Genomic DNA, 55,824 nt, shown 5'->3' with positions numbered 1-55,824 from the left:
CGGCGACAATCAGGTCCTCGAGGATCTCGACATCGTCTTCCTTGAACATGGAAGGATCAATCGAGAGACCCTTCATCAGGCCCTTGCCGGTGAGGCGGACAGAGACCATGCCGCCGCCCGCCACGCCTTCGCATTCCAGCTCGGCAAGCTCTTCCTGCATGCGTTCCATCTTGGCCTGCATGTCCTTGATCTTACCCATCATACCCATGATGTCTTTCATCCAGGTCTCCTTTTCGAGTGTTGTTTGCCGGTTCGAGTGTTGTTTGCCGGTTTCAAGCCGCCGCGGCCGGAGCGATATGCGCGCTCAGTCCGAGCTGTCTTCGGGTTCGAGATCTTCCGGAAGGATATCTCCATCCTCGGTTGGCGAGAGCGCCTCGGCTGCGAGGTCTTCCTCGAGTGCGGCGATGCGCACATCGGTGACGCGAGCGCCGGGGAAGCGCGCCAGAATGGCGGCGACATCAGGATCCTGGCGGGCGTCGCTGACGAGCGCCTCGCGCTTGGCGGTCTCGCGCTCGGCCAGCGTCGGCGCGCCCTCCTCGCGGCTCAATGCAACCGACCACTTGGCGCCGGTCCAGTCGCCGAGCTTCTTGATCAGTTCGCCGGGCAGGCTGGGGCTCGCATCGGGCGCCAGGTTAATTTCCAGGCGGCCGGGCTCGATCCTGACCAGCCGCACGCCCGTCCGGATCTGGACCTTCATGGCGATGTCGCGGTGCTTTTCGGCGAGCGCAACCATGTCTTCGAGCGAACCGATGGCGACTTCCTCGACCGGTTCGGAAACGGCGGCAGCTGCAACGGAAGGTTCGGCGGAATGGGCAAGACGCATTGACGGTTGCCCGCCGCCGTTACCGCCCTGAGGCATCCTTCGTTCGCCAACCGCTCGGGCCGTCGCTCCGCCTCCGGATGGTCCGCTGCCGGAGGCCTGTCCACTGACCTCTGCGGAGCCTCCGCCGGAATTCTGGAAGGCTTTCAAGGCATCTTCCGGAGAAGGCAGGTTGGCGGCATGGGCAATGCGAATCAACGCCATCTCAGCCGCCGCCGCAGGCCTGCTTGAGGTATCGGTCTCGGAGATCCCCTTGAGCAACATCTGCCAGACGCGCGAGAGAATGACGGTCGAGAGCTTCGCGGCATAGTCCGCGCCGCTCTCGCGCTCGGTTTCGGTCAGTGAAGGGTCTTGGCCGGCTTCCGGCACGAATTTGAGCCTTGTCACGAGATGGGTGAAATCCGCCAGATCGGTCAGAATCACAGACGGGCCGGCGCCGGAATCATATTGATCGCGAAAACTTGCGAGCGCCGCGGCCACGTCGCCAGCCATGAGCGAGCCAAACAGGCCGACAATGCGGGAGCGGTCGGCGAGCCCGAGCATGGAGCGCACCGCTTCGGCATCAACGCTGCCGCCGCCATGGGCGATCGCCTGATCGAGCAGCGACAGGCCATCGCGCACCGAACCTTCAGCGGCGCGGGCAATCATGGCAAGCGATTCGTCGTCAATCGCAATGCCTTCCTGGCCGGCGACGTTTTTGAAATGCGCCACCAGCAGGCCCGAATCGATGCGGCGCAGGTCAAAACGCTGGCAGCGCGACAGCACGGTGATCGGAACCTTGCGGATCTCGGTGGTGGCGAAGATGAACTTCACATGGGCCGGCGGCTCCTCCAGCGTCTTGAGCAGGCCGTTGAAGGCCTGGTTGGAGAGCATGTGCACTTCGTCGATGATGTAGACCTTGTAGCGCGCCGACACCGGGCGGTAGCGCACCTGCTCGATGATCTCGCGAATATCGTCGATGCCGGTATGCGAGGCAGCATCCATCTCGATGACATCGACATGGCGGCCTTCCATGATCGCCTGGCAGTGCTCGCCGGGCACGGTCAGATCAATGGTCGGCTTGTCGATTTCTGCAGTCTCGTAATTTAGCGCTCGCGCCAGGATCCGGGCGGTGGTGGTCTTGCCGACGCCGCGGACGCCGGTCAGCATCCAGGCCTGGGCGATGCGGCCGGAGGAAAAGGCGTTGGTCAGCGTGCGGACCATCGGCTCCTGGCCGATAAGGTCGGTGAAATCCTTCGGGCGGTACTTGCGTGCCAGAACCCGGTACGGCGCCTGGTTCTCAGCGCCTGCACCCGCCGAAACTGTGGTCGTGCCGGTTGTTTCGTCCATGATCCTCGTGCCGCCCTCGCGCTGGCCCGATGGCCATTCAAAGAGAATGTTTGCACCCCGGTCGAACCCCGTCAATGACGGGTCGGCAGTTGGCTGCAAAAGATCTTGCAGCGCCCCCCGCGTGCCCGCTCGAGCGCGCACAGCAATACAGGACGGGCGAAAGGGTGGGAGGCTGGCACGGTGACCCGTGCCGGGCTCGTTAGGGCTGCTTCCTTCCGGACCTGACCCGGTTGGCGAGTGGCTCGTCCACCACCAACCTCCCGAGGCCACATATCGTCAATCAGTGAGGCAAAAGCAAGCCAGCGCCAAAAAAAACTGCTAGAGTTGCGCCTCAACCTTGTTCGGCGGTGTCCTCATGTCCGATTTTGTTCTCGATCCGCGCCTTGAACGCGACAGCACGTTGCTGATGAAGCTGGGCCTTTGCCAGCTCAGGCTGATGGAGGATTCGCGCTGGCCGTGGGTGCTGCTGGTGCCGCAACGCAGCGGCATTTCCGAGATTTTCGAGATGACACCGCTTGACCAGACGATGCTGACCTTTGAAACGGCGATCGCGGCCAAGGCGGTCAAGCAGGCTTCGGGCTGCCTGAAGATCAATGTCGGCGCGCTTGGCAACCAGGTTCGCCAGTTCCATCTTCACATCATTGCCCGCGACGAGGGCGATCCGGCGTGGCCAGGACCAGTCTGGGGCCACGGCCAAGCCAAACCCTGGGCCACAAGCGCCCGCGCCGAATTTACTGAAAGACTTCTCGAGGCCCTCTAGAATATGACATTTTCCCTGTTTGACCATGATGCTCCGCATGGCGAAGCCAGCCGGCTTGTGGCTTTTTCCTCCAACCGGCTGGACCGCCGTTCCGAACACCGCACCGAAACAGAGCTCGGCGACGCGCTCAAGGATCCTGCGACGCGGTACTTCGCCATCAGCAAGGGCCGGCTGGCGATGCGGGTGGATGGAAACGCGCCCGACGGCCTGCTGAAGGCCGACGACCTTGCCTTGATGCAGCCGCGGAACGCCGATGCGGTGCTGATCGGCTGGGACGAGGCCGGCGTTGCCCGGATTGCCATGCCTGTGGGTATCGAGCCCGACGATCTGCCCGAGCCGTTCAAGGCGATCGACACGCGGTCGGTCTATCGTCAGGCCCTGATGGACGAAGAAGCTCTTGGCGCCTATGCGCAAGGCACCAGCCTGGTGTCCTGGGCGCTGGCCAACCGGCATTGCGGCGGCTGCGGCGAGCCGATGACGCCGGAAGCCGGCGGATACCGGCGGCGCTGCAAGGGTTGCGGCCACACGGTGTTTCCGCGCACAGACCCGGTGGCGATCATGCTGACCATCGACGAGGCGAGCGATCGATGCCTGCTGGGACGCAGCCCGCATTTCCCGCCCGGCATGTATTCGTGCCTGGCCGGCTTCATCGAGCCGGGCGAAACCATGGAAGATGCGGTACGCCGCGAGACGATGGAGGAATCAGGCATCAAGGTCGGCCGCGTACGCTACCACGCCAGCCAACCCTGGCCGATGCCGCATTCCCTGATGATCGGTGTCTATGCGGAAGCGCAAAGCCTGGAGATCACCCGCGACACGGCCGAGCTGGAAGACTGCCGCTGGTTCGACCGCTCCGAGACCGAGGCAATGCTGGCATCGAGCCTTGGCGAGGCGGATGCCTCGGCGCCGCCACCCGGCGCGATCGCCCACCGGCTGATGCGCGACTGGCTGGACTGGCGCAGGTAAACCTGCGGTTCAGCCCTCGACCTCTTCTGCATGCGAGCCGTTCTGCGCCAGGCGGAACGGATGGGCCGGATAGACGCCCAGGATCCTCAGCTCCTTCGAGAAGAAGCCGAGCTCTTCCATGGCGCGCGCCACCGGCGGTTCGTCCGGATGGCCCTGGATGTCGGCGTAGAACTGGGTGGCAAAGAACTTGCCGCCGATCTGGTAGCTTTCGAGTTTGGTCATGTTGACGCCGTTGGTGGCGAAACCGCCCATTGCCTTGTAGAGGGCGGCGGGAATGTTGCGCACCCGGAAGACAAAGGTGGTGACGACCACCTCGTCCGCCACCGGGCGCGGCGGAATTTTGGCCTCCCGCGACAGCACCACGAAGCGGGTGACGTTGGTTTCGGTGTCCTCGACATTCTCTTGGAGGATGTTCAATCCATAAAGTTCGGCCGCAAGACGCGGTGCAAGCGCGGACATGGTCCGGTCATTGCTCTCCGAGACCAGCCGCGCGGCGCCTGCGGTATCACCGGCGACGACCGCCTTCCAGCCATTGGCGCGGACCACCTTGCGGCACTGGCCGACGGCGTGAACATGGCTGTGTACTGTGCGGATTTCCGAACGGTCGACGCCCGGCAGCGCCATCAGCTGGAAATGGATCGGCATGAAATACTCACCGACAATGTGCAATTGCGATTCCGGCAGCAGGTGATGAATATCGGCGACCCGGCCGGCGATCGTGTTCTCGATCGGGATCATCGCCAGATCCGCTTCCCCCTGGGCGAGCGCATTGAAGGCGTCTTCAAAGGTGGCGCAGGGCAAGGGCTCCATGGCGGGAAACATGTCGCGGCACGCCATGTCGGAGTTTGCGCCAAACTCGCCCTGAAAGGCGATGCGGTTGGTGGAAGCGGTCATCAGGTCTGTCCGTTTTGAGAAATGCGCGCCTATTTCGGTGCCAGGATTTGGCGGGCGCGCGCAAGATCGGCGGGAGTATCGACACCGAGCGGTACGGAGTCAACGATCGCCACGTCGATGCGCATGCCATCCTCGAGCGCCCGCAACTGCTCGAGCGATTCGCGCTTTTCCAGCGTCGACGGCCTGAGCGACACGAAGCGCTGCAACGCCGGTCGGCGCCAGGCATAAAGCCCGATATGGTGGTAGAGCGGGCCTTCGCCGTAAGGCGCCGTGGCCCGGGTGAAATAGAGTGCACGCAGCAGCCCGTCGCCGATCGGAGTACCGATCACCTTGACGATGTTCGGATTGGTCTTCTCCGCCTCATCGACAATCTCGACGGCAAGCGTGGCGAGATCTGCCGCAGAAGCGGCAAGCGGCAGGACTGAGCGGCGAATGGTTTCCGGCTCGATTGCCGGAATGTCGCCCTGCACATTGAGGATGATGCCGGCTTTCGCATCGGGATCCATGATCGTTGCCGCCTCGAACACACGGTCCGACCCGGACTGATGATCGTCGCGGGTCATCACCGCTTCAAAGCCGGCGGCTCTGACGACATCCGCAATCTCGAGCGAATCAGTAGCGACCGCGACGCGTCCGACATCGGCGAGCGCTGCCTGCCGTGCCACGCGAACCACCATCGGCTCGCCGGCAATGTCGGCAAGCGGTTTGTTGGGCAGCCGGGCTGACGCCAATCGGGCCGGAATAATGACGAGCGTATGCTCGGAACCTGCTGCCATGGCGCGTCCAATCCCTCGGTTTGCGGCGCAAGTGTCAAAAAGTCTCACTGCCACCGTTACAAACGGTGTTGCAACGAACTTGCAAAAGACATAGGTTCCGCGCGATTTCAAGACTGGTTCGGATATTGCGGATAACTGGGCGGAAGCCGAACCGAAACGGAGCGACGGAACATGAACTCCTCATACTTCAACTCGGCGGCGGGCGCCTTTCTCGGCCTCCTGTTCATCCTGATGACACTCTCGATTGTTTCGGATGGTATCTACCATGCCGCCGAACCGGAAACCGAAGGCTTCATGATTGAAGTTGCCGAGGGCGGCGGCGATGCCGCGGAACCTGCCGAAGAAGCCGCACCGGAACTGATCGAGCCGCTGCTGGCCAGCGCCGACCCTGCAAAGGGTGAGAACGTCTTCAAGAAGTGCGCGGCCTGCCACACCAATGACGCCGGCAACGCCAACAAGGTTGGCCCCGGCCTCTGGAACATCGTCAACCGTCCGGTCGCGACCCACGCCGATTTCAATTATTCCGGAGCTCTGACGGAATACTCCGAAGGCGGCTCCGTGGAATGGACCTATGAGCGTCTGAGCAATTTCCTCGCCGCTCCGAAGAAGTACATCTCTGGTACTTCAATGGGCTTTGCGGGATTGAAGAAAATCGAGGAACGGGCCGATCTGATCGCCTATCTCCGCACGGTTGCAGATACGCCGCCGCCTCTGCCGGGCGAGTGATGCGTGCATGGATTTAAGGAGCCGGGCCTTGAGCCCGGCTTTTTTTATGAATCGAGACAGAAATCCGCGTGAGCCCCTGCAAGTGCCGCACAAGTGACCTATTGTCTTGTGATCGATGAAGGTTACCGGAGGACTGGCAAAGATGATCAACCGCACCGCCCCTTTCATGCTGGCGATCGCCTGGCTGCTGACAAGCACACCGGCTCTTCTGGCCGAGGAACCGGCCTGGCGGCACGCAACGGCAATTGTCGGCGAGCCGAAATATCCGGAAGGGTTTGCGCGGTTCGACTACGTCAACCCCGATGCTCCCAAGGGCGGCACCCTGAGGCTCTCGGAAGACGGATCCTTCGATACGCTCAACCCTGTGCCTGCCAAGGGCGATCTGGCGGTTGGACTGGGCCTTGTCTTCGAAACCCTGATGGTCTCCTCGGAAGACGAGATTTCCGCCGACTATGGCCTGCTGGCGGAAGCCGTCCGCTATCCCGATGACTATTCCTGGGTATCCTACCGGCTGCGCGAAGGCGCCCGCTGGCATGATGGCAAACCGGTGACGCCGGAAGACGTGGTCTGGACCTTCGAGCAAACGGTGGCGAACAATCCGCAGCGCGAATTCTACTACCGGCATGTCACCAAGGCGGAAATCACCGGACCGAGGGAGATCACCTTCACCTTTGATGAGAAAAACAACCTCGAGCTGCCCAAGATCGTCGGCGAATTGCTCATCCTGCCCAAACACTGGTGGCAGGAACGCGACGGCGAAACGGCCGCCATCGGCGAGACGACCCTGGAACCGCCGTTGGGCTCGGGTCCCTACCGCATTGCCAATGTCCGCCCTGGCGAAAGCCTGACCTATGAGCGGGTGGCGGATTACTGGGGTGCAGATCTCAACGTCAATATCGGCCGCAACAATTTCGACCGCATCACCTACACCTATTTCGCCGACCGCAATGTCGAGTTCGAGGCGTTCAAATCAGACAATGTGGATTTCTGGCAGGAAAACGAAGCCAAACGATGGGTCAATGCCTATGATTTCCCGGCGGCAACGGAAGGCCGCATCATTCGGGAGACTCCGGAAAACGCCTACCGGTCAAGCGGGGTTCTTGTCGGCTTCATTCCCAATCTGCGCCGCGACAAGTTCAAGGACCCACGGGTTCGCCGCGCACTGAACTATGCCTACAATTTCGAGGATCAGAACAGGAACCTCTTCTTCGGACAGTATGACCGGGTCGACAGCTTCTTCTTCGGCACCGAGCTGGCCTCTTCCGGGCTGCCTCAGGGCCAGGAACTCGACATCCTGAAATCGCTTGAGGGCGAAGTTCCCGAGAGCGTGTTCACCACGCCCTATGAGAACCCGGTGGGCGGCACGGAGCAGGATGTCCAGGCCAACATGCGCTCCAACCTGCGCGAAGCAGTGTCGCTGTTCCGCGAAGCCGGATACACGCTGCGCGGCAACCAGATGGTCAATGAGGAGACCGGTGAGCCCTTTACCTTCGAAATCATGCTGAATGGTCCGCTTATTGAAAAAGTCGCGCTGCCTTTTGCGCAAAACCTGCGGCGGATCGGCGTCGACGTCTCCATCCGGGTGCTCGATTCGTCACAATTTGTGAACCGGCTGCGATCGCGGGACTTCGACATGATCTACAATGGCTGGGGGCAATCGCTTTCGCCCGGCAACGAGCAGGCCGAATACTGGGGCTCAAGGGCAGCGGACCGGGAGGGCTCCGCCAATTATGCCGGCATTGCCGACCCGGCCATTGATGAACTGGTGCGCAAGATTGCCTTCGCCAAGGACCGCGAGACGCTGATCCAGACAGCACGGGCGCTCGACCGGGTGCTGCTGGCCAATCATTTCGTCATCCCCACCTACACGCTGCGCAACTCGCGCATTGCCTATTGGGACCGGCTCTCGCATCCCGAAGAGCTGCCCTACTATTCGCTCGGGTTTCCCGGTGTATGGTGGTTCAACGGCAAGCCTTGATCACCGAAGGGGCTGCTTTGGCCTTGCGCGGACGGTCACATTCGATTCTGAATTGGGCCGTTGCGAATCACCCTCAGGCCCAGGGTTTCCGGGCCGGGAAGGAATGCACTTGAAGTCTGTCACCGGCACCAGACCCTGCCACACTGCCGTTGCCCGGACGGGCATCCGACGGGTGGACTGATGGGCGCCTATATTCTTCGCCGCCTGCTTCTGATGATCCCGACCATTGTCGGTATCATGGCGATCTCGTTCGCGGTGATCCAGTTCGCGCCGGGCGGTCCGGTGGAACAGGTGATCGCGCAGCTGACCGGGCAGGGCGATTCGGCGACCGACCGCATTTCCGGCGGCGGCGGCGACGATCCCGGGCTGCAGAGCCAGGATTTCGGCGATTCGGTCACTTCGCAATATCGCGGCGCGCAGGGGCTCGATCCGGAATTCATCGCCAAACTGGAAGCGCAGTTCGGCTTCGACAAGCCGCCGCTCGAGCGGTTCGGACTGATGATGTGGAACTATATCCGCTTCGATTTCGGCGAGAGCTATTTCCGCAGCATCGATGTGATCGACCTGATCATCGAAAAAATGCCGGTGTCGATCTCGCTCGGCGTCTGGATCCTGCTGCTCTCCTACATCATCTCGATTCCGCTGGGGATCAAGAAGGCCGTCTCCGACGGCTCGCGCTTCGATGTGTGGACATCCGGCCTGATCATCGTCGCCTATGCGGTGCCTGGCTTTCTGGTCGGTATCCTGCTGATCGTCGTGTTTGCCGGCGGATCGTTCTTCGACTGGTTTCCGCTGCGCGGGCTGACATCGGACAATTTCGCCGAGCTCAGCCTGTTCGGCAAGATCGTCGACTATTTCTGGCACCTAGCGCTGCCGCTGATCGCGCTGTCGCTGGCGGCCTTTGCCACCACCACGCTGCTGACCAAGAACTCCTTCATCGACGAAATCCGCAAGCAGTATGTGACAACCGCGCGTGCCAAGGGGCTGAGCGAAAGCCAGGTGCTCTACCGCCACGTCTTTCGCAACGCGATGCTGATCGTCATCGCCGGCTTTCCCGGTGCTTTCATCTCCGCGTTCTTTTCGGGCTCACTGCTGATCGAGACGATCTTCTCGCTCGACGGGCTGGGCCGGCTCGGTTTTGAATCGGTGATCAAGCGGGATTATCCGGTTGTGTTCGCGACGCTGTTCATCTTCTCGCTGATGGGCCTGGTGGTCGGGCTGATTTCCGACCTGGTCTACACCTGGGTCGATCCGCGCATCGATTTCGAGAAAAGGGATGTCGGATGAACGCGCCGGCTTCCAGCAATGCACAGGCCTATGATGCCCAAGGCCGGCCGAAGGGCTGGCTGTCGCCGACCAACAGGCGGCGCTGGTCCAATTTCAAGGCCAACCGCCGCGGCTACTGGTCGTTGTGGATCTTCATGATCCTGTTCATTGCCAGCCTCCTGGCGGAATTCATCGCCAATGACCGCCCCATCCTGGCGTCCTACAAGGGCGAGATCCTCTATCCGGTTGTGGTTGACTACCCGGAAGAAAAGTTCGGCGGCTTTCTTGCGCGCACGGACTATCGCGACCCGTTCATCCAGGACGAGATCGAGGCAAACGGCTGGATGATCTGGCCACCGATCCGCTACTCCTACACCACGGCCAACTCCTACATCCCCCACTCCGCGCCGACCGCACCCTTCTGGCTGCTCGATGAAGGGGAGGCCTGCTCGGCCTATCCGCTCAAGGACGAGGATCCGGGCTGCACGCTGGGCAACATGAACTGGCTCGGGACTGATGACCAGGCGCGGGACGTCACTGCCCGGATGATCTACGGCTTTCGCATCTCGGTGCTGTTCGGCCTGACACTGACCATCTTCTCGGCGCTGATCGGCATCGCCGCAGGTGCCGTGCAAGGCTATTTCGGCGGCTGGACCGACCTTCTGATGCAGCGTTTCATCGAGATCTGGTCGTCGATGCCGGTGCTCTACATCCTCTTGATCATTGCCGCGGTGCTGCCACCCGGGTTCTGGATCCTGCTCGGCATCATGCTGTTGTTCTCATGGGTATCGTTCGTCGGCATCGTGCGGGCGGAGTTCCTGCGGGCGCGCAATTTCGAATATGTCAACGCCGCCCGGGCGCTGGGCGTGGGCAACACCACGATCATGTTCCGCCACCTGCTGCCCAACGCGATGGTGGCGACGCTGACCTTCCTGCCGTTCATCCTTTCCGGCTCGATCACCACGCTGACCTCGCTCGATTTCCTCGGCTTCGGGCTGCCGCCCGGCTCGGCCTCGCTGGGCGAACTGATCGCGCAGGGCAAGCGCAACCTGCAGGCACCCTGGCTCGGGCTGACGGCCTTCTTCACCATCTCGATCATGCTGTCGCTGCTGATCTTCATCGGCGAAGCGACCCGTGACGCCTTCGACCCGCGAAAGACGTTCCGATGAGTGGTGCGAACAAAGACGAGGTGCTGCTGTCGGTTCGCGACCTGTCGGTGGAATTCCACCAGGGCGGCGACAGCCAGACGGCGGTCGACCACATTTCGTTTGACATCAAACGAGGTGAAACAGTCGCGCTGGTGGGCGAATCCGGGTCCGGCAAATCGGTCTCGGCGCTGTCGGTGCTGCGGTTGCTGCCCTACCCGGCCGCGAGCCATCCCTCGGGTGAGATCCTGTTCAAGGGACAGGACCTGCTCTCGGCGCCCGAACCGGAGATCCGGGAGGTACGCGGCAACGACATCACCATGATCTTCCAGGAGCCGATGACCTCGCTCAATCCGCTGCAGACGGTTGAGAAGCAGATTTCGGAAATCCTGCATCTGCACCAGCAGATCCAGCCGGACGAGGCCCAGCGCCAGGTTCTGGAATTGCTCGAACAGGTTGGCATTCGTGAACCGCGGAAGCGGCTTGCCTCCTACCCGCACCAGCTTTCGGGCGGTCAGCGGCAGCGGGTGATGATCGCGATGGCGCTTGCCAACCGTCCCGAACTGCTGATTGCCGACGAACCGACCACGGCGCTCGACGTCACAGTACAGGCGCAGATCCTCGAATTGCTGCGTGAGCTGAAGAACGAGCACGGGATGGCCATGTTGTTCATCACGCACGATCTGGGAATCGTGCGCAAATTCGCCGACCGGGTCTGCGTGATGACCAATGGCAAGATCGTGGAAACCGGTCCGACAGCGGAAATCTTTGCCAATCCGCAGCATGCCTATACCAAGCACCTGCTCGCCGCCGAACCCAAGGGTGAGCCGCCCAGGCGCAAGCCATCGGCGCCCGAGGTGATGCAGGCCAGCGACATCAAGGTCTGGTTTCCGGTCAAGCAGGGTTTTCTCAGGCGCACGGTTGACCACGTCAAGGCCGTGGACGGGCTGTCGCTTTCCCTGAAATCAGGCCAGACGCTTGGCGTCGTCGGCGAATCGGGATCGGGCAAGACCACACTCGGGTTAGCGCTGATGCGGCTGATCCGCAGCGAAGGCGCGATCCATTTCAACAAGCTGCCGCTGCACGAGCGGTCGTTCAAGCAGATGCGGTCGCTCAGAAGCTCCATGCAGGTGGTGTTTCAGGACCCGTTCGGATCACTCAGTCCGCGCATGTCGATCGCCGACATCGTTGGCGAGGGGCTGGCAATCCACGCCAGGGATCTTTCCGCCCAGGATCGCGACCGGCGGGTGGCTGCGGCGCTCGAGGAAGTGGGGCTCGACGCCTCGACGCGCTGGCGCTATCCGCACGAGTTTTCCGGTGGCCAGCGCCAGCGCATCGCGATTGCCCGGGCCATGGTGCTCAAGCCCCGTTTCGTGATGCTGGACGAGCCGACCTCGGCGCTCGACATGAGCGTTCAGGCGCAGGTGGTGGACCTGCTCAGGGATCTGCAGCGCCGGCATGATCTGGCTTACCTGTTCATCAGCCATGACCTCAAGGTTGTGCGGGCTCTGGCCAATGACGTGATCGTCATGCGCGCCGGCAAGGTGGTGGAACAGGGAACGGCGGACCAGATATTCGATCACCCGACCACTGAATACACCAAGGCCCTGATGGCGGCGGCCTTCAATCTCGAAGCCGCCTCCGGCGGAGCGGTCAGCGAATAGGCGGAACAATGTCAGACACCAAGAAGGGGCGAATCCTGCTCGCCCTCACCGGCTGGGCGCCGGACGTATGGACCCAGGAGCTCGCCAAGGCTGCACCTGGACGGCAGGTGACGCTTGAACCGGACGGAGAGACCGATCCGAGCATAGAATATGCGATTGTCTGGAAGCAGCGCCCGGGCCTGTTGTCGAAACTGCCGAACCTCAAGGTGATCTTCTCGCTCGGCGCCGGCGTTGACCATGTCTTTGCCGACCCCGATCTGCCGGACGTGCCGATCGTGCGTGTCGTCTCGCCGAACCTGACCACGCGGATGAGCGAATACGTGGTCTGGCAGGTGCTTGACCATCACCGGCTGGGGCCGCGTTACCGGGCCCAGCAGGCCAGCCGGACCTGGTACGAGGACCGTGACCAGAAGGCTGCCGCTGACATCACCGTGGGAATCATGGGCCTGGGGGAACTTGGCCGCGACGCAGCCGCCAAGCTTCAGGTCATGGGTTTTGCCGTGACCGGATGGTCGAGAACGCAGAAACAGGTAGAGGGGGTCACCTGTCATGCGGGGGAGGCTGGACTTGACGCTTTCCTCGCCTCTGCCGACATCTTCGTCGTGCTGCTGCCGCTAACGCCCGACACCCACGAAATCCTCAATCGCGACCTCTTCGCCCGGATGACCAAACGCGGGCCGCTGGGCGCGCCGGTGCTGATCAATGCCGGGCGTGGCGGGCTGCAGAACGAGGCGGACATCCTCGCAGCCCTGGATGAGGAGCTGCTCTCGGCAGTGACGCTCGATGTGTTCCAGCAGGAGCCGCTCGATCCGGAAAGCCCGTTCTGGAGCCATCCCAAGGTGACAATCACGCCGCATGCCGCGGCGGCGTCGATGCCGTCATCGCTGATTGCACCGATGGTGGAACAGATCGATGCCTTCGAGCGCGGCGAGCCGCTGCTCAACCTGGTGGACCGCAAGGCGGGCTATTGAGCCGGCTTACGGCCTCCGATAACAGGTCGGCAATCCGTACAGCCGGGCGATACGGTCGATCGCATCGCGCAAGGGTTCCCGCGTGACATACATGGTTCCACCCGAGGCGTGGAGGAGCGTCTCAGGATCCTCGATGAAGCCGACATGGCCTTTCCAGAACACCAGGTCACCGCGTTGCAGGCCGTCAGTGTCAGGGTCGATGATCCGGCCCAGGCTGGCGGCCTGCTGGTCGGAATCGCGCGGCGCGGACTTGCCGGTCATGGCCAGCGCCATTTGCACCAGGCCCGAGCAATCGATTCCGAAACCCGATCGCCCGCCCCAGAGATAGGGCGTTTCGAGAAAGCGCGATGCCACCGACACGGTATCGTCTGTCAGGTTCTCTGCAACCGGCAGAAGATGCGCGGCGATGATGGCTGATCCGTCCTCCAGAATGGCGTAAGGGGTTGCCCGGGTCTCGGCTGTCCCGACGATCCTTAGCCGGCTGCCCATCGACAGGGCATCGAGGTGCGGAAAGCGCAGATCGGGGCCTGGATAGAGGAAGCTGCGCGGAACCGAGACGACATGGGTCGCCGGGCCCGCGCCCTGCCCGATCGCCTGCTCGCGCACATAACCGACATAGCCATCGGCTGCGAGCTGCACCCAAGCCCAGCCGCCGGAGATGTCGAAGACGCTGAGTGCCTCGCCGCGCAAAGCCTGTGTGTCGATGCTGGACTCGGGGTCGGGCCGGGGGTGAAGGGCGGCAACCGGCACGATCACCTCTGCAGGCATCCCCTCGATGTAGCGGTCGGCCGTGACCCGGCCCCTGAGGCGGATGTCCGCAAGATCCGGCCTGTAGGCATGAGACCGGCGGTCCAGTTGTTCACTCATGCCCCCGATCCTTCCGCCAGCGCCAGCTTGCGCCCTTCCGCGATGATGATGTCGCCAAGCTTCTCGACAAAGAGCGCTCCATCGACCGTTCGCTTGATGATGACGTTGCGCCTGTCGCGGTCGTCGCGCACCCGGCGCACCAGCCCCATATGCCCCATGGTGTCGAGCGCCCGGGTGATCACCGGCTTGGTCACACCAAGCATTGCGGCCAGGCCGCGCACCGTGTGCGGCGGCGGCGCCAGATAGATATGCAAGAGGATCGCCAGCTGCCTGATGGTGAGATCGGGCCCGATGACGCGAACATGCTCGAGAGTGGCTGCGTGCCACAATCCAAGGGCTTCGGATGGCCGGAGATCGAGTGGCATGCGGCGCGCCTGGTTCGTTTCGGTACCGTATTATACTGACCGAAACTCGCAAACCGCGCAAGCCGGGTGCTCACCCTAAGGCTGGATGGCGCTTGCTGATGACGTCGAACAGGGCACGGATGCCTTGCGCCTCGCCACCCATCGGCGCATGCGGCTTGTCCTTCGGCGACCAGGCGAAGATGTCGAAATGCACCCAGCTGGTTTCCGGCGAGACAAAACGCTTGAGGAACAGGGCCGCGGTGATCGACCCGGCAAACCCGCCCGACGGCGCATTGGTCAGATCGGCAATCCTGGATTTGACATCGGCTTCGTAGGGCTTGTAGAGCGGCATCCGCCAGAGCGGGTCGACCGTGCTTTCGGAGGCGGTTGCGATCTCGCCGGCCAGGGTCTCGTCGTCGGTGTAGAACGGCGGCAGATCCGGACCCAACGCCACGCGGGCAGCGCCGGTCAGCGTGGCCATGTCGATGAGCAGGCCGGGATTGTCCTCGCAGGCGTAGGTCAGCGCATCGCCCAGCACCAGGCGACCCTCAGCGTCGGTGTTGTCGATCTGGACAGTCAATCCCTTGCGGCTTGAAAGCACGTCGCCGGGACGGAAGGCGGAGGCCGAAATCGAGTTCTCGACGGCAGGCACCAGCACACGCAGATCCACCGGCAGTCCGGCATCCATGATCATCATCGCGAGCGCCAGAACATTGGCAGCGCCGCCCATGTCCTTTTTCATGTTGAGCATCGAGGAAGCCGGCTTGATGTCGAGGCCGCCGGTGTCAAAACACACGCCCTTGCCGACCAGCGTCAGCCTGAAGGCGCCGGGCTTGCCCCAGCGCATCTCGAGCAGACGCGGCGCCTGATCGGCTGCGCGGCCGACGGCATGGATCATCGGGAACCCGCCCGACAGCAACTCTTCGCCGGCAATGACGCTGACTTCGGCGCTGTAATGCCCGGCAAGGCCGCGGAAGGCGGCTTCGAGCGCATCCGGCCCCATGTCATTGGCCGGCGTGTTGACGAGGTCGCGCGCCAATCCGACAGCGGCGACGGTCCGCGTTATGGCGGCAGCGTCTGCATCTGCCGGAATGACCAGACGCGGGCTGTCGGTCGCGGGCTTGCGGTAGCTCTCGAAGCGATAGGCGCCCATGCCGAAGGCCAGCGCCATGACGGCACCGGGGATCGGCGATGTCTCGATGTGCCAGTCGCCCTTGGGAAGTACGCGGGCCAGCTTGCCGCCGACGAAGGGATGACATTGCCCGTCCTCGCCGAGACCGAACAGCGCGCCGGCGAGCTTGCCATGGCGGTTGGGCACCAGCAGCATGTTTCCTTCTCCGGCCTGGAACCCGGCGGTTTTCGCCCAGGCCAACGCCGTCTTGTCGAAATGACCACGCTCGATGTCTGAGCGCGAGACCGCCCAGACCGGCAGCGAATCTCCGGACATTTCCGCAAACGGTGAGGATCTATCGATCTGGCTGAAGGGCGGCATGGCATCTCCTCTTGTTCTCCGGCTCCGGGCACGGAGAATCAGTCGTTAACTCTTGATTAGGGTTAACAGATTATTGCTGGTGCGGAGACTGTGGAGATCGACTTTGAGGATCACCACGACGCACACTTTCCGGGATCAGACCATGTCAGCGACCCATCAAAGCTCCGTTTTTCCCCGCCGGCTGCTCTCGGCCGTCTGCATTGCAGCGATCAGCGTGACTCTGGCCGGTTGCGCATCGAAGGGGCAGATGACCACCGGCTCGATTCCATCGCTGAACAAGCCGCTCGAGACCATGAATGCGACCGAGTTGCATTCGGCCGCCGAGAGCATCGGTCGGGTCTATGACAGAAATCCCAAGGATGCCGCAGTCGGCATGAAGTATGCTTCGGTCCTGACCATGGGCGGCCGCGCCGAACAGGCGCTCGCGGTGATGCAGCAGGTTGCCATTCACAATCCAACCGACCGGACGGTGCTGGCCGCCTACGGCAAGGCGCTGGCCGGCGCCGGCCAACTGGAAAAGGCGCTCGATGCCATCCAGCGGGCCCAGACCCCCGACAGGCCGGACTGGCAGCTTCTGTCGGCGGAAGGGGCCATCTACGACCAAATGGGCGATCCGGCCTCCGCACGGCAACGCTATCGCAAGGCGCTCGACCTTCAGCCGAACGAGCCTTCCATCCTGTCGAACCTGGGCATGTCCTATGTGCTGCAGGGCGACCTGAGAACGGCGGAGACCTACCTTGCATCCGCCGTCCGGCAGCCTGGCGCCGACAGCCGGGTCCGGCAGAACCTCGCACTGGTGGTCGGCCTTCAGGGCCGCTTCCAGGAGGCCGAGCAGATCGCCAGCTCCGAGCTGTCCACCGAGCAGGCGAAGGCGAATGTGAGCTACCTGCGCGCCATGCTGTCCCAGCAGAACGCCTGGAACAAGCTCAAGGACTCGGACCGCAAGAACACCAACTGATTTCCCGGACGACGCCGGCAAGAGCCGTTAGCCACCCGGGCAATTGCTCCCGTCTTCGGTGCAGCCGTTCGCGAATCCAAACAGGACCCCACGCTCTCAGATCAGATCCCGCCTGAACCGGACATTGTCCGGCATGCGCCGCATCCGCTTTCCGATCTTCCTCCGGCAGCAAGCGGGGGTGGGAAGGCACTTGCCGTGGAGTCTTGGTTGGTCGTGGGTGCCGGCAAGCGCTCATGCGGCAAGCGGGGTCTTTATGGTCTGGGAAACGAAAGGCTCGGGCTTGCGAGGATTCCCCCTACAGCGCTGCGTTTAAGCCATGCAGGTCTGCGCGACCAGGTCTCTTTCTAATTCGGAACGCCGCCCGAGAAATTGTCCATCACCTGGATCGCCGCCGGCCCGAGAATGACGCCGATCAGGACCGGCAGGAAGAACACGATCATCGGCACCGTGAGTTTCGGAGGCAGCGCCGCGGCCTTCTTTTCGGCCTCGGTCATGCGCTGGTCACGGCTCTCCTGGGCAAGAACGCGCAAGGCCTGGGCGATGGGGGTGCCGTAGCGTTCGGACTGGATCAAGGCCTGGGTGACGGATTTCACCTGTTCGAGCCCGGTGCGGCTTCCCAGGTTTTCAAACGCCATGCGGCGGTCCTGCAGATAGGACAGCTCAGCGGTGGTGAGCAGGAACTCCTCCGCAAGGGCCGTCGACTGCACGGCGATTTCCTCGGCCACACGCTTCATCGCGGCCTCGATGGAAACACCCGATTCCACGCAGATCAGCATCAGGTCGAGTGCATCCGGCCAGGCAAGCTTGATCGAGACCTGACGCTTCTTGGCCTGGTTGGAGACAAACATGTTCGGCGTGTAGAAACCGATATAGGCCCCGACGATGCAGGCGAGCACCCTGACCGTGAAGGGCTTGTCGACCAGGTTGTCGAGCACGAAAACATAGACCACGGAGGCGACAAGGAAAACGAAAGGCAGCACGAAACGCGCCAGCAGGAACATGTTGAGCGCGTTCTGCGTGCGGTAGCCGGCGGCACGAAGCTTGGCCACCGTTGCTCCATCGGCAAGCGCATCCTTCAGGTTCAATTGCTCGACAATGCCGCGCACGGAGGCGTTGTCGCGGGAGCGCAGGCCGGCGCTCTTCGCACCGGCGCGGGATTGCTCGGCATTGAGACGGGCACGCTCCCGGGCGCGGATCTCATCGCGCTCGAGCGCCGCCGACTTCATCCGCGAGTCCAGGTTGCCGCCCTCGAAATAGGGAGCGAGCACCGTGTAGATCGTGGCGAAAACCGCAATCGAGATCAGGATTGGAACCAGATAGGCCGGGTCGGTCAGGGACGAGACAATATCGGAGAACATGGCTTGTGGTCCCTAGATGTCGAAATTGATCATGTTGCGCATTACCAGGATGCCCAACGACATCCAGACCAGCGAAACGCCGAGGATGAAATGACCGCGGCTGTCGGTGAACAGCAGCGAGATGTATTCGGGCGACGTGAGATAGACGAGCAGGCTGACGATGAAAGGCAGCGCGCCGATGATGGCGGCGGACGCCTTGGCTTCCATCGACATTGCATTGATCTTGCCCTTCATCTTCTTGCGATCGCGCAAGACGCGGGACAGGTTGCCCAGCGCTTCGGACAGGTTGCCGCCGGCCTGGGCCTGGATGGCGATCACGATCGCGAAGAAATTCGCTTCCGACAGCGGGATCCGGGTGTAGAGCCGCGCGCAAGCCTCGGGAATGTTCATGCCCATCTGCTGGGCCTCGACGATGCGTTTGAATTCGGTGCGGACCGGCTCCTGGCCTTCGGCGGAAATCATCCGGATGGCATCATTGAGCGGCAGACCGGACTTGATCGAGCGCACCATCACATCAAGCGAATTCGGAAATTCGGCAAGAAATGCCTTCATGCGGCGATTGCGCAGAAATCCCACCAGCCAGCGTGGTATCCCGACGGCAAAGATGATCATGACCCCCAGGGCAACGTAGAGATTCCCCTGAAAAATGAAGGCGAGAAAGCCGGTCACGAAGCCCAGAATCGCGGAAAAAATATAGAACTGCTGGATCGAGATTGTCAGTCCCGCCTGGGCGATCCGGTCTTTCAGGGCCGGTGACTTGCGGCGATCATTCTCCTTGTTTTTCTCTTCCAGTGTCTTGAGTGAATCCTGAACGGATTTGCGCCTCTTGTTGGCCTCGTTCAGCCTGTCGCGCGCGGCGGTTGCCTTGGAGCGATCGGTCTCGGCCGCCTTGACCCGCTTGACCCGGGTTTCCGCCTTGCGTTCGACCTCGATACGGGAATAGAGCACGCCATAGCCCAGCGCCCCCGCCGAAAGCGCGGCCAGGCCGATGATGGCGACTACCACTGTATCCAGACCAAACACGCGAGCGTCTCCTTAAGAGGTCATTTTTTCCATTGCATCGAGCGCCGCTGCCAGCCGCTTGTCTTCGCCATAGTAACGGGCGCGATCCCAGAAGTTCGGGCGACCGATGCCGGTCGAGCGATGCTGACCGACGATCTTGCCGTTGGCGTCTTCACCAAGCATTTCGTATTTCATCAGGTCCTGGGTGATGATGACATCGCCTTCCATGCCGACAACCTCGGTGATGTGGGTGATGCGGCGGGAGCCGTCGCGAAGCCTGGTTGCCTGGATCACGACGTCGACAGAGCCGGCGATGATCTCACGCACGGTCTTGGCCGGCAGGGTGAAACCGCCCATGGCGATCATCGATTCCATACGGCTGAGACATTCGCGCGGGCTGTTGGCGTGGATCGTTCCCATGGAACCATCATGACCGGTGTTCATGGCCTGCAGGAGGTCGAACACCTCCGGGCCACGGACTTCGCCGACGATGATGCGTTCGGGACGCATACGCAGGCAGTTCTTGACGAGATCGCGCATGGTGATCTCGCCCTCGCCCTCGATGTTGGGCGGACGGGTTTCGAGCCGGACGACATGCGGCTGCTGCAGCTGGAGTTCGGCGGAGTCTTCGCAGGTGATGATCCGCTCGTCCTGATCGATATAGGCGGTCAGGCAGTTGAGAAGGGTGGTCTTACCGGAACCGGTACCGCCCGAAATCACCACATTGCAGCGAACCCGGCCGATGATCTGCAAAACCGCAGCGCCTTCGGGCGTGATGGCGCCGAACTTGACCAGCTGATCGAGGGTCAGCTTGTCCTTCTTGAACTTACGGATGGTCAGCGCGGTGCCATCAATCGCCAGCGGCGGGGCAATCACGTTGACACGGGAGCCATCGGGCAGGCGCGCATCGCATATCGGGCTCGATTCGTCGACGCGGCGTCCGACCTGGCTGACGATGCGCTGGCAGATCGACAGCAGCTGGCTGTTGTCACGGAAACGGACGTCCGTTTCGAGAACCTTACCCGCAACTTCGATGTAGGTCATGCCGGAGCCATTGACCATGATATCGGCTATGTCGTCCCGCGCCAGCAGCGGCTCCAGCGGACCATACCCGAGAACATCGTTGCAGATATCGTCAAGCAGTTCCTCCTGCTCGGCGATGGACAGTGCGAAATTCTTGATGGTGATGATATCGTTGACGATATCACGGATTTCCTCGCGCGCGCTCTCGGCATCGAGCTTGGCCAGCTGCGACAGGTCGATGGTATCGATCAGGGCCGAGAAGACCTGGCTCTTGGTGTCGTAATAGGCTTCGTTGCGGGCAGACTTGCGCTTGACAGGCGGCTCTTCGCGGCGCGGTGCGGCGGGCTGGGGTGCCGGCTGTGGCGCAGCGGCCTGCGGCGCAGGCGCCTGCGGAGCGGCAGGCATCGACGGCATTGCCGCCTCCGGGGAACGCGCGGGTGCGGTTACGGGCTCCGGTTCGGCATGAACCATGGGCTTGGGCGCCGGAGCTTGCGGCGGCTTGCCCGATCCATCATTGCTGCGTTTGCCGAACATGTTGCGTTCCACTCCAGTCTTACAGATTACTTGCGGCCCAGAAGGCCCATCAGCGACGACAATCCGGCCTTCTTGCGCTTCTTCACCTCGGCCCTGCCGGTGACGACATGGGCAATCTGCGAGAGCGATTCGGCAACCGGCGACTTGGCCGATGATTCCGCGATCATCAGACCGGAATTGGCGGCCTCGCCGAACAGCGGTGCATCAAAGGGAATGATCGCCAGCGGCTCGATTTCAAGCGGGTCACAGAATGCCTCCGGCGCGATTTCAGGCCGCTTGGCCATGCCGACCTGATTGAGCACCAGCAGCGGCGTATGATCGTTCGGACGCAGTTTGCGCAGGGTATCGAAAAGATTCTTTGTGTTGCGCAGATTGGCCAGATCCGGGGTTGCGGTGATGACGATCTCGTCAGCCGCGCAAAGCACCTTGCGGGTCCAGTCATTCCAGACATGCGGAACGTCGAGGACGGCAACCGGCGCATTGCGCTGGATGATGTCGAGAATCGGAAGGAACGCGTCACCCGAGAAATCATAGGTCCGGTCCAGCATCGACGGTGCGGCAAGCATGGACAGATGCTCGGAGCACTTGGCCAGCAGCCGGTCCAGAAACACCTCGTCAAGACGATCGGGCGAGAACACCGCTTCGGCAATGCCCTGGGCCGGGTCTGTATCGAAATTCAGGTTCGCGGTGCCAAAGGCGAGATCGAGATCGGCCAGAATGACTTCGCTGGAAAAAAGGCTGGAGATGCTCCAGGCGCAATTGTGCGCGATGGTGGAAGAGCCAACACCGCCCTTGGCGCCGACGAAAGCGATGGACCGGCCGAGTGGCGCGGCATCGGGATCGACAAAAATCGTCGAGATCACGCTGATCACATCAGCCATGGAAACCGGTGCAACGATGTATTCAGACACGCCGTTGCGGATCAGTTCGCGGTACAGGGCCACGTCATTGACGTGCCCGACAATCACAACCCGCGTGTCCGGATCACAAACCGCGGCAAGCTCGCCGAGCTCCTCGAGCAAGGTCTGCCCGTCGGCACGGGTTTCCAGGATCAGCAGGTTGGGTGTGGGCGAGCCGGCGAACATGTTTGCCGCAGCTGAAACGCCGCCGGAATTGATGCGAAGATTGACCTTGGCCATGCGCCGGTCCTGAGAACACCGCTCCATGGTCTTGCCCAGGCCTTCGGTTTCAACAAAGACGTGCACCGAAATCCTCGGCAAGGGGCGGATTCGCTCGAAATCGCCACGCGCGGCGGCGGTGTCGGCCTCGTCAACCGGTGTTTCCTGCTGCAGCTCATAGTCAAGATTGGTCATCAACGTTGTCCTGCTTCAAAGAGCATGTTTCAGTTTCGCCAGCTCATCAGTTGCCTGCTATCGCACCGTTGGTCCGATAGGCTTCGATCACGGCCGAACGCCGTTCGGCATCGATCGGGGTCATGCCGCGCGGCGCGATGAGATCACCCGGATTGGAGATCTGGGCGGCCAGGTTGTTCTGGCTGGCGCAGCCGAAATTGGCGTAGTGCTTGTTCTCCGAGGTGTTGGCCAGGAGATCGTCGGGCCAGCGTCCGCATTCTCCGGTGGAGGCGGTCATGGCCATGAAGGCAATGCGGATCGGGGCCGCGTCTTCGGGAGAAGACACGTGGTAGGGAGAGGAAATGATGCGATCGCCCGGCACGCCTTCCTTGCGCAGGATATCGGCCACCTGGGGCGCAAGCACCGAAGCCGCGCCGGCATTGCCGGAGCCTACCGGCACCATGATGCGAACCGCGCCCGACGCGCTCGACCGGTAGTTCTGGGCCGCGCCGCGCGCGATCTCGCGCATGGAAATTGTCAGCTGGCGATCACCGGAGGCCACCGGGAGGTCGACGGTGCGTTCCTGTTCGGCAACGATGATCGGATGGTTGGTCCGGTAGTCATCGGGGACAGCACCCACGGTGACGCTGTGGCCGGGCCATCCGGCACAGCCGGACAGCAGCGAGACGGCGACCAGCAAAGGTGCGGCGGCTGTTCTGAGGGTTCGCAGATCAGGAGTGGCGGGAACAGTGTTCTTGCTCGACATGGTAAGGTTCCTGATCACTTGTAAATGAAGCCGACAACGCCGTGATACCGGCCGGGCGGCAGTTCGGTTTCCATCCGGCCATAAACCCGGTTGACCCGCCCGAGAAAGAAGCCCGCTCCGTCGCTGGCCGCATTGAAGTTGTCATCCGGACGAGCGATTTCGCTGCGGGCAACGGGCTTGACGATGTAAGGCGTGGCAATGATGACCAGTTCGGTCTCGTTGCGGACAAAGTCCCGGCTGCGGAAAAGCGTGCCGAAAACCGGAACCTTGGAAAGCCCGGGATAACCCGACATGGCCTGGCGGATGTTGTCCTGGACAAGACCCGCCAGCACGATCGAGCCGCCTGATGGCAGTTCTACCGCGGTTTCCGCCTCGCGGCGCTTGATCGAGAGCCGGGTCAGTCCGGGGGCGCCACCGGCTCCCTGAAGGGATGTGGAATCCTCGAAGCTCGGCTCGGAAACCTCGGTCAAAACCTTGAGCGATATGCGGCCCGGCGACAGCACAACCGGGGTGAAGTTCAGGCGAATCCCGTACTCGACCTCACGATCGGTATAGGTCGCCCTGCCGTTGTCGTCGTAATCAACCTCGTTGCGCAACTGGAACGAACCGCCGACGTAGAACCTTGCGCTTTCTCCGGAGATGGCTGTGAGGCTCGGCTCCGCCAGCGTGCGCATGACACCGGCCTGTTCCATGGCGTTGACATAGCTGCTGACGCTGGCGCCGCCGATTGTCTTGGCAAGCTGAGCATAGTTCAAGCCGGTGCTGAGCGTTCCCAGATTGGCCGGGTTCGAATTGACAAAACGTGCCGATGTGCCGGTGATGGACGAATTGAAGCCAAGCTGCTTGAGCACCTGACGACTGACCTCGGCAACCGTGACCTTGAGCGTAACCTGATCCTCGCCGTCTATCTTGAGCAGATTGACGATCTTCGATTTCTGGCGGGCTTCGGCGTTGATCGCCGCGTCTCCGCCTTCACTGGTCGCTGTGGTGACACGGGTTGTGGCCTCACCGCCGGTCAGGAAGATGTCAGCCAGGCTTGCGGCCTGCGCCGCATCCTGCGGTGTGCGCACCGAGCCGGTCAGAACGATGTTGTCGGAGAGAATTTCCACCTGGATGTCCGAGTCGGGAATGAAGCGGCTGAGATAGGCTTGAAGACCCGCCACATCGCGTTCGATCTCGAGTTCAATGGCGACGATTTCCTCGCCATTGGGACCGAAGATGAAGATGTTTGTCTGACCGACGGTCTTGCCGAACAGATAAAGCCTGCGGGAGGTCCGGGTGACCGCATCGGCGAGGCTCGGGTCGGCCACGAGAATGTCGTGAGCGTCGGTGGGCAGATCAACCACGATCGCCTTGTTCAGGCCAAGCTTGACCCGCCTGCTGGTGCCGGGGCCGGTCCGCTTGATCTTTATAACACTTTCCGCGGCAGCAGCCGAGGACATGATCCGGCCGCTGGACGGATCCAGCCCGAGGCCGGCCACCATGGTCGAACTGACCAGCGCAAAGCTGGTGAAGGATGCCAGGAGCGATTTTGCAATATGACGCACGTTCATTCTCCGCTTCAGTTGGTGGCGCCAACTTTGGTTATGGTGCCGGAGCGGATCAGCTGGATGGCCGCACTGCCGTCTTCGCCGCTCAAGAGATATTTCGCACCGTCGCTGTCGGACTCCTGGACGTCGGCAACACTGCGCAGGGCGAGTGTCAGCCGGTCGGCCATCTGCTGGGCGACGGTGATGATTTTTGTCTGATCGGGCGTCAGCTCGAGCGTGGCCGTCGTTCCGACCGCGGTGCGGCTGCCGTCCGCGTTTTCCTCGATCCGCTGGTCGATCGCCAGGATCCGGATGTTGGAGAGAATGACCTCGGTGAGGAACCCCTCCTCTCCGGTCTTGCGGCGGACCATGATCACGTCGACACGGTCATTGGGCAGTATGAAGCCGCCCGCGCTGGTTGCGACCGAGATTTCGGTGGCTATGGCCCGTTTCCCTGCCGGGAGCAGCGAGGACATGATGCGCGAAGACGAATCGACGATCTTTTCGTTGCGCAAGGGTTCACCGGCAAACAATGGCAGGCGCACAACCACGCCAGTGAGTTCACTGATTGCATCAGGTCGGTTGTCGCGCCGAATCAGCCCGTCGATCACGCCGTCTTCGGGCCAGCCCTTCCACTCCAGGGAGTCTTCGCCAAGACGCGCCCCCACCGGCAGATTTGCGGTTGTCACAAGCACGTCGATGGTCGGCATCTTTTCGATAACCGGCTCCGAGGACATTTCAGTCACCTGAACGGTCGGAGAAGTCAGGTTCATGGCCAGATATCCGGCCAATCCTGCGGCCAGGACTGCCACTGACATGATGACGACGCGCGGGGTTTTCATACTGTTTCCTCGAACGGATATTGGGTACGCTGGCGGCAGAATGCATTGGCAATCGTGTAATTATGGTTAATGACCCGGTAGCAAACAGGGTTAACGGAAGATTGCCCACGGCTGGTGCGGATCGAGTGGATTGGCCAGCCGGTGAGCCCAAGGCGCTCCAGATGCCCGACAAGCAGCACAAATTGCGCCGGCAGAGCTTCAGCAAGCCTGCGACGGTGAACGTGTCTTTGGTGATCTGCGCGAGGCGCGGTTAAGGCTGCGGCCGCAGCCTGATCGCCGCTCTCAGCTCAGGCGACCAAGCGCATGCAGAAAGATCTCTGTCTGAGGATAGGTGGCGAAGGCCGCAACACCAATGGCGACGCCGTAGGGTATTCCCTCGCGATCCCTGAAGAAATGCATTGGAAGCGGAATCGGCGAGACCAGAAGCTGGTTCTGGTTTGCGCGGATCATCAGGACCACAAGGGCGAGGACGCCGCCAAAAATCCCGGTGAACCCGAGAAATGCGACGAGATTGACGTTGAAGCCGTACCAGAGGGCCGCGGCGCTTAAGATCTTGGCGTCCCCACCACCCATCACGTTGAACGCAAACAGGGTGAAACAACCGGCAAAAACAACAAGCGCTGCAGCAACAGACCAGGCTATCGTCATCCAGTCCATGCCGCTGAAGGGCGCAACGACAAAGAAGGAAACCGCCAGGATGACTGAAATCCTGTTCGGTATTTTCATTGAAATGAAATCGCAGAATGCTGCCATGGCCACGCAGAGCGGGAAGATGACAAAAATCGCGGCCTCTACCATTGCGTCACTCCTGAATCTGCACGGGAGGCTAAGACAAAGACATTAACAAACCACAACAGGCCCCAGACGCAAAAAGGCCGCCCCTAGAGGCGGCCATTTCATGATTGTGTCTTGTCTGAAGACAACCGGGTATCAGCCGGTGTAGTTCAGCTTGCCGGACAGGGCGTTGAACTGGTTGTTCAGGGCGTTGCCCAGCGTGGTGGCGCCGGTGATGAGTGCGACCGAGATAAGGGCGGCGATGAGGCCGTACTCGATTGCAGTGGCGCCGGATTCGTCTTTGACGAAACGATCGAAAAGATTCTTCATGGGTTTGTTCCTTCATCCACTTGTGTTTTCAGCACTCCGCCAGCTGCTTCGGTTGGTCGGATGTCACGATCATAGGAGAGGGGGTTTTCAAACCGCTTAACGAACAAGGTTAGTAAAATCTTTCGCGGCCAAAGCCATACGCATGGTAAACAGCCTTCTAAATTATCGGTGGCTGCAACCCGCTCGAAAGCCTTACGCGGAAGGCACGCTTCCGGATCAGGGCACGGCCGTCCTTCCGTTTCCAGCACCGCCTTGCTGCGCCCCTATTATAAGGAGTCGGCCCTAAGTGCGATATCACAGGCCGGAACCGCCACCACGATGGATGCAAATTGCCCATTTTGCGAAGAATTGATGTTGATCATCCAGCCTTAAGCCTTCGTTCACCAATCCCGGCGATTTTAGGGACGTAATCGCAATTCCGAGGAAATGGCATGATTCACACCCTTCCCGCCTATCGCCGGCTCGCAACAATGGCTTGTGGTGCGGCCCTGGTTCTGATGGCGTCGCTGCCGGCCCATGCGGCGGAAGACGTCATCCGGGTGTTCATGGATCATGCCCGCATCCTCAAGCTGGACCGCTCTGTGAGCAAGGTGATCATTGGAAACGCCAATGTGGCTGATGTGACCGTGTCCGATCCACAGACCATCGTCCTGACCGGCAAGTCCTACGGAACCACAAACCTGGTCATTCTCGACCAGGCCGGTGACGCAATTGTCGATGAACGCATTCTGGTATCGGTGGACGAGGCCAACACGCTGCGTGTTTTCAAGCAGACTTCACGGTCGGTCTATTCCTGCTCCCCAGCCTGTGAAGAACACGTTCCGACAGCGGCCGTAAGTCCGTAATCCGGTCTTATCCGCCATCCGCCTGACATTCCCGATCTTCAGAACCTGTTAACCAGCCGGCGAGCTTGTTCTTGCCGGCGTTACCATTATTCAACCAGTTTGGCCTAGCGTTGCTCTCAGGAAACGAGTGTCCGGGAGTCCGACGATGAATGTCGACGATCACATCACTACCATGCGAAAGCCACCGCGGCGCATGCGGCGTCGGCTGGCCCGTTTCCGCCGCTCGCGCGACGGGACGGCTGCCATCGAGTTCGCATTGCTGGCCTTCCCGTTCTTTCTTCTGATCTTCGCCACCATCGAAGCCTTTGTTGCATTTGCCGGTGAACAGCTGCTGGAAAACGCGGTGGACACGATGGCCCGGCAGATCCGTACCGGCCAGTTCAAGAACGTGACCGAAGAGGAGTTCCGCACCAAGTTCTGTGCCGAGATCAGCCTGATGATCACCTGCGCAGACGAGGAGGATCCGGACGACCAGAAGCTCTATCTCGATGTACGCGAGTTCGCGACCTTTTCGGCCATTCCGAACTACATTCCGAAAGCCAGCAACAGTCAGTTCGCTGACCTTGATCCCTCCAGCTTCGATTACAAGCCGGGCGGCCCGAAGAGCATCAATATCGTTCGCGCCTATTACCGGTGGGAAGTGATGACAGATCTGGTCAGACCCTTCATCACCAATATCCGCAAGGATGGCGAAATGCCGCGCGACTATCTGATGGTGGCAACCGCCGCGTTCCGCAACGAAAACTACCCGTGAGCTGCAGGATGACAAATATGGCAGAGCGCAAATCACAAGGAAGTAGGCCGATGAGAGGCATTCTGATGGCGGCAAACCAGACGGTGCGAAAGCTCCGCGGTGACCGCTCCGGTGTGGGCGCGGTGGAGTTTGCACTGATCGCGCCCGTACTGATCGTTCTCTACATGGGGTCGCTGGAAATTTCCGTGGCCATGTCGGTCAACAAGAAGCTCGCGCGTGCCGCAAGCACGGTCGCGGATCTGGTCACGCAGGACGAAACGGTCAACAAAGCGACGCTGGCCTCCATGGTGAACGTGGCCCAGAGCGTGATGATGCCGTTCCGTGCGGAAGGCGTCGAGGTCAAGGTCACCGGCATTGCGATCGATGGGGCGGGAAAAGGCAAGACTGCATGGTCCTGGCAGCAGGACAACACACGGCCTTACACTGTGGGTTCCGATCAGGCTTTGCCGAAGGACCTGGCAATTCCGAACACATTCCTGGTTCGCACCGAACTGGAAATGGACCACAAGCTTCTGGTGATCATGCCCGACATCAAGAACATCGACGTCCGGACCCTCCACATGAAGAAGACCTACCATCTTCGTCAGCGCGTCGGCGACAGCGTCACCTGCAGCAATTGCTGATCACTGCAGCGTTATCGCGGACTGCTGGTCGGACAAGGCTTCGACCAGCCCCCTGACACTGCGGTAATCATCAGGACCCGGTGTGATGTAGCCTCCCGCAAAGGCGGGCTCGAGCAGGTCAAGCAGGCCCGGAGCCGAATTTGGCATCCCGTCAAGAAAGGATCCGAGAGCCTCGCCGAGATCATCGGGCAGGGACCGGTGCATGGCATGCGGGCCATAGCGAATGGGCTGGGAGGACCAGAGGATCCGCAGCGGATCTGCCGAGCTGATGCCGGCCTGGTTCCAGCCGCCGAACAGGCGCGCGATATCCGAGCCCTGATCACCGGGGATATCCGGCAGCCAGGCGAAGAAACCATCGACCTGGCCGGACTGGTAGAGTTCGATGACAGATGAAACGCTGCCGGCACGGACCAGAACCGGCTGGTCCAGACTGCCCGACCGGATGGCCTGGCGCGGGATCTGCCAGCCCGAAACGGACGCTTCGTCGGAATAGCCCACCCTGAGTTCCGAGACCGGCCTGTTGACTCCCTCGCGCGCCACCAGAACCGAACGGAAGCCGGTCGAGCCATCGGCGGCAACCGGGCTGCGCAGGGCACGCACACAGCCGCAGGCCGCGTCCGTGGCTGCGAAAGACTTCGCGGAATGGATGGCGTAACCGACACGGCCGCTTGCATGGGCATCGATCAGAGCGGTGTAACTGCCAAGCTTGATGATTTCCACAGGGATCGAAAGCGCATCGGCGAAGGCACGCCGGACCGCTTCCAGCTTTACCGGATCGGTTGCGGCAACATGGGTCTCTACGAGGCCTATGCGCAGGATCGGCACCGATTCACGGTAATCCGCGCGCGCCGTGGCCGCACAGAAAACCGTTGCCCAGATCGCCGCGGCACCGAGCGCGCGAAGGCATCCTGCAAGTCCGACAATGCGCTTGATCATAACCATGAGGGGTCTATACCACGACCGGCCGAATTTGCACGGTTATGGTGAAAACAAGGTTACCGCGCACGAGCGCTTCGACGTCTTCCGGTCATGCATCAAACCGGCTAACCTGCCGTTCAATTGGAGATTTCTTGATGGCACGCGCATTCCTGTTTGTTCTTGATTCCTTTGGCATAGGCGGCGCCCCGGATGCGGAGGCCTATGGCGACCTGGGGGCCAATACACTCGGCCACATCGCGGAGCAGTGTGCGGCGGGCCTGGCTGACAGAGCCGACCTGCGCAAGGGCCCGCTGGCCTTGCCGCACATGCAGTCGCTCGGTCTTGCCGAAGCGGCGCTGACAGCCACCGGTGACCTGCCCGCGGGCTGGACGCTTACCTCCCGCCCGCGCGGTATCCACGGCGCGGCCAGCGAGGTGTCGCATGGCAAGGACACACCTTCGGGTCACTGGGAGATTGCCGGCCAGCCGGTGATGTTCGACTGGGGGTATTTTCCCGATGACGGGCCGGCATTCAGTGATGAACTGGTTTCGGCCATCGTATCGGAAGCGGGATTGCCGGGTATCCTGGGGAACTGTCATGCATCGGGGACCGAGATCATTGCCCGGCTGGGCGAGGAGCATATCAAGACCGGAAAGCCGATCTGCTATACATCGTCGGACTCGGTGTTCCAGATTGCCGCTCACGAGGAGACTTTCGGCCTTGAGCGTCTGATCGAGCTGTGCCAGATCGTGCGCAAGCTGGTCGATCCGCTCAACATCGGACGCGTGATAGCCCGGCCTTTCGTTGGATCGGTCAAGGCGGGGTTTGACCGGACCGGCAACCGGCGCGACTTTTCGGTTCCTCCGCCGGGTCCGACCTTGCTCGATCAGGTCAGCGAAAGCGGTCACCGCGTGTTCGCAGTGGGCAAGATCGGCGATATCTATGCCCATCAGGGTGTCACCGATGTGCGCAAGGCGAGCGGCAACCCAGCGCTCTTCGAAGCAACGTTGAAGGCCACTCAAGATGCTCAGGACGGGGACCTGGTGTTTACCAATTTCGTCGATTTCGACATGCTCTACGGGCATCGCCGGGATGTGGCGGGGTATGCCGCGGCGCTGGAAGCGCTCGATGCAATGCTGCCGCGCTTTGCCAAGCTTCTCAAACGCGGTGACCTGGTGATCATGACGGCGGATCACGGCTGTGATCCTACCTGGCGCGGCACCGATCACACCCGTGAGCGCGTTCCGGTGCTGGGCTTCGGTCCCGGTATCGCCCCGCGCGACATCGGTGTTCGCTCGACTTATGCCGATATCGGCGCCACGCTGGCGCAACATCTGGGCCTGCCTGCAACCGGCAATGGAAGGAGCTTCCTGTGACAACGAGGATCAAGAAGGCCGAGCTGCATTGCCATATCGAGGGCGCCGCTTCCCCGGCCCTGGTGAAGGCACAGGCACGCAAGTACAATGCGGATGTGTCCGGTTTCATCTCTGATGACGCTTATGTCTGGTCAGATTTCACCGAATTTCTTGTGGCCTATGACGGCGCCGCCTCACTGTTTCGCAGCGAAGAGGACTACGCGCTGCTGGCGCGGACCTATCTCGAAGGCATTGCCGCTGAAAACGCCATCTATGCGGAGATCTTCGTTTCACCCGATCACGCGGCGGCCGCCGGATTGTCTCCGGCAGCCTATTTCGACGGGCTGGCCGATGGCATAGCCGCAGCGAAGGCCTCGACCGGGATCGAATGCCGAATGATCATTGTCGGCGTGCGGCATCTCGGAGCAGAGAAGGTGGAAGCCGCAGCGAGGCTCGCCAGCAGCAGGCCGCACCCGCTGATCACCGGCTTCGGCATGGCCGGCGAAGAGCGGTTCGGCAGGGTTGCCGATTTTGCCCGCGCCTTTGACATTGCCCGCGACGCCGGGCTTGGCATCACCATCCACGCGGGAGAACTTGCGGGAGCCGAAAGCGTGCGCGATGCGCTGGATCACGTCCGCCCGGCCCGCATAGGTCACGGCGTGAGGGCGATCGAGGACAAGACACTTGTCCAGAGAATCGCGGATACAGGGGTGGTGCTCGAGGTGTGCCCCGGCTCCAATCTCGCCCTCAATGTGTTTCCGGACATCGCAAGCCATCCTTTTGACCGGCTTCGGCGGGCCGGCGTGAAGGTGACGTTGAGTTCGGATGACCCGCCGCATTTTGGCAGCTCCATCGGCCGGGAATACCAGATGGCCGCAGACGCATGGGGCTACGACGACGCGATGTTGACCGGAATCACCCGCACATCGATCGAAGCGGCGTTCCTTGACGAGCCGACAAGGGCATTTCTCTTGGGACAGCTTGCCTGAATACCGTTCAAATGGTTGCCGGAAGCTGCCAATCGGTGTCTAAATCAAAAAAGGTAGATCACGCTCCCGGGCACCCTTTTGTGTCGGAGACGTAGATTTTTAAGGGCCGCGCAAACCCGCTTTCCGGTTTTCACAACCGGAGCGGAACGCGGTCATAGCGTCAAGGCAGGACAAAATGGACGGCGTAACGGTCATCGATCATCCGCTGGTGCAGCACAAGCTCACCATCATGCGCAAGAAGGAAACCTCGACAGCAGGTTTTCGCCGGCTCCTCAGGGAGATTTCGACACTGCTGTGCTACGAAGTCACCCGCGATCTCGAACTGACCATGGAGCGGATCGAAACTCCGCTGAAGGAAATCGATGCTCCGGTTCTTGAAGGCAAGAAGCTGGTGTTTGCCTCGATCCTGCGCGCAGGCAACGGTCTGCTTGAAGGCATGCTGGATCTGGTGCCCTCCGCCCGTGTCGCGCATATCGGTGTTTACCGGGACCACGAAACGCTCGAAGCGATCGAGTACTATTTCAAGGCGCCGGAAGATGTCAGCAACCGGCTGATCATCGTCGTCGATCCGATGCTTGCCACCGGCAACTCCTCGATCGCCTCGATTGACAAGCTCAAGGAGCGCGGGGCGCGCAACATCCGCTTTCTCTGCCTGCTGGCGGCGCCGGAAGGTATCCGCAATTTCCAGACCGCCCACCCGGATGTGCCGATCTACACGGCCTCCATCGACAGCCATCTCAACGAGCAGGGCTATATCGTCCCGGGCCTCGGAGACGCGGGCGACCGCATGTACGGCACCAAATAAGACGTTTGCGGTCTCTTAACCAAGCAATCGGGTTTTGACCGGGAGGAGCCGCGGCTTCACCGGCTGTTAGCCTTGAACAGGTTGAATGGACCGGTACCTTCTGGAGTACCGGCATGATCAAGAACATCTTCCTCGTCTCCTGCGCTGTGCTCGCCATCTCGGGCCTGCCCTACTATGCGCAGGATATCTCATCTTTTCTTGCCAGCGAGACCGCTCCGGAAGCAGCGTCCGCGAGGCCGGTTGCATATCAGCCGCAAACCGCGAAAGCCCAGCCAAAGGCCCATTACGCCACGGGTGTGCGCGCGGCTGTCATACCCATGACCGGTGATGGTCACTTTTCTTCGGATTTTCGTATCAACGGCCGGCTCATCAAGGGTCTTATCGATACCGGGGCGACCTATGTGGCGATCAACGTGTCGACCGCACGCACTCTTGGCCTGGGACTCGCGAACTCGGATTTCAGGCACCAGGTGCGGACCGCCAACGGGGTGACCCGTGCGGCGCTGGTCAATCTCGACAAGATGGAAATCGGTGCGATTTCCGTCGACGATGTCGAGGCCTTCGTGCTGGATGACAAGGCCCTGTCATCGACGCTGATCGGCATGAGTTTCATGTCGAAGCTGCAGTCGTACCGGGTCAAGGACAACAGGCTGGAACTGGTGAACTAACACGCCAGACGCCTGGTCGGACAGCAGGAAGCCATTTGGCCTGTCCGGCTTCAGCCGTTTGACCCCCGCCCTATCCGTGGCGGCCCAGGATAACCTGTGTGGCCTGCGGGGCCGTATCGCTCAATCGAACTGCCTTGCGAAGTTCCCGCTCGGCCATGGACAACTGATCTGCGGTCCGCGCATGGATCATGGCAATCGGCGTGTCTTCCTCGACCGGAGTGCCGACCGGCAGCAAACCCGTCACTCCGACAGCATGGTCGACCGGATCCTGGGGCCTGATGCGGCCGCCGCCAAGCGCAACCACGCTCAGCCCCACGGCGCGGGTATCATAGCCAGCCACAAAACCTTGCCGGCCGGCGAGGCAGGGCGTCACAATCGGCGCCTGTTCGAGATGGCGATCCGGATCCGAGAGGAAATCAACCGGGCCCCCAAGGCCGGCAACCATGCGATTGAAATTTTCGGCGGCGCTTCCGTCATCAAGCACGGACTGCGCGCGCGTCAGGGCTTCGCCGGCATTGGTTGCCAGGCCGCCGGACACCAGCATCTCTGCTGCAAGCGCAAGGGTGACTTCCAGCAAGCGGGCATCGCGGGCCTTGCCAGTCAGGAAATAGGCGGCATTGCGGACTTCAACGGCGTTTCCGGCAGCGCTTGCCAGCGGCTGGTTCATGTCGGTGACCAGCGCTGTTGTCGGCATTCCGGCGCCCACGGCGACCTCGACCAGCGAGCGCGCCAGTTCATTGGCCCGGTCCGGATTGTCCATGAAGGCGCCATTGCCGCATTTGACGTCGAGCACCAGGGCGCCGAGTCCGGCGGCAAGTTTCTTGGACAGGATCGACGCGGTGATCAACGGCACGGATTCAACCGTGGCGGTCACATCCCTGATTCCATAAAACCGCTTGTCGGCCGGCGCGAGATTGCCGGTCTGGCCGATGATGGCGCAGCCTGACGCGGCGACGACCTTGCGAAACAGGGCGCTGTCCGGCATCGCCGTGTAACCGGGGATCGATTCCATCTTGTCGAGCGTGCCACCGGTGTGGCCAAGCCCGCGACCAGAGATCATCGGGACCGCCAGCCCGCAGGCCGCGGCGATTGGTGCCAGCATCAGCGAGACATTGTCGCCAACGCCGCCGGTCGAGTGCTTGTCGACCACCGGACGGTCGAGTTCCGGCCAGGACAGCACCTCGCCGGAATCGCGCATCGACAGCGTCAGCGCCACCGCCTCCTTGCGGCTCATGCCTTTAAAGAAAATCGCCATGGCGAAAGCCGCGACCTGTCCTTCGCTGACGCTGCCGTCCGTCAGACCCTGGATGAAGGCCGCGATATCGGCGGGGTCGAGCTCGCCGCCGTCACGCTTGGCGCGAATGATTTCCTGGGGCAGGAAACTCAATAGGTCTCTCCCTTGCCGACGGGTGCCGAGCGGTCTTCCAGCGTGGCGAGGATGTCTGCGAGAAGTCCGGATGCACCGAAGCGGAACGTCTCGGGCGCGACCCAGCCCGGACCCATGATCTCTTCGCACAGGGCAAAATAGGCCCGGGCATCGTCGACCGTGCGGATGCCGCCGGCGGGCTTGAAGCCGGCCTTTTGGCCCGAGCGCCTGATCGCCTCGAGCATGATCCGCGCCGCTTCCAGCGTTGCGTTGACCGCGACCTTGCCGGTCGAGGTCTTGATGAAGTCCGCCTGCTCCTCAAGGGCGATGTCGGAGGCACGGGCGATGAGCGCCGGATCCTTCAGTTCGCCGGTCTCCAGAATGGTCTTGAGTGTAACGGGCGCGGGTGCTGCTGCCCTTACGGCGCGAATCATCGTCCGGACAGCCTGTTCGTCACCGGCAGCAAAGGCCTTCCAGGGAATGACCAGATCGATTTCATCGGCACCGTCTGTCACGGCGCGGGAAGTCTCGGCAATGACATCCCCGACCGGCAGGTCACCGGACGGAAAATTGACCACGGTGGCAATGCGGACCGGAGATGCATTCCCGAGCCGATTGCGCGCGGCGGCCACGAAGCGGGGCCATATACACACGGCTGCCGATGACCCATGCTCGTTGGTTGCCTTGTCGACCAGCGCCAGCGTTGCCTCCTCGGTGGCCGCATCGCCTAGTTCGGTCAGATCGAGGCAGGCGAATGCTGCCGCTGCGACGGCCTTGGGAGATGTGAGGTCGATTGCGTCAGCCATGGGATTGGTCCGGGTTTTCAAACATTGCGGTGAGGATGGCCGAGAGCCGCTTGCCGCCGATCGGCGCCATATCCTTGGTTTCCTGGTGGCTGAGCTCGCCTCCGGTCATGCCGGCGGCAAAATTGGTGATCACCGAGGCTGCAATCGCCTTCATACCGAGAAAGCGGGCCAGAATCACCTCGGGCACCGTGGACATGCCAACCGCGTCCGCCCCCAGCGTGCGCGCCATGCGGATTTCGGCCGGTGTCTCGAAGCTCGGGCCGGAGAACCACATGTAGACGCCGTCATGCAGCTCGGTGCCGGTGCTTTGTGCCGCGGCCTGCATGCGTTCACCAAGATCGGTGTCGTAGGCATTGGTCATGCCGACGAAGCGGCGGTCACTGGGTTCGCCGAACAGCGGATTGGTGCCGGAAAAATTGATGTGATCGGAAATCCGCATCACCGAACCGGGCGGCATATCCTGGCGCAGGGAGCCGGCCGAATTGGTCAGGATCAGGCTGGTGACACCAAGGCCCTGCAGCGCTTCCAGCGGAGCCCGCATGGCGTCGGCCTTGCCGTGCTCGTAATAGTGCACACGGCCTGACAGGATGACCACGGGCGTCTTGCCGATGTATCCCGCCACGACCTCGCCGGCATGGCCGGACACCCCGCTTTCGGGAAATCCAGGCAAGTCGGCATAGGGAACACGCACCGGATCGGTGACCGTTTCCACCAGCGACCCGAGGCCGGATCCGAGAACCAGGGCGTGGCGCGGCATCAAACCGTGGAGACGTTCAATCAGGACATCGACGGCCGTACTCATCCGATCACCTCGGTCTTGAAACCATGGGGCAGCAATTCGTCCATGCGCAGGGTTTTCTTTATCCCTTCAGCATCGCACAGGTGCACCAGCGTATCGGCGTCGGCAAACTCCGCCAGCCGCTGCCGGCAGCCGCCGCAGGGCGGGCACAGGTCGAGCTTTTCGGCAATCACCGCCACCTCGCGAATCCGGGTGCCTCCGGCCATGACCATGTGGCTGATCGCCGTGGTTTCAGCGCACCAGCCTTCCGGAAAGGAGATCACCTCGATGTTGGCGCCTGCATGGATCCTGCCGTCATCGGCGCGTATGGCTGCGCCGACGGGAAATTTCGAATAGGGCGCATGGCATCTGGCCATGGCGTCGCGGGCGGCTTCAAACAGGTCCAGGGCCATGTCAGCGTTCCTTGACGTAGGGCACGCCGCCGGCACGCGGCGGGATGGCCTTGCCGATGAAGCCTGCCAGCAGGATCACCGTCAGCAGATAAGGCAAGGCCTGCATGAACTGCACCGGCACCACCCCGATGATGGGCAACTCATTGCCCTGCATGCGGATCGACATGGCGTCAAGGAAACCGAACAGGAGGCAGGCAAACATGACGTTGACCGGCTTCCACTTGGCGAAAATCAGGGCCGCAAGCGCGATGAAGCCCTTGCCCGCGGTCATTCCCTTGACGAAGCCGGCGGTCATGGCCATCGACAGATAGGCACCGGCGATGCCGCAGAGGATGCCGCAACAGATCACCGCCCGATAACGCAACCAGGTGACCGAGATCCCGGCGGTATCGACCGCACCGGGATTCTCGCCCACCGCCCGCAGCCTCAAGCCGAAGCGGGTGCGGTAGAGCACCCACCAGGTGAACGGAACCAGCGCAAAGGCCAGGTAGGTGAGCATGAAGTGGCCCGACAACAGGTTAGAATAGATCGAACCGATGACCGGGATATCGGCAATCTCGGCGGCGTAGGGAAGCTCCACCGTGGTGAAGCGGGAATCCCCGCTCAATTGCGGTGTCCGGCCGCCCTGGCGGAACCAGGCTTGGCCGAGGATGACCGTGGCGCCGAGCGCGATGAAGTTGATGGCGACACCGGAGACGATCTGGTTGCCGCGCTGGGTGATCGAGGCGAAGCCATGCACCAGCGCCAGACAGACAGAAACGAAGATGGCGGCGGCAAGCCCGATCAGGGCCGAAGCGGTGACCGCCGCTGCGGCTCCGCCGGCAAAGGCCGCGGCCAGCATCTTGCCCTCCAGCCCGATGTCGAAAATGCCGGCGCGCTCGGAATAAAGACCCGCAAGAGCCGCCAGGATCAAGGGCACCGAGACCCGGACGGTGGATTGCAGGATCACGATGAGTGTATCGAAATATTCCATGGCCGTTACTCCGCCGCTGGCAGGGATTTGTCGGAGCGAGCCCCGCCCAGAGTGGCGAAAAACGCCGTGATCGCCGGACGGAACATGTTTTCAAGCGCGCCGGCGAACAGGATCACCAGCCCCTGGATGATGGTGATCATGTCCCGCGAGATCTGCGGCATCTCGAACGAGATCTCGGCGCCGCCCTGATAGAGCATGCCGAAAAGAATGGCCGCCGGAACAATGCCGACCGGATGCGAACGGCCCATCAGGGCCACGGCGATCCCGACGAAACCGGCGCCGCCGACAAAATCGAGCTGCATGCGGTGCTGGTCGCCCATGATCGGGTTGAGCGCCATCATGCCCGCCAGCGCGCCGGACATCATCATGGTGATGATGATGATGCGGCTCTGGCGGATGCCGGCGTAGCTAGCCGCCGTCGGGCTGTGCCCCATGGTGCGGATCTCGTAGCCAAGCTTCGTGCGCCAGATCACCAACCAGACGACAAAGGCCGCGACCAGCGCCAGCAGGAAGGACATGTTGAACGGAGCCCCACCGATGTCCAGGCCGACGGAGGCCAGCAGCCAGTCAAGCCGCGGCAGCTGGCCGCCTTCAGCAAAAGTGCGGGTTTGGGGAGCCATCGAACCCGCCGGCTTGAGCACGTCGACCAGCACATAAACCATCAGACTCGAGGCGATGAAATTGAACATGATGGTGGTGATCACCACATGGCTGCCGCGCTTGGCCTGCAGCCATCCCGGGATCATCGCCCAGAAGCCGCCAACCAGCGCCGAGCCGAGGATGGCCGCGGGGAAGATGACGTACCAGGGGGCGAACTGGTCGAGCCAGAGGCAGGGCAGCGCCACGCCGAGGCCCGCGACATAGGCCTGGCCCTCGCCGCCGATGTTGAACAAGCCGCAATGAAAAGCCACGGCGACAGCCAATCCGGTGAAAATGAAATTGGTCGCGTAATACAGCGTGAAGCCGATGCCTTCGCCGTATCCGAAGGCACCCTCGATCAGAAGCGATGCCGCCCGCAGCGGGCTTTCACCGACTGCCAGCACGACGAGGCCGGCAACGAGAAAAGCGACAATCAGATTGATCAGCGGGATCAGTCCGTAATCCACCCAGGCGGGCAGCTTTGCATAGGGCGCGCTCATTGTGCTGCCTCCTTGGTATCTTCAACACCGGCCATCAGCAGCCCGAGCTCGCCTTCGCTGGCGTCGGGCGCGCGCTCGCCGACAATGCGGCCGTCGAACATGACCAGCACCCGGTCCGACAATGAACGGATTTCATCGAGCTCGACCGAGACCAGCAGCACGGCCTTGCCGGCATCCCGCATTTCGATGATGCGCTTGTGAATGAACTCGATGGCGCCGACATCGACGCCGCGGGTCGGCTGGCCGATGACGAGAACCGCGGGATCGCGCTCCATCTCCCGCGCCAGTACGATCTTCTGCTGGTTACCTCCCGAGAAATTGGCGGTTTTGAGCCGTGGATTGGGCGGGCGGATATCGTATTTCTCGATCTTGTCAGCCGCGTCCTTGCGGATCGCGTCGATGTTGAGAAACATGCCATTGAGGTATTTCGGGTCGTCGTGATAGCCGAGGATGGAGTTCTCGCTTTCATCGAACTTGAGGACCAGACCCATGTGCTGGCGGTCTTCGGGAACGTGGGCCAGGCCACGATGGCGCAATTCAGCCGGATCGGCGGTGCCGGTGACATGAATCGGCTCGCCCTGCAGCATCACCTTGCCCGTGACAGCACGGCGGATGCCGGAAATCGCCTGCAGCAGCTCGGACTGGCCATTGCCGGCAACACCGGCAATGCCGACGATCTCGCCGGCGCGCACATTGAACGAAACGTTCTTGACCATGTCGACGCCGCGGCCGTCGCGCACCGTCAGGTTCTCGACCGAGAGCATGACGTCGCCTGGCGATGCCGGTCCCTTTTCGACGTGCAGAAGCACATGACGGCCGACCATGAGTTCGGCAAGCTCCTCCACCGAAGTCTCGGAGGTGGTGCGGGTGGCCACCATCTCGCCGCGCCGCATTACGGAGACTTCATCTGTCACCGCCATGATCTCGCGCAGCTTGTGGGTGATCAGCAGGATGGTTTTGCCTTCGGACTTGAGCTGCTCGAGGATACGGAACAGGTGATCGGCCTCGGCCGGTGTCAGAACGCCAGTAGGCTCATCGAGGATCAGGATCTCGGCGCCGCGGTAGAGCGCCTTGAGGATCTCGACGCGCTGCTGGATGCCGACGGGCAGTTCCTCGATGATGGCATCGGGATCGACCTCGAGCTCGTATTCCTCCTCGAGCTGCTTGAGCTCGCGTCGGGCCTTGGTGATGCCCGCGTTGAGCACCTGGCTTTCTTCGGCGCCGAGCATGATGTTTTCAAGCACGGTGAAATTCTCGACCAGCATGAAATGCTGGTGGACCATGCCGATGCCTACAGAAATGGCTGCGTTCGGATCCTTGATCACGGTTTTCTTGCCATCAACGAAGATGTCGCCATTGTCGGCCTGATAGAAGCCGTAGAGGATCGACATCAATGTTGATTTGCCAGCGCCGTTTTCGCCGATGATCCCGTGGATCGTGCCCTTGCGGACCTTCATGTTGATGTTCTTGTTGGCGTGAACGAGGCCGAACTTCTTGTCGATCCCCTTCAGCTCAATGGCAATGTCGTTCATGTCCCCTCGACTTTTTATGTTTGCCATCACCAGTTCAGCTGCTGGTGCAGGTCTGGAATTGAGCCATGCCAAAAGGTTGGGATGCAACCAGGCTGCTCATTCCCACGGGTTGGGTGTTCCGGGCTTTCCAAAAGCCGTTCAGATTTTCGGGTCCCTGCTTTAGTCTCGACAGTTCTGAATGCAAAGTCCAGAATCATTTAAGGGTGCGCTTTTATGGCCGACCGTTTTCAACACCGCCGACGGGCCGACCTTGGCACGGGCCATGGCGCCGCCCTGCCCCTTGCACTTGGCCGCCCGGCATGATGAAAGCACGCAAATGACCAGAACACCGCCACCTTCCCGCGCCGATTTCAGGACCTTCCGGAGCCTGCAGACCCGGTGGGCCGACAACGATATCTACGGCCACATGAACAATGTGGTCCACTACCAGCTGTTCGACACGGCGATCAATCACTGGCTGATCGAGGCGGGGCTGCTCGATCCGCTGGGTGGCGCCATCGTCGGTCTGGTCGTGGAAACCGGATGCCGTTACCACGCCGAGGCGATGTTTCCCGACCGGATTACCGCCGGTATCCGCGTCGACCGGCTCGGTGGCTCATCGGTAACCTATGGCATCGGCCTGTTTCGCAACGACGAAGAGACGGCTTTCGCCGATGGCCGGTTCGTTCATGTCTATGTCGACCGCGCTACACGCCGGCCGGGACAATTGCCCGAGACATGGCGCGCAACACTCGGGGAGATCGCGTAATGGCAAGTCCAAAAAACGAGGACACGGATATCGAACCCCGGCTGGTGCGGCTCGAGGAACTGGTGGCACACCAGCAGGCTGCGATCGAAGATCTGTCGCGGCAGCTGACCGAGGGCTGGAAGGAAAACGAGAGGCTGCGCCGCGAACTGGCACGGCTCAACGACCGGTTTCAGGACATGGAAGACCAGACCGGCGGGCCGCCCGCCAACCAGCCGCCGCCGCACTGGTAGGCGTTAGCCCCGGCCATCCCCGATCGACGACGGCGGTCAGTCCTTGCTCCGCCCATACCGCACGAAGGCGAAGCGCCGTGCGTCGGGCGACCAGCAGGGCACGTTGATCGTTCCCTGGCCGCCGAACAGCGCCAGCAATGTCCGAACCGATCCATCCGCCGGATCGAGCAGCCGCAACTCCACATCGCGATCGCGTGGATGACCTTCGGTTCCGGGTTCATAGCTGAGATAGAGCACCGCCCGGCCATCGGGAGACGGGTGCGGGAACCAGTTGACCCGCTCGTCATCGGTCATCTGTTCGGGCGTGCCGCCTGAAACGGGGATCCGCCAAAGGTCCATGGAGCCGCCGCGGTCGGAATTGAACCAGATCCAGGCGCCGTCGGGCGAATAGTCAGGGCCGTCATAATGGCCACCGCCGCTGACAATATGCTGCTCGGCGCCACCATCAACGCCAATCGTGTAGATGCCGAACGCGCCATCCCGGCGGCCGACATAGGCGAGTGTCCTGCCGTCGGGCGACCAGCCGTGCCACCAGGACGGGACCTTTGCGGTGATGCGCCGTGGCGTACCGCCGGCGGCGGGCAACACCCAGATGCAGGACTGCCCGGTATCGGTCGAATCGCTGATCGCCAGCAGACTTCCGTCGGGCGAGATGCCGTGATCATTGTTGCACTTGACCGCGTGGCCGGTGTCGAGTGCAACAAGCTCGGCTGCTGCGAGCGAAACCCGGAACATGCGGCCATCGCCGTTGACGATCAGTGACGTGCCATCAGGCATCCAGTTCGGGGCCTCGATGAGCCGGTTGGTGCGAAGCAGTTCCTCGACGGCGCCGGTGGCAGGCTCACAGATGCACAGCGTGCTCCGCATCAGGTTTGAGCGGGGATATAGTCGAAGCGGTCGAAATCGGCAGAGATGGCACTGCCGGAGGTATCGAAGGCGGCCATCCCGGTGAATGCGCCGGTAAAGGAGGCGTGTTCGCCGCGCCCGCCTTCGTCCGAGATGACGCTGGCATCAAGCACCGGGCCGACAGCCTGCCAGTCCGTGCCGGGCACGCGCCATTGAAACTGCAGATCGGCGCCACCAACCTCCATGGCCAGCTCGACCCGGCCATCCGCCGGCAGGGCGACGGGTTTTGCGAGGGGGAACTCCAGCTTGCCATGCGGCCAGTCTCCAGGACAGCTCAGGATGGTCAGCACCCTCCCGAGTTCCTCGTGCCAGGTGACGGCCAGGTAATGGAACTTGCTGCGGTTGTAATAGTGCACCAGCCCGGCAGTCTGCTGGAAATTGCGCGGTGCAAACCTCACGCTGGTTTCAGCGCGGAACGCGAGATGCTCCTGGCGTCTGGCCACCAGCGCCTGCTCGAACCAGCTGCCGATGGATTCGCGCGCATGAAGCCGCAGAGCGGAACCGGTCATCGAGAAGATCCGCTCCGGGTAAGGCGTGCGAAGCCACTGGAAATCCTCGGGCAGCCTGTCGCCTGAAAACTCCCAGCGGACAGGATCGACGGGCAGCTTGCGGCTGTTGGCGTCGGGTGCGTCCACTTCCAGCGCCGGAACCAGACCGCCGTGAGCCAGGCGCAGCCAGCCATCCTCGCCCCAGACGCATTTCTGGATCGCCGTCTCGCGGCCGAGCGGCGAGCGGCGGATGCCCGGCAATGGCCGGGAGCAGAGATGGGTGTGGTAGACCTGCCCGTCAGGCGTCTCGACCATCTGGCCATGGCCGGCGCGCTGCAAGGGCGCATCGGGCGCGTCCTTCGAGGTCATCAGGAACGTGTCGGGATGCAGCTCATAGGGTCCGGTCAGACTGCGCGACCGCGCCATGGTGACGGCGTGATCGTAACCGGTGCCGCCCTCCGCCACGGTGAGATAGTACCAGCCATCGCGCCGGAACAGGTGCGAGCCTTCGACCAGACCGTGCGAGCTGCCGGCGAAGATGTTGACCGGCTCACCGATCAGCTTGCCGGCAGCCGGGTCGTATTCCTGCGCCAGGATACCAGCGAAGGCGGGATGCTTTGGGTTGCCGCCAACCGAATCCGTACGATGGTTCCAGACCATGTTGAGGAACCATTTGCGGCGGTCCTCATCATGAAACAGGGACGGGTCGAAACCGGACGAATTGACATAGACCGGATCGGACCAGGGGCCGGCAATGTCCGGGGCAGTGACGATGTAATTGTGGGCGTCCTTGAAGTTGCCGTCGAGCCGCTTGACGTCGGTGTAGACCAGCCAGAACAACCCGTCCGCATAGGACAGGCAGGGCGCCCAGATGCCACAGGAATCGGGGTTGCCGCGCATGTCGAGCTGGCTGGCGCGGTTGAGCGGACGGCTCACCAGCCGCCAGTTGACCAGATCCGTCGAATGATGGATCTGCACACCGGGGTACCACTCGAAGGTCGAAGTGGCGATGTAGTAGTCCGGTCCTGCCCGGCAGATCGAAGGGTCCGGATTGAAGCCGGGCAGAATCGGGTTTGTGATCATTTTCTCTTCGGTCCCTCACGTTCGGCGGATGCCGCCCACAGGTTGATGTCGGCGTCACGGGCGTAGCCGTCGATTTCGTTGAGTTCGGCTTCGGTAAACTCCTGATTTTCGAGCGCACCGACACAATCAACGATCTGCTGCGGACGGCTTGCGCCGATCAGGGCCGACGTGACCCTTCCGCCACGCAGCACCCAGGCGAGCGCCATTTGCGCCAGCGTCTGGCCTCGGCGTTTGGCGATGTCGTTGAGTGCGCGGATGTTGCCGAGATTGCGCTCGTTGAGGAAATCCGCATTGAGCGACTTGTCCTGCGCGGCGCGGCTGTCTTCCGGAATGCCGCCCAGATATTTGCCGGTGAGCATGCCCTGGGCCAGCGGCGAGAAGACGATCGAACCGATGCCTTCTTCGTCGAGTGTATCAAGCAGGCCGTCATCCTCGACCCAGCGGTTGATCATCGAATAGCTCGGCTGGTGAATGAGGCATGGCGTGCCGAGCTGCTTGAGAATGGCAGCTGCTTCTTTCGTGCGCTTCGAATTGTAGCTGGAGATCCCGGCATAGAGCGCCCGGCCAGAGCGGACGATGTGATCGAGCGCCATCATGGTTTCTTCCAGCGGCGTGTCGGGATCGAAGCGGTGCGAATAGAAGATGTCGACGTAATCTAGGCCCATGCGCTTAAGGCTCTGGTCGCAGCTCGAGACCAGATATTTGCGGCTGCCCCATTCGCCGTAGGGACCGGGCCACATGCCGTAGCCGGCCTTTGACGAGATGATCATCTCGTCGCGCAGGCCATGGAAATCGGTCTTCAGGATCTCGCCGAATGCTGTTTCGGCCGAGCCGGGGGGCGGACCGTAGTTGTTGGCCAGATCGAAATGGGTGATGCCGAGATCAAACGCCGTGCGGCACAGCTCGCGCTTAAGTTCATGCGGCGTGTCACCGCCGAAATTGTGCCACAGGCCGAGTGAAATCGCCGGAAGTTTGAGGCCGGACCGGCCGGTCCGGCGATAGCTCATGGAATCATAGCGATTGGCTGCGGGTGTCCACATGGTCAGACGTCTTTCGTGTTGAGGAGCGCGGCCGCCTCCTCGATCCCGAGGGAGGCAGGTTGCTCGCAGCTGGTGGTCAGGCGAATGAATTCGCCGCTTTCCCCCGAGTGGAGAATGGCTGTCATAACGTCTACCACATGGAGCGCAAACTCGAGCGAGCAACGGTGCGACCGGTTTTCGAGGATGGCGAGCGCCATGTCGGCAAGGCCCGCGGTGCGGTAATTGGCCATCATGCCCTGGTTGTGCTGCTGGTTGGGAACACCGAGCGCATGGTCCCATTCCGGCAAGGCCCTGGCTTCGCCGCCCTGTCCAATGAGTTCGACCTTGCCGCCGAAGAAATTGGGATCGGGAACCACGAGGCTGGCATCGGTTCCGTAGAGTTCCATCGGCCGATGGCCGTGCGCCTTGACGTCCCAGCTGGCGCCGAGGGTGACGACCGCACCATTGGCGAACTCCAGCAGCGCATGGATTGTGGTCGGGGTCTCGACCGTGATCATCTCGCCATTGCGCGGCTCCGAGGTGATCTTGCGCTCGGGGCTGGGAATCGAGGACATGGCTCCAACTCGGACGACCGGCCCGATCAGCTGCACGAGATTGGAAATGTAATAGGGGCCGAGATCAAGTACCGGACCGCCGCCGGGCTTGAAGAAGAAATCCGGATTGGGGTGCCAGTGCTCCATGCCGGGGCTCAACACGTGGCAGGTGCCGCCAGTGATGCGACCGACGGAACCGTCCTCAACCAGATGCCGCGCCAGCTGGTGCGCACCGCCCAGGAAGGTGTCCGGGGCAGAGCCGACCCGGAGCCCCTTCTTCGCGGCTCTCTCCGCAAGGTCGCGGCCCTCGGCAACCGAGAGCACGAAAGGCTTTTCCGAATAGACATGCTTGCCGGCATCGAGCGCCTGGGCAGAAACCGCATAATGGACTGCGGGCACCGTCAGGTTGACGATCATGTCGATGTCGTCAGCAGCGAGAAGATCCTCGACGCTTTCGGCCCGGATGCCGTATTCGGCCGCGCGGGCGCTGGCTGCCTCGGGATTGATGTCGGCGCAGGCGCGAACCTCGATCCCCCTGAACAGCGGAGCAAGCTTCAAGTAAGAGGTCGAGATGTTGCCGCAGCCGATGATGCCGACGCCGAGAATCTTGGTCATGTCCATTACTCCGCGGTGCTCTTGCACCAGTCGAGGGATCGGGATGCGAACCGGCCGACATCGGAGGGATTGTCATGCTCCATGATAAAGAGCCCGGCAGGGGTTTCGGCCTTCAATTGCCGGAACAGGGCCGTCCAGTCGACCGTGCCGTGCCCCACATCGGCCCAGCCGTCCTCGTCCGAGGCCTCACCGGCTGCCGCGATGTCCTTGACGTGAACCGCGGTGATCCGCTTGCCATGCCGGGCAATCCAGTCCGCCGCATCGGCGCCACCGCGAATCACCCATGCGATATCGGCCTCCCAATCGATGTCCGGTGCGGTTTCAAGCAGGATCTGCATCGGCACCGATCCATCGGCCAGCGGGACGAACTCGAAATCATGATTGTGCCAGCCGAAACCGAATCCCGCCGCACGAACATTCTCGCCAACCGCGCTCAGGCGGGCTGCAAATTCCTGCCAGCCTGCCTTGTCCGACGGGCGCTGGTCAGCTGCGATATGCGGGCAGAAGATCCGCTCGATGCCGAGCACGGAAGCGGTCTTCAGCACCGCATCAATGTCGCCTTCCAGCGCGTCCAAGGAAAAATGCCCGGACGGCATGGCAAGTCCGTTCTGATTCATGAGCCCGCGAAATGCGGAGGGATCTTCATAGACCCCGCCAAAGCCCTCGACATTGCGGTAACCGGTGCGGGCGAGCATCGCCAGGACATCCTGCCAGGGCTGAAAGTTGCGGGCGCTGTAGAGCTGAAACGAGAGGTTCATGAGAGTGGGCTTTCCTGATCTTGCCTTGTCTGAGTGTCGTCTGGTTTGTCGGTTTCCGCGACCTCGCCCGCCGAAACAGGGCGAGATGCTAGTTAGTCTGAAGCGCCCGACCGACCTGCGATCCCGCGCTGATTTTCGTCAGAGCCGGAGTTCTGTCGCCATGTCGAAGATCGATGCCTTGGCCGGATCAAAGCCGATCCGCGCGGTCTCGCCGGCGCGCAAGGGGCTTTGGCCGTCGACCCGGAAGCGGAATTCCTTTCCGTCCAGCACGGCCCAGACGAGCGTGTCCGCTCCCATGGGCTCGACCACCTCGATCTCCACATCAGCTGTAAAGGGTTCACCGGCTGCGGCCGCTCCGCAGCTCACATGTTCCGGCCTGATCCCGAATATCGCTTTCTCGGGCCGGTCGGACCGTATGAAGGGATATCGTTCCAGCGGGATCCGGGTGGAGCCGAAATTGATCGCGGCTTCGCTGTGATGCGTGATGTCGCCCTCGATGAAATTCATCCCCGGCGAGCCCATGAAACCGGCCACATAGAGATTGACCGGGCGGTTGTAGATCTCGTGCGGCGTATCAAGCTGCTGGATGATGCCGTTGCGCATGATCGCGATGCGGTCGGCCAATGTCAGCGCCTCGATCTGGTCGTGGGTGACGTAGATCATGGTGTTCTTGAGCCGGTGATGCAGCCGCTTGATCTCGACGCGCAATTCGGCACGCAACTTGGCATCGAGATTGGACAAAGGCTCGTCGAACAGGAACACGTCGACATCGCGCACCAGCGCGCGGCCGATGGCGACCCGCTGGCGCTGACCACCCGACAGCTGTGCCGGCTTGCGCTTGAGCAGGGGCTCGATCTGCAGGACTTCGGCTGCCCGGGCTATCCGCTCGGCGATCTGGTCCTTCGGCATGCGGGCGTTCTTCAGGCCGAATGCGAGGTTGCCCTCGACCGTCATCTGCGGATAGAGCGCATAGGACTGGAACACCATGCCGATGCCGCGTTCGCTGGGCTCGGACCAGGTGACATTGTTGCCGCCGATGAAAATCTGGCCATCGGAGATATCGAGCAGGCCGGCAATGCAGTTGAGCAAGGTGGACTTGCCGCAGCCCGAGGGTCCGAGAAGGACGAGAAATTCGCCTTCATCAATGTCGAGGTTGAGCGATTTGAGAACTTCGAGAGACCCGAATTTCAGCGTCAGATCACGGATCGATACACTGGTCACGATACTTACCCTTTCACCGCACCGGCGGCGATGCCGCGCACGAAAAGCTTTCCGGAAACGAAGTAGACAATCAGCGGAACAAGCCCGGTGATGATGGTCGCCGCCATGTTCACATTGTACTCCTTCACGCCCTGCACCGAATTGACGATGTTGTTGAGCTGCACGGTCATCGGATAGACATCGGGCTTGGTGTAGACGACACCGAACAGGAAGTCGTTCCAGACGCCGGTGATCTGGATGATCATGGCGACAACGAAGATCGGCAAGCTCATCGGCAGCATGATCTTGAAATAGATGCCCCAGAAGCCGGCCCCGTCGACGCGCGCCGCCTTGAACAGCTCTTCCGGCACCGAGGTAAAGTAGTTGCGGAAAAGCAGCGTCAGGATGGGCATGCCGAAAATCGTGTGGACGAGAATGAGGCCCCAGAGTGTGCCGTAAATACCGAGTTCGCGCAGCAGGATGACAATCGGATAGAGCATCACCTGGTAGGGAATGAAGGCACCGAAGATCAGGATGGTGAAGAAGACATCGGCGCCCTTGAAGCGCCAGTTGGCGAGCGCGTAGCCGTTCACCGAGGCGATGGCGATGGACAGGATGACGGAGGGCACGGTGATCTGCACAGAATTCCAGAAGCCGCGCGAAAGTCCATCGCAGTTAAGCCCCGTGCAGGCCGTGGCCCAGGCCTTGACCCAAGGCTCGAAGGTCACCTCCACCGGCGGGGCGAAGATGTTGCCGAGCCGGATTTCGGGCATGCCCTTCAGCGAGGTCACGATCATCACGTAAAGCGGCAGCAGGTAGTAGACCGAAACCAGCAGCAAGGTGCCGTAGATGAAGACGTTGCGCGGGGAAATGGCGCGTTTCGGTTTGGCGCCACTGGGTCCGTCCAGACGTCTGGTGGTGACGGCATGTGGCGCGTTCAGGCTGGTCACGTCAGTCACGCTGGCGTCCTCCGAATTCCATGTAGGCCCAGGGGATGAGGACGATCAGAACCGCGAGCAGCATCATCGTCGAGCCGGCAAAGCCCTGGCCGAGATTCTGCGACAGGAACATCGCGTCATAGACATATTTGGCCGGAACCTCCGAGGCGATGCCCGGTCCACCGGAGGTCTGGGCGACGACGAGGTCATAGAGCCTGACGATGCCGGAGGCGATGATCACCAGCGTGGTGACGAAGACCGGCCGCATCATCGGGATGACGATAAAGATATAGGTCTTCCAGGCAGGGATTCCGTCGACGCGGGCCGCCTTCCAGATGTCCTCGTCGATGCCGCGCAGGCCTGCGAGCATGAGACACATGATCAGGCCGGTGCCCTGCCAGAGCCCGGCAATGAGAATGCCGTAGATGACAATCGCCTGATTGTTGAGCGGGTCGAAGGAGAAGCTTTCCCATCCGGCCGAGCGAACCACGTGCTGAATGCCGAAATCCGGGTTGAGAATCCATTGCCAGACCAGACCGGTGACGATGAAGGACAGGGCAAAGGGATAGAGCATGATGGTCCGGAACGTGTTTTCGAACCGGATCTTCTGATCAAGCAGGGCGGCGAGAACGAACCCGATGACAAGCGAGAAGACCAGCGAACACAGGCCGAAGATGATCAGGTTCTCGATCGCGATCATCCATTTGGAGCTCGACCAGAGGCGTTCGTACTGATCAAGACCAATAAAGTCCGCCCTGGGCAACAGTCGGGACTTGGTGAACGAGAAGACAATCGTCCAGATGGTTCCCCCCATGAAGACCACCAGCGCAGTCAGAATCATGGGAATGGCGGCAATCTTGGCTGCCTTGTTGCGAAAGAGGCGTATCGGGCGCTGCGAGGCCGCAGCCGTGCTGGTGGTGGTCATCGCCGGTCTCCAGGTGACTGAGAACCACCGGCCCGCCTGCGCGGACCGGTGGCATGATCAGGTCTTTGATCAGTCAGCAGCTTCGACGATGGCGGCGTAGCGCTCCTGAGCATCTTCTGGCGTGATGCTCTTGTCGTTCATGAACTCAACCATGAGATCGTTGAACTGGGTCTGGGTATCGGCCGAGAAAACCTGATCGCCCGAGGGGAGCAGATTGCCGGTCGCAAGGATCTCCAGACCCTTTTTCATGCAGTCATTGGCTGCGGAGAGGTTGATATCGCCGCGGATAGGAAGCGAGCCCTTTTTCAGGTTGAAGGCAACCTGGGCTTCCTTCGAGATCATCATCGAGGCCAGCTCAAGCTGTGCCGCCGCCTTTTCAGGATCCTTCAGCTTCGGAAAATAGAAGGCGTCACCACCGGTTGAGAGGTATTCGTTGACGCCAAGCCCCGGAAGGCAGGTGTAATCTTCGCCGGCCACCTGATTGGCAACCTGGAATTCACCCTGGGCCCAGTCTCCCATGATCTGGCCACCGGCGGTACCGGTGATGACCATGTTGGTTGCTTGGTTCCAGTCCTGAACATTGGAGCCATCCGCCATGTTGCGGGCATCGGCCATGGCCTGAAAGACCTTGGCCATTTCAGGACCGCTGGCCGCAGCCACGTCCTTTTCCAGATTGATCTGCTTCCACAGGTCAAGCCCGCCGACACCGATCTGGACCGCGCCGAAAAGCAGGTTCGACTGCCAGGGCTGCTGACCGAGAGCGAGCGGCTGAATGCCGGCTTCGCGCAGCTTCGGCGCCGCGGCAACATATTCATCCCAATTGCCGGGAACGGGCACGCCAGCCTTCTCGAAGGCCGCATGGGACAGCCACAGCCACTGTGGCGAATGGATGTTCACTGGAACGCAGTAGATCTTGCCATCGAGCGTGCAGCTGTCGAGCAGGCTCGGCGGATTGACGATATCCTTCCAGCCTTCCTTTTCGGCCAGCTCGGTGAGATCGAGCATCAGGCCCGCCTCGACAAGCTCTTCGGCCTGACGGCCATGGTTGAACTGGGTGGCTGCCATCGGATCACCGCCGGTGATGCGGGAAATCATGACCGGGCGTGCGGTGCCGCCGCCGCCGGCGATGGCGCCGTCGACCCATTTGTTGCCGGTGGCGTCAAACGCCTTGGCAAATTCGGCAACAGCCGCAGCTTCGCCGCCGGAGGTCCACCAGTGGGTGACTTCCAGATCGGTCGCGTTGACAGACGTCGAAAGCGCCAGCGCGGATGCACCGGCAAGAAATAGCTTGAATGTATTCATCGAGTTCCCTCCCAGGAATGTTCCTCCTCCCGGCCTTGCTGCTCTGCCGCAGCGATCCGGGCCCACCGGTGTCCTCACACCATTTTCAATCGATTACATCGAAGAATAAAATGCTGCACTGCAATCGATTACATAAAGGTTGACCGCGATGAGATTTGGAGTCAAGTGATATTTGCGGAACGTGCCTCAAGCCCGTCTCCCAGAAGCGGGAATGCAACTCATCATGGAACCCAAAGCTCCCAAGATTACCGATGTCGCACGGCTCGCAGGGGTCTCCACCGCGACCGTCAGCCGCGCCTTGAGCAAACCGGAAAGCGTCGCTGAATCAACGCGTAACACAGTTCTTGCCGCAGCAGAGAAGACCGGGTACCGGGTCAATCTGTCGGCGCGGAACCTGCGGCGTCAGCGCACCGGCGCGATCGTCATCCTGGTTCCCAATATCGGCAATCCGTTCTTCTCCGAAATCCTCGCCGGGATCGAGACGGTGCTGTCGGAAAGCGATATCAACATGCTTGTCGTCGATACGCGGCAGGCGCACATGAAGCCGCAACTGGTTCTCGAATACCTGCACGCCACCCGGGCCGACGGGATCATCGCGCTCGACGGCTCGCTGCCAGACGCCATTCTGGCAGTCGCCAGTTCCGGTATCGGGGCTCCGCCGATCATCTTTGCCTGCGAATGGACGCCGGGGGGCGAATTTTCATCCGTTCGCGCCAACAACGCACATGGGGGCGAGCTCGCGATCGCCCATCTTGCGGGGTTGGGGCACCGGATCATCGGCATGATCACCGGCCCGGATGATAATGTTCTGACCCATGCCAGGAGCAAGGGTGCCATCGATGCCTTGACGGAAAAGGGCCTGGCAATGGCGCCCGAACATGTCTTCGCAGGCGACTTCAGCCTTGATGCCGGTGCGCGGGCAGCGCAAAGCTGGCTCGAACTGGATCAGAGACCCAGCGCCGTGTTCAGCCAGTCCGACCAGATGGCATTCGGGTTCATCTCGGAATTGGCACGGCAAGGGATATCGGTTCCTGGCGATGTCTCCGTCGTCGGCTTTGACGATATCGCCATAGCCCAGTGCTTCATTCCGGCATTGACGACGATACGGCAACCGCGAAAAAAGCTGGGCCTGACCGCCGCCCGGGTACTGATTGAGCATATCGGCGCCAGCTCCAACCCACCGATCGAGACGACCATCCTCGATGTTGAGCTGATCGAGCGCGACAGCACCGGAGCGTTTGCAGGTTGAAACATCGGTGAGACTTCCTTATATAAGAGCTCATTAATGTGATCGAACGGGATGCCGGAGATGCTTGACGCCCAGGACATGCTTGAAATGGAGCCGCGGATGAGTGAAGCGGCCAAACTGATGGAGATGCTGTCGCAACCCGTCCGGCTGCGTATCCTGTGCATCCTGCTTGATGGCGAACAGAGCGTCTTGAAGCTGGCCGACATGGCGGGCCTGTCGCAACCGGCAATGTCGCACCATCTGCGAAAGTTGCGCGACGCGGATCTGGTCAACACCCGGCGGGACGCCCAGACCATCTATTATTCGCTGAAAGGCAAGGAAGTGGGTGCGGTGCTTGAGGTTCTGCACGGGCTTTATTGCAGACCACCGGGAAAAGCTGCCTGCTGATCATTTCGGTTCCGGGCGCGAAGTCTCCGGATCTGTTTCCTACTTGCCGCGCCAGCGATCGCTTAGCGGCTCACTCCGCCTGCATGCCCAAGATGCAGGTCTCCCCGTGCCTGCGCCTATCTGGACCTAGAACTAGGTAAACTGGCTTTATCCACCCGGCTTGACATTTTCCCGGCTGCACGGTCCGTTTGACGTGCGGTCGCGGAGGCGGGCGACGTCGGTTTGCCTTTAGGGGCAAAGACGAAAACGTGTTGCAACGAGGCTATCGGGCAGCACGTCTTGGGGAGGGTGAATGAACCAGACCAGCAGGGCTCCGGGCGCGGCTGACGGCAAGACCGAAATTCGCAAGACCACCTGTTACATGTGTGCCTGCAGGTGCGGCATCAATGTCCACATGGCGGAAGGCAAGGTCCACTATATCGAGGGCAACCGGGATCACCCGATCAACAAGGGCGTGCTCTGCGCCAAGGGGTCGGCGGGGATCATGCAGCATTATTCACCGGCACGGCTGAAGAAGCCCTTGCTAAGGACCGGCGAACGAGGTTCGGGCGAATTCAAGGAAATCGAATGGGACGAGGCGCTGGAGCTTGCCACCCAATGGCTCGGTGAGGTCCGCAGCTCCGATCCGCGGAAGCTAGCATTCTTCACCGGGCGCGACCAGAGCCAGTCGATGACCGGCTGGTGGGCGCAGCAGTACGGTACTCCCAATTACGCAGCCCATGGCGGTTTCTGCTCGGTCAACATGGCTGCCGCCGGCATCTACACGATGGGCGGGGCCTTTTGGGAGTTTGGAGCACCGGACTGGGAGAAGACCGAGCTGTTCATGATTTTCGGCGTGGCCGAGGATCACGATTCCAACCCGATCAAGATGGGCCTGGGCAAACTCAAGGAGCGCGGCGTCAAGGTGATCGGCGTCAATCCGGTGCGGACCGGCTACAACGCGATTGCCGATGAATGGCTCGGCATCACGCCGGGCACCGACGGGCTGCTGATCCTGGCGCTGGTGCACGAGCTGATGCGCACCGGCAAGATCGATCTCGACTACCTGATCCGCTACACCAACGCGCCCTGGCTGGTGATCGACGATGCGGAGGGCGCCGGTCACGGGTTGTTTGCGCGCGACGACGAAGGTGTCCCGCTTGTGGCCGACCGGCAGACCGGCAAGCCCGTCTCGTCTGCAACCCCGGGGATCAAGCCGGCGCTGAAGGGCCGTTTCGAACTGCCGGACGGCCGTCACGCCATTCCTGTGTTCGAACTGCTGGCGCAAAAATATCTCGATCCGCAGTACGCGCCTGCAGCCGTTGCCGAGCGGACCGGAATTGCTGCCGACACCATCACCCGCATCGCCGGCGAGATCGCCGCAGCCGCCTTCGAGCGCGAAGTGGTGATCGAGCGGCCCTGGACCGACATGAAGGGCGAGCGGCACGAGCGGATGATCGGTCGACCGGTGGCGTTTCACGCGATGCGCGGGATTTCAGCCCATTCCAACGGGTTCCAGACCTGCCGCGCGCTGCACATGCTGCAGATCCTGGTCGGATCGATCGATTGCCCCGGAGGATTCCGCTTCAAGCCGCCCTACCCGCGGCCGGTTGCCGGCCAGCCGCGACCGCATGGCGGCGCCTGCGCCGACACGGCGCTGGCCGGGCCGCATCTGGGCTATCCGCGCGGACCGGAAGATCTGCTGCTCGAAGCCGACGGCGAGACCGCCCAGCGCATCGACAAGGCGTTTTCCTGGGATGCGCCGCTGTCGGCGCACGGCATGATGCACATGGTGATTTCCAATGCCCATGCGCGCGATCCCTACGGCATCGATGTCCTGTTCATGTACATGGCCAACATGGCCTGGAATTCATCGATGAACAGCTCTTCGGTGATGAAGATGCTGACCGACAAGGACGCGGACGGCGAGTACGTGATTCCGAAGATCATCTATTCGGACGCCTATTCCTCGGAGATGGTGGCGTTTGCCGACCTGATCCTGCCCGACACCACCTATCTCGAACGGCATGACTGCATCTCGCTGCTCGATCGGCCGATCAGCGAGCCCGAGGCGCTGTGCGATTCGATCCGCTGGCCGGTGGTCGAGCCCGATCGCGACGTGCGCGGCTTCCAGAGCGTGCTGCTCGATCTCGGCGCACGGCTGAAACTGCCGGGCATGGTCGCCGAGGACGGCTCGCCGGTCTACAAGAACTATGCCGACTATATCGTCAATCACCAGCGCAAGCCGGGCATCGGGCCGCTGTCGGGCTGGCGCGGCGAAGACGGCGACAAGACCGGCCGGGGCAAGCCCAATCCGGACCAGATCAAGCGCTACATTGAGAACGGCGGCTTCTCGCAGGTGCATGTGCCGCAAGAGGCGCATTACTTCAAACACGCCAACCGGGCGTGGAGCGACTGGGCGATTGAAAAAGGGCTGCAGGACGGGCCGGTGGAAAACATCTTCCAGCTCTATCTGGAGCCCTTGCGCAAGTTCCAGCTTGCCGCCGAAGGCAAGATCAAGCCGATGCCGCCGGAACATCACCGCGAGCGGATCAGGACCTGTTTCGACCCTTTGCCGACCTGGTACCCACCCTTTGCCGACGACGGGCTGGATGAGAACGCCTATCCGCTGCACGCGATTACTCAGCGGCCGGCGGCGATGTATCATTCCTGGGGCTCCCAGAATGCCTGGCTGAGGCAAATTCACGGCGAAAACGCGCTGTATGTCCCGGGCGAGGTCTGCGACGCCCAAGGATTGGAGACTGGTGACTGGGCGCTCGTGTCCTCCCAATCGGGCGAGATCCGGGTCAAGATTGCGCGCATGGACGCGGTCAACGGTTCGACGCTGTGGACATGGAACGCCATCGGCAAGCGCGCCGGGGCCTGGGCGCTCGACAAGGATGCACCGGAAGCGACGCGCGGCTTCCTGCTCAACCACCTGATCGACGAGTTGCTGCCGCCGAAAGGCGACGGGCGTCGCTGGGCCAATTCCGACCCGATCACCGGACAGGCGGCCTGGTTCGATCTGCGGGTTTCGATCCGCAGGGATGCCGACCAGAGCAGCGGGCAAAGC

Annotated in this window: 54 protein-coding genes and 1 other RNA gene (2 of these 55 cut by a window edge); 21 read left to right on the top strand and 34 right to left on the bottom strand. The window is 61.8% G+C overall.

Annotation, left to right across the window (positions count from 1 at the left end):
- From GTW23_RS12435 to ffs, 3 genes are all read right to left on the bottom strand, one after another.
- Positions 1–220: the 5' portion of a YbaB/EbfC family nucleoid-associated protein gene (locus GTW23_RS12435; protein ID WP_152010885.1), read on the bottom strand. It extends 104 nt beyond the left edge of the window; the window shows 220 of its 324 coding nt (coding positions 1–220); its start codon is at positions 218–220; the stop codon falls past the left edge of the window.
- A gap of 84 nt (positions 221–304) precedes the next feature.
- On the bottom strand, positions 305–2,149 hold the full coding sequence (locus GTW23_RS12430; RefSeq protein ID WP_252915992.1) for a DNA polymerase III subunit gamma/tau: 1,845 nt from the start codon (positions 2,147–2,149) through the stop codon (positions 305–307).
- A 164-nt stretch (positions 2,150–2,313) separates the two neighbouring features.
- Positions 2,314–2,410, bottom strand: an RNA gene (gene ffs / locus GTW23_RS12425) — signal recognition particle sRNA small type.
- A 94-nt stretch (positions 2,411–2,504) separates the two neighbouring features.
- Here ffs and GTW23_RS12420 point away from each other — a divergent pair.
- Both GTW23_RS12420 and nudC read left to right on the top strand, forming a co-directional pair.
- Positions 2,505–2,909, top strand: coding sequence for an HIT domain-containing protein (locus tag GTW23_RS12420; protein WP_252915991.1), 405 nt, complete (start codon positions 2,505–2,507; stop codon positions 2,907–2,909).
- A 3-nt stretch (positions 2,910–2,912) separates the two neighbouring features.
- The gene (gene nudC, locus GTW23_RS12415) at positions 2,913–3,875 is read left to right on the top strand and encodes an NAD(+) diphosphatase (RefSeq protein WP_252915990.1); all 963 of its coding nucleotides are present in this window, start codon (positions 2,913–2,915) and stop codon (positions 3,873–3,875) included.
- 9 nt (positions 3,876–3,884) lie between these two features.
- On the opposite strand, the gene GTW23_RS12410 is transcribed toward nudC, so the two are convergent.
- Both GTW23_RS12410 and GTW23_RS12405 read right to left on the bottom strand, forming a co-directional pair.
- The gene (locus GTW23_RS12410; RefSeq protein ID WP_152010889.1) at positions 3,885–4,769 is read right to left on the bottom strand and encodes a prephenate dehydratase; all 885 of its coding nucleotides are present in this window, start codon (positions 4,767–4,769) and stop codon (positions 3,885–3,887) included.
- 29 nt (positions 4,770–4,798) lie between these two features.
- Entirely contained in the window at positions 4,799–5,545 is a 747-nt protein-coding gene (locus GTW23_RS12405) for a 3-deoxy-manno-octulosonate cytidylyltransferase (protein ID WP_152010890.1), read from the bottom strand.
- 171 nt (positions 5,546–5,716) lie between these two features.
- On the opposite strand from GTW23_RS12405, the gene GTW23_RS12400 reads away from it, so the two are divergent.
- The 6 genes from GTW23_RS12400 to GTW23_RS12375 all read left to right on the top strand — a co-directional run bounded on the left by GTW23_RS12400 (position 5,717) and on the right by GTW23_RS12375 (position 13,295).
- Positions 5,717–6,271: a c-type cytochrome gene (locus tag GTW23_RS12400; protein ID WP_252915989.1), complete on the top strand. Its 555-nt coding sequence runs from the start codon at positions 5,717–5,719 to the stop codon at positions 6,269–6,271.
- Positions 6,272–6,413: 142 nt separating this feature from the next.
- Positions 6,414–8,249, top strand: coding sequence for an extracellular solute-binding protein (locus GTW23_RS12395; RefSeq protein ID WP_193217381.1), 1,836 nt, complete (start codon positions 6,414–6,416; stop codon positions 8,247–8,249).
- A 180-nt stretch (positions 8,250–8,429) separates the two neighbouring features.
- Positions 8,430–9,536, top strand: a complete 1,107-nt coding sequence (locus tag GTW23_RS12390; protein ID WP_152010893.1) for a microcin C ABC transporter permease YejB — start codon at positions 8,430–8,432, stop codon at positions 9,534–9,536.
- Positions 9,533–10,684, top strand: coding sequence for an ABC transporter permease (locus GTW23_RS12385; protein ID WP_252915988.1), 1,152 nt, complete (start codon positions 9,533–9,535; stop codon positions 10,682–10,684). Before GTW23_RS12390 ends, GTW23_RS12385 begins: the two co-directional genes overlap by 4 nt.
- Positions 10,681–12,324: an ABC transporter ATP-binding protein gene (locus GTW23_RS12380; RefSeq protein WP_252915987.1), complete on the top strand. Its 1,644-nt coding sequence runs from the start codon at positions 10,681–10,683 to the stop codon at positions 12,322–12,324. Before GTW23_RS12385 ends, GTW23_RS12380 begins: the two co-directional genes overlap by 4 nt.
- Positions 12,325–12,332: 8 nt before the next feature.
- On the top strand, positions 12,333–13,295 hold the full coding sequence (locus GTW23_RS12375; protein WP_252915986.1) for a 2-hydroxyacid dehydrogenase: 963 nt from the start codon (positions 12,333–12,335) through the stop codon (positions 13,293–13,295).
- 6 nt (positions 13,296–13,301) lie between these two features.
- Here GTW23_RS12375 and GTW23_RS12370 read toward each other — a convergent pair whose 3' ends face one another.
- The 3 genes from GTW23_RS12370 to GTW23_RS12360 all read right to left on the bottom strand — a co-directional run bounded on the left by GTW23_RS12370 (position 13,302) and on the right by GTW23_RS12360 (position 15,998).
- The gene (locus GTW23_RS12370) at positions 13,302–14,162 is read right to left on the bottom strand and encodes a C40 family peptidase (protein ID WP_252915985.1); all 861 of its coding nucleotides are present in this window, start codon (positions 14,160–14,162) and stop codon (positions 13,302–13,304) included.
- Positions 14,159–14,527: a MarR family winged helix-turn-helix transcriptional regulator gene (locus tag GTW23_RS12365; RefSeq protein WP_152010898.1), complete on the bottom strand. Its 369-nt coding sequence runs from the start codon at positions 14,525–14,527 to the stop codon at positions 14,159–14,161. The genes GTW23_RS12370 and GTW23_RS12365 overlap by 4 nt, the downstream gene beginning before the upstream one ends.
- A gap of 70 nt (positions 14,528–14,597) precedes the next feature.
- On the bottom strand, positions 14,598–15,998 hold the full coding sequence (locus tag GTW23_RS12360; protein ID WP_252915984.1) for a leucyl aminopeptidase family protein: 1,401 nt from the start codon (positions 15,996–15,998) through the stop codon (positions 14,598–14,600).
- Positions 15,999–16,140: 142 nt separating this feature from the next.
- Here GTW23_RS12360 and GTW23_RS12355 point away from each other — a divergent pair, with 142 nt between their 5' ends.
- Entirely contained in the window at positions 16,141–16,956 is an 816-nt protein-coding gene (locus tag GTW23_RS12355) for a tetratricopeptide repeat protein (RefSeq protein WP_152010900.1), read from the top strand.
- A 344-nt stretch (positions 16,957–17,300) separates the two neighbouring features.
- On the opposite strand, the gene GTW23_RS12350 is transcribed toward GTW23_RS12355, so the two are convergent.
- From GTW23_RS12350 to GTW23_RS12310, 9 genes are all read right to left on the bottom strand, one after another.
- On the bottom strand, positions 17,301–18,314 hold the full coding sequence (locus tag GTW23_RS12350) for a type II secretion system F family protein (protein ID WP_252915983.1): 1,014 nt from the start codon (positions 18,312–18,314) through the stop codon (positions 17,301–17,303).
- Between the two features lie 12 nt (positions 18,315–18,326).
- Positions 18,327–19,337, bottom strand: a complete 1,011-nt coding sequence (locus tag GTW23_RS12345; RefSeq protein ID WP_252915982.1) for a type II secretion system F family protein — start codon at positions 19,335–19,337, stop codon at positions 18,327–18,329.
- A 12-nt stretch (positions 19,338–19,349) separates the two neighbouring features.
- The gene (locus tag GTW23_RS12340; protein WP_252915981.1) at positions 19,350–20,873 is read right to left on the bottom strand and encodes a TadA family conjugal transfer-associated ATPase; all 1,524 of its coding nucleotides are present in this window, start codon (positions 20,871–20,873) and stop codon (positions 19,350–19,352) included.
- A gap of 26 nt (positions 20,874–20,899) precedes the next feature.
- Positions 20,900–22,186 carry an AAA family ATPase gene (locus tag GTW23_RS12335; RefSeq protein WP_152010904.1) on the bottom strand — a complete coding sequence of 429 codons (1,287 nt, stop codon included), beginning with the start codon at positions 22,184–22,186 and terminating at the stop codon, positions 20,900–20,902.
- Between the two features lie 46 nt (positions 22,187–22,232).
- Positions 22,233–22,931 carry a CpaD family pilus assembly protein gene (locus GTW23_RS12330; protein WP_152010905.1) on the bottom strand — a complete coding sequence of 233 codons (699 nt, stop codon included), beginning with the start codon at positions 22,929–22,931 and terminating at the stop codon, positions 22,233–22,235.
- Positions 22,932–22,945: 14 nt separating this feature from the next.
- Positions 22,946–24,478, bottom strand: coding sequence for a type II and III secretion system protein family protein (locus GTW23_RS12325; RefSeq protein ID WP_375589883.1), 1,533 nt, complete (start codon positions 24,476–24,478; stop codon positions 22,946–22,948).
- Between the two features lie 14 nt (positions 24,479–24,492).
- Positions 24,493–25,302 carry a Flp pilus assembly protein CpaB gene (cpaB, locus tag GTW23_RS12320; protein ID WP_252915980.1) on the bottom strand — a complete coding sequence of 270 codons (810 nt, stop codon included), beginning with the start codon at positions 25,300–25,302 and terminating at the stop codon, positions 24,493–24,495.
- Between the two features lie 282 nt (positions 25,303–25,584).
- Positions 25,585–26,100 carry an A24 family peptidase gene (locus GTW23_RS12315; protein WP_252915979.1) on the bottom strand — a complete coding sequence of 172 codons (516 nt, stop codon included), beginning with the start codon at positions 26,098–26,100 and terminating at the stop codon, positions 25,585–25,587.
- 132 nt (positions 26,101–26,232) lie between these two features.
- The gene (locus GTW23_RS12310) at positions 26,233–26,406 is read right to left on the bottom strand and encodes a Flp family type IVb pilin (protein ID WP_152010909.1); all 174 of its coding nucleotides are present in this window, start codon (positions 26,404–26,406) and stop codon (positions 26,233–26,235) included.
- 434 nt (positions 26,407–26,840) lie between these two features.
- Here GTW23_RS12310 and GTW23_RS12305 point away from each other — a divergent pair, with 434 nt between their 5' ends.
- The 3 genes from GTW23_RS12305 (at position 26,841) to GTW23_RS12295 (ending at position 28,628) form a co-directional block, all read left to right on the top strand.
- Positions 26,841–27,251: a pilus assembly protein N-terminal domain-containing protein gene (locus GTW23_RS12305; RefSeq protein WP_375591055.1), complete on the top strand. Its 411-nt coding sequence runs from the start codon at positions 26,841–26,843 to the stop codon at positions 27,249–27,251.
- 145 nt (positions 27,252–27,396) lie between these two features.
- Positions 27,397–28,005, top strand: coding sequence for a TadE/TadG family type IV pilus assembly protein (locus GTW23_RS12300; RefSeq protein ID WP_382266142.1), 609 nt, complete (start codon positions 27,397–27,399; stop codon positions 28,003–28,005).
- A 50-nt stretch (positions 28,006–28,055) separates the two neighbouring features.
- Positions 28,056–28,628 (top strand): TadE/TadG family type IV pilus assembly protein, encoded by a 573-nt coding sequence (locus GTW23_RS12295; RefSeq protein ID WP_193217382.1) that lies wholly within the window; start codon positions 28,056–28,058, stop codon positions 28,626–28,628.
- On the opposite strand, the gene GTW23_RS12290 is transcribed toward GTW23_RS12295, so the two are convergent.
- Positions 28,629–29,570 carry a phosphate/phosphite/phosphonate ABC transporter substrate-binding protein gene (locus tag GTW23_RS12290; protein WP_252915978.1) on the bottom strand — a complete coding sequence of 314 codons (942 nt, stop codon included), beginning with the start codon at positions 29,568–29,570 and terminating at the stop codon, positions 28,629–28,631.
- Positions 29,571–29,701: 131 nt separating this feature from the next.
- Between GTW23_RS12290 and GTW23_RS12285 the strand changes: the two genes are divergently transcribed.
- The 4 genes from GTW23_RS12285 to GTW23_RS12270 all read left to right on the top strand — a co-directional run bounded on the left by GTW23_RS12285 (position 29,702) and on the right by GTW23_RS12270 (position 33,363).
- Entirely contained in the window at positions 29,702–30,922 is a 1,221-nt protein-coding gene (locus tag GTW23_RS12285) for a phosphopentomutase (RefSeq protein ID WP_252915977.1), read from the top strand.
- The gene (locus tag GTW23_RS12280) at positions 30,919–31,890 is read left to right on the top strand and encodes an adenosine deaminase (RefSeq protein ID WP_252915976.1); all 972 of its coding nucleotides are present in this window, start codon (positions 30,919–30,921) and stop codon (positions 31,888–31,890) included. Before GTW23_RS12285 ends, GTW23_RS12280 begins: the two co-directional genes overlap by 4 nt.
- A gap of 175 nt (positions 31,891–32,065) precedes the next feature.
- Complete coding sequence (upp, locus tag GTW23_RS12275; protein WP_152010916.1) at positions 32,066–32,695, top strand: uracil phosphoribosyltransferase; 630 nt, start codon at positions 32,066–32,068, stop codon at positions 32,693–32,695.
- Positions 32,696–32,808: 113 nt separating this feature from the next.
- On the top strand, positions 32,809–33,363 hold the full coding sequence (locus GTW23_RS12270) for a retropepsin-like aspartic protease family protein (RefSeq protein ID WP_152010917.1): 555 nt from the start codon (positions 32,809–32,811) through the stop codon (positions 33,361–33,363).
- A gap of 70 nt (positions 33,364–33,433) precedes the next feature.
- On the opposite strand, the gene deoA is transcribed toward GTW23_RS12270, so the two are convergent.
- From deoA to GTW23_RS12235, 7 genes are read right to left on the bottom strand one after another with little or no spacing between them, the layout of a single operon-like run.
- Entirely contained in the window at positions 33,434–34,750 is a 1,317-nt protein-coding gene (gene deoA, locus GTW23_RS12265) for a thymidine phosphorylase (protein WP_252915975.1), read from the bottom strand.
- Positions 34,747–35,523: a deoxyribose-phosphate aldolase gene (gene deoC / locus GTW23_RS12260; protein ID WP_382266294.1), complete on the bottom strand. Its 777-nt coding sequence runs from the start codon at positions 35,521–35,523 to the stop codon at positions 34,747–34,749. The genes deoA and deoC overlap by 4 nt, the downstream gene beginning before the upstream one ends.
- Before the next feature lie 4 nt (positions 35,524–35,527).
- Positions 35,528–36,337, bottom strand: coding sequence for a purine-nucleoside phosphorylase (locus tag GTW23_RS12255; protein WP_252915973.1), 810 nt, complete (start codon positions 36,335–36,337; stop codon positions 35,528–35,530).
- The gene (locus GTW23_RS12250) at positions 36,334–36,726 is read right to left on the bottom strand and encodes a cytidine deaminase (RefSeq protein WP_252915972.1); all 393 of its coding nucleotides are present in this window, start codon (positions 36,724–36,726) and stop codon (positions 36,334–36,336) included. The genes GTW23_RS12255 and GTW23_RS12250 overlap by 4 nt, the downstream gene beginning before the upstream one ends.
- A gap of 1 nt (position 36,727) precedes the next feature.
- Positions 36,728–37,699 (bottom strand): ABC transporter permease, encoded by a 972-nt coding sequence (locus tag GTW23_RS12245; protein ID WP_152010922.1) that lies wholly within the window; start codon positions 37,697–37,699, stop codon positions 36,728–36,730.
- Between the two features lie 5 nt (positions 37,700–37,704).
- Positions 37,705–38,838: an ABC transporter permease gene (locus GTW23_RS12240; RefSeq protein ID WP_252915971.1), complete on the bottom strand. Its 1,134-nt coding sequence runs from the start codon at positions 38,836–38,838 to the stop codon at positions 37,705–37,707.
- Positions 38,835–40,370 (bottom strand): ABC transporter ATP-binding protein, encoded by a 1,536-nt coding sequence (locus GTW23_RS12235; protein ID WP_252915970.1) that lies wholly within the window; start codon positions 40,368–40,370, stop codon positions 38,835–38,837. Before GTW23_RS12235 ends, GTW23_RS12240 begins: the two co-directional genes overlap by 4 nt.
- A 316-nt stretch (positions 40,371–40,686) precedes the next feature.
- Between GTW23_RS12235 and GTW23_RS12230 the strand changes: the two genes are divergently transcribed.
- The gene (locus tag GTW23_RS12230) at positions 40,687–41,118 is read left to right on the top strand and encodes an acyl-CoA thioesterase (protein ID WP_252915969.1); all 432 of its coding nucleotides are present in this window, start codon (positions 40,687–40,689) and stop codon (positions 41,116–41,118) included.
- Positions 41,118–41,348: a SlyX family protein gene (locus GTW23_RS12225; protein WP_152010926.1), complete on the top strand. Its 231-nt coding sequence runs from the start codon at positions 41,118–41,120 to the stop codon at positions 41,346–41,348. Before GTW23_RS12230 ends, GTW23_RS12225 begins: the two co-directional genes overlap by 1 nt.
- 36 nt (positions 41,349–41,384) lie before the next feature.
- Here GTW23_RS12225 and GTW23_RS12220 read toward each other — a convergent pair whose 3' ends face one another.
- From GTW23_RS12220 to GTW23_RS12180, 9 genes are all read right to left on the bottom strand, one after another.
- A complete protein-coding gene (locus GTW23_RS12220; RefSeq protein ID WP_252915968.1) occupies positions 41,385–42,215 on the bottom strand; it encodes a TolB family protein in 831 nt (276 codons plus the stop codon).
- Entirely contained in the window at positions 42,215–43,825 is a 1,611-nt protein-coding gene (locus tag GTW23_RS12215) for a glycoside hydrolase family 43 protein (protein WP_152010928.1), read from the bottom strand. The genes GTW23_RS12220 and GTW23_RS12215 overlap by 1 nt, the downstream gene beginning before the upstream one ends.
- On the bottom strand, positions 43,822–44,865 hold the full coding sequence (gene mgrA, locus GTW23_RS12210; protein ID WP_152010929.1) for an L-glyceraldehyde 3-phosphate reductase: 1,044 nt from the start codon (positions 44,863–44,865) through the stop codon (positions 43,822–43,824). The genes GTW23_RS12215 and mgrA overlap by 4 nt, the downstream gene beginning before the upstream one ends.
- 2 nt (positions 44,866–44,867) lie before the next feature.
- Positions 44,868–46,013: a Gfo/Idh/MocA family protein gene (locus tag GTW23_RS12205; RefSeq protein ID WP_152010930.1), complete on the bottom strand. Its 1,146-nt coding sequence runs from the start codon at positions 46,011–46,013 to the stop codon at positions 44,868–44,870.
- A 5-nt stretch (positions 46,014–46,018) separates the two neighbouring features.
- Positions 46,019–46,771 (bottom strand): sugar phosphate isomerase/epimerase family protein, encoded by a 753-nt coding sequence (locus GTW23_RS12200; protein WP_152010931.1) that lies wholly within the window; start codon positions 46,769–46,771, stop codon positions 46,019–46,021.
- Positions 46,772–46,909: 138 nt separating this feature from the next.
- Positions 46,910–47,992, bottom strand: a complete 1,083-nt coding sequence (locus GTW23_RS12195; RefSeq protein WP_252915967.1) for an ABC transporter ATP-binding protein — start codon at positions 47,990–47,992, stop codon at positions 46,910–46,912.
- Between the two features lie 5 nt (positions 47,993–47,997).
- The gene (locus GTW23_RS12190) at positions 47,998–48,930 is read right to left on the bottom strand and encodes a carbohydrate ABC transporter permease (protein ID WP_152010933.1); all 933 of its coding nucleotides are present in this window, start codon (positions 48,928–48,930) and stop codon (positions 47,998–48,000) included.
- On the bottom strand, positions 48,923–49,834 hold the full coding sequence (locus GTW23_RS12185; RefSeq protein ID WP_152010934.1) for a carbohydrate ABC transporter permease: 912 nt from the start codon (positions 49,832–49,834) through the stop codon (positions 48,923–48,925). The genes GTW23_RS12190 and GTW23_RS12185 overlap by 8 nt, the downstream gene beginning before the upstream one ends.
- 69 nt (positions 49,835–49,903) lie before the next feature.
- On the bottom strand, positions 49,904–51,136 hold the full coding sequence (locus tag GTW23_RS12180) for an ABC transporter substrate-binding protein (protein WP_152010935.1): 1,233 nt from the start codon (positions 51,134–51,136) through the stop codon (positions 49,904–49,906).
- Between the two features lie 223 nt (positions 51,137–51,359).
- On the opposite strand from GTW23_RS12180, the gene GTW23_RS12175 reads away from it, so the two are divergent.
- The 3 genes from GTW23_RS12175 to GTW23_RS12165 form a co-directional block, all read left to right on the top strand.
- Positions 51,360–52,385: a LacI family DNA-binding transcriptional regulator gene (locus GTW23_RS12175; RefSeq protein ID WP_252915966.1), complete on the top strand. Its 1,026-nt coding sequence runs from the start codon at positions 51,360–51,362 to the stop codon at positions 52,383–52,385.
- A gap of 60 nt (positions 52,386–52,445) precedes the next feature.
- Positions 52,446–52,772 carry an ArsR/SmtB family transcription factor gene (locus GTW23_RS12170; RefSeq protein WP_152010937.1) on the top strand — a complete coding sequence of 109 codons (327 nt, stop codon included), beginning with the start codon at positions 52,446–52,448 and terminating at the stop codon, positions 52,770–52,772.
- A 292-nt stretch (positions 52,773–53,064) separates the two neighbouring features.
- A protein-coding gene (locus GTW23_RS12165; protein WP_252915965.1) for a molybdopterin oxidoreductase family protein crosses the window boundary here: on the top strand, positions 53,065–55,824 show its 5' portion. 81 nt of this gene lie beyond the right edge of the window; only the first 2,760 of its 2,841 coding nucleotides appear in the window; its start codon is at positions 53,065–53,067; the stop codon falls past the right edge of the window.

Origin of the sequence: Parahoeflea alexandrii (assembly GCF_024105735.1) — a bacterium.
In the GTDB taxonomy this organism is placed as follows: Bacteria; Pseudomonadota; Alphaproteobacteria; order Rhizobiales; family Rhizobiaceae; genus Hoeflea; species Hoeflea alexandrii.
This window is presented reverse-complemented; position numbering and strand designations above follow the sequence as displayed.

What these genes read in the sequence shown, in the direction of transcription:
- GTW23_RS12430 (WP_252915992.1), bottom strand. Translation starts at nt 2,149, where the DNA reads ATGGACGAAACAACCGGCACGACCACAGTTTCGGCGGGTGCAGGCGCT.
- GTW23_RS12420 (WP_252915991.1), top strand. Translation starts at nt 2,505, where the DNA reads ATGTCCGATTTTGTTCTCGATCCGCGCCTTGAACGCGACAGCACGTTG.
- nudC (WP_252915990.1), top strand. Translation starts at nt 2,913, where the DNA reads ATGACATTTTCCCTGTTTGACCATGATGCTCCGCATGGCGAAGCCAGC.
- GTW23_RS12410 (WP_152010889.1), bottom strand. Translation starts at nt 4,769, where the DNA reads ATGACCGCTTCCACCAACCGCATCGCCTTTCAGGGCGAGTTTGGCGCA.
- GTW23_RS12405 (WP_152010890.1), bottom strand. Translation starts at nt 5,545, where the DNA reads ATGGCAGCAGGTTCCGAGCATACGCTCGTCATTATTCCGGCCCGATTG.
- GTW23_RS12400 (WP_252915989.1), top strand. Translation starts at nt 5,717, where the DNA reads ATGAACTCCTCATACTTCAACTCGGCGGCGGGCGCCTTTCTCGGCCTC.
- GTW23_RS12395 (WP_193217381.1), top strand. Translation starts at nt 6,414, where the DNA reads ATGATCAACCGCACCGCCCCTTTCATGCTGGCGATCGCCTGGCTGCTG.
- GTW23_RS12390 (WP_152010893.1), top strand. Translation starts at nt 8,430, where the DNA reads ATGGGCGCCTATATTCTTCGCCGCCTGCTTCTGATGATCCCGACCATT.
- GTW23_RS12385 (WP_252915988.1), top strand. Translation starts at nt 9,533, where the DNA reads ATGAACGCGCCGGCTTCCAGCAATGCACAGGCCTATGATGCCCAAGGC.
- GTW23_RS12380 (WP_252915987.1), top strand. Translation starts at nt 10,681, where the DNA reads ATGAGTGGTGCGAACAAAGACGAGGTGCTGCTGTCGGTTCGCGACCTG.
- GTW23_RS12375 (WP_252915986.1), top strand. Translation starts at nt 12,333, where the DNA reads ATGTCAGACACCAAGAAGGGGCGAATCCTGCTCGCCCTCACCGGCTGG.
- GTW23_RS12370 (WP_252915985.1), bottom strand. Translation starts at nt 14,162, where the DNA reads ATGAGTGAACAACTGGACCGCCGGTCTCATGCCTACAGGCCGGATCTT.
- GTW23_RS12365 (WP_152010898.1), bottom strand. Translation starts at nt 14,527, where the DNA reads ATGCCACTCGATCTCCGGCCATCCGAAGCCCTTGGATTGTGGCACGCA.
- GTW23_RS12360 (WP_252915984.1), bottom strand. Translation starts at nt 15,998, where the DNA reads ATGCCGCCCTTCAGCCAGATCGATAGATCCTCACCGTTTGCGGAAATG.
- GTW23_RS12355 (WP_152010900.1), top strand. Translation starts at nt 16,141, where the DNA reads ATGTCAGCGACCCATCAAAGCTCCGTTTTTCCCCGCCGGCTGCTCTCG.
- GTW23_RS12350 (WP_252915983.1), bottom strand. Translation starts at nt 18,314, where the DNA reads ATGTTCTCCGATATTGTCTCGTCCCTGACCGACCCGGCCTATCTGGTT.
- GTW23_RS12340 (WP_252915981.1), bottom strand. Translation starts at nt 20,873, where the DNA reads ATGTTCGGCAAACGCAGCAATGATGGATCGGGCAAGCCGCCGCAAGCT.
- GTW23_RS12335 (WP_152010904.1), bottom strand. Translation starts at nt 22,186, where the DNA reads ATGACCAATCTTGACTATGAGCTGCAGCAGGAAACACCGGTTGACGAG.
- GTW23_RS12330 (WP_152010905.1), bottom strand. Translation starts at nt 22,931, where the DNA reads ATGTCGAGCAAGAACACTGTTCCCGCCACTCCTGATCTGCGAACCCTC.
- cpaB (WP_252915980.1), bottom strand. Translation starts at nt 25,302, where the DNA reads ATGAAAACCCCGCGCGTCGTCATCATGTCAGTGGCAGTCCTGGCCGCA.
- GTW23_RS12315 (WP_252915979.1), bottom strand. Translation starts at nt 26,100, where the DNA reads ATGGTAGAGGCCGCGATTTTTGTCATCTTCCCGCTCTGCGTGGCCATG.
- GTW23_RS12310 (WP_152010909.1), bottom strand. Translation starts at nt 26,406, where the DNA reads ATGAAGAATCTTTTCGATCGTTTCGTCAAAGACGAATCCGGCGCCACT.
- GTW23_RS12300 (WP_382266142.1), top strand. Translation starts at nt 27,397, where the DNA reads ATGAATGTCGACGATCACATCACTACCATGCGAAAGCCACCGCGGCGC.
- GTW23_RS12295 (WP_193217382.1), top strand. Translation starts at nt 28,056, where the DNA reads ATGAGAGGCATTCTGATGGCGGCAAACCAGACGGTGCGAAAGCTCCGC.
- GTW23_RS12290 (WP_252915978.1), bottom strand. Translation starts at nt 29,570, where the DNA reads ATGGTTATGATCAAGCGCATTGTCGGACTTGCAGGATGCCTTCGCGCG.
- GTW23_RS12285 (WP_252915977.1), top strand. Translation starts at nt 29,702, where the DNA reads ATGGCACGCGCATTCCTGTTTGTTCTTGATTCCTTTGGCATAGGCGGC.
- upp (WP_152010916.1), top strand. Translation starts at nt 32,066, where the DNA reads ATGGACGGCGTAACGGTCATCGATCATCCGCTGGTGCAGCACAAGCTC.
- GTW23_RS12270 (WP_152010917.1), top strand. Translation starts at nt 32,809, where the DNA reads ATGATCAAGAACATCTTCCTCGTCTCCTGCGCTGTGCTCGCCATCTCG.
- GTW23_RS12255 (WP_252915973.1), bottom strand. Translation starts at nt 36,337, where the DNA reads ATGAGTACGGCCGTCGATGTCCTGATTGAACGTCTCCACGGTTTGATG.
- GTW23_RS12250 (WP_252915972.1), bottom strand. Translation starts at nt 36,726, where the DNA reads ATGGCCCTGGACCTGTTTGAAGCCGCCCGCGACGCCATGGCCAGATGC.
- GTW23_RS12245 (WP_152010922.1), bottom strand. Translation starts at nt 37,699, where the DNA reads ATGGAATATTTCGATACACTCATCGTGATCCTGCAATCCACCGTCCGG.
- GTW23_RS12240 (WP_252915971.1), bottom strand. Translation starts at nt 38,838, where the DNA reads ATGAGCGCGCCCTATGCAAAGCTGCCCGCCTGGGTGGATTACGGACTG.
- GTW23_RS12235 (WP_252915970.1), bottom strand. Translation starts at nt 40,370, where the DNA reads ATGAACGACATTGCCATTGAGCTGAAGGGGATCGACAAGAAGTTCGGC.
- GTW23_RS12230 (WP_252915969.1), top strand. Translation starts at nt 40,687, where the DNA reads ATGACCAGAACACCGCCACCTTCCCGCGCCGATTTCAGGACCTTCCGG.
- GTW23_RS12225 (WP_152010926.1), top strand. Translation starts at nt 41,118, where the DNA reads ATGGCAAGTCCAAAAAACGAGGACACGGATATCGAACCCCGGCTGGTG.
- GTW23_RS12220 (WP_252915968.1), bottom strand. Translation starts at nt 42,215, where the DNA reads ATGCGGAGCACGCTGTGCATCTGTGAGCCTGCCACCGGCGCCGTCGAG.
- GTW23_RS12215 (WP_152010928.1), bottom strand. Translation starts at nt 43,825, where the DNA reads ATGATCACAAACCCGATTCTGCCCGGCTTCAATCCGGACCCTTCGATC.
- mgrA (WP_152010929.1), bottom strand. Translation starts at nt 44,865, where the DNA reads ATGTGGACACCCGCAGCCAATCGCTATGATTCCATGAGCTATCGCCGG.
- GTW23_RS12205 (WP_152010930.1), bottom strand. Translation starts at nt 46,013, where the DNA reads ATGACCAAGATTCTCGGCGTCGGCATCATCGGCTGCGGCAACATCTCG.
- GTW23_RS12200 (WP_152010931.1), bottom strand. Translation starts at nt 46,771, where the DNA reads ATGAACCTCTCGTTTCAGCTCTACAGCGCCCGCAACTTTCAGCCCTGG.
- GTW23_RS12185 (WP_152010934.1), bottom strand. Translation starts at nt 49,834, where the DNA reads ATGACCACCACCAGCACGGCTGCGGCCTCGCAGCGCCCGATACGCCTC.
- GTW23_RS12180 (WP_152010935.1), bottom strand. Translation starts at nt 51,136, where the DNA reads ATGAATACATTCAAGCTATTTCTTGCCGGTGCATCCGCGCTGGCGCTT.
- GTW23_RS12175 (WP_252915966.1), top strand. Translation starts at nt 51,360, where the DNA reads ATGGAACCCAAAGCTCCCAAGATTACCGATGTCGCACGGCTCGCAGGG.
- GTW23_RS12170 (WP_152010937.1), top strand. Translation starts at nt 52,446, where the DNA reads ATGCTTGACGCCCAGGACATGCTTGAAATGGAGCCGCGGATGAGTGAA.